The following is a 57,671-nucleotide window of genomic DNA, read 5'->3' on the forward strand; positions in this document are numbered from 1 at the left end:
TAGCAACGGTCTTGTCCGGTATGGCTTGAGGTTATTTGTAGAGATTTAACGCTCATATTTTTGCCGCGGGTGGGGCCGTTGTCTAGTTGGTGGGTGTGGGGTGCGTGTCTACTTTTGAATAAGCCTCCTTAATTAGTGCTTGTAATAAAAGGTGGGGATTTTTGTAACTTTGGATTGTATTCAGTAAAATTAGAGAAGTTTATCTTTTCATGTAGAAATCCGGTCGTATATGTCTAAATTTTCCAGCCCAGATAGGGCAAGTTTCTTTCCATTTAGTCGTGCTGAGACTGTCAAGGTCATACTTCCTCTCTCTATTTTGGGATTGGCCTGGCTTATGGCTCCGCGCTTATATGGAAACCAATCTTCCTATCTGCATAAGGAGGACGGTCATATATTTCTGACAGAATTTTTGGCTGGTGGCCATCTGTTAGAAACATATACAGGGTACTTGCACGTATATCCAAGAGGTATAGCAGGTGCGTGCTCATCGCTGGCTCCTGAGTTATTTTCGTACTGCACTGCTGGGGCATCGGGAATCATACGTATCTTGCTCGGAGTGCTCGTTATATTCTATCTTTCACCCTATGTTAAAAATAAATGGTGGGCTGCAATGGGGGGGGGTGTAATTGTATTTGGTGGTATCGGACAACAAGAGGTTTTGGGGAATATTACTAACCTAAGGTGGTTCCTCGATATTGGAGCAACCATTGCTCTGCTGGGATTCTATAAAAATTCTATTGGAATTATTTTAGCTAGCTTCTTTGTGATAGGAGGTGCAACTAGTGACCCTCTTGCCTTGGCGTTGCTACCAGTAGCTATATGGCGACTTTGTGTGCTTCCAGGGTGCGGAAAAATTATCCCTTCACTTTATCTTCTAAGTTCAGCTATTCACTGGATAATTATTGAGAGTTCTGCTCGTCAGTCGATATTGATAGATCTTATCAAGCAGCCTATGAATACAATAGAGTTTATTGCAACTCGAGCTTTTGGGGTCGCTCTATTCGGTGAGACTGGTACGCAGGCTGGTGTTCTAGTGTTTAACGTAGGTTTAATAGGTTTTATAGCTGTAATAATTTTCGGGATTATCTATAATATTTCCCGCCCCTTTATTCATAGGGGAGTTAAAATCCAGCTTTTCCTCTTGGTAAGTGCATCAATTTGCTTCCTTTTAGCAACTGTTGCCTTTTCAGCGACTGAACTAGTTGATGTAGGGAGAGACCTCTTGTATGTTTCCCGCTACAGTCTAATACCAGCTATTTTCCTAGCTCTGTTCTTGATTATTTGCTTAAGCTGGATCCCTCTCCGCGGGTATAAGCGTTACCTCGTCTATGGGACAGTAGCTATGCTGGGTATTGCTGCCATTGTAGATTCCCGTGGTGACGAATGGGCAACGAGAGGGCCCGTATGGAGTGAGACAGTTAAAGTTGCTCGACAGCAATGTGAACAGGACAAAGATCTATACTCTGTAACAGTACCTATTACGCCTCAGAACGTACCCACAAAATGGGAAGCAACTCTTACCTGTGACTGGCTCCTAAAGTAGGGCTTAATATAAAGCGAAGGACGCCCCGCCCTCCTTCCCCATGAGAGGGGAGTGGAGAGCGGGGCGTCCTGAGTTTTAGAGGCTCTTAGTAGTTAGCCTTGATGTACTCTTCAGCGCTGGTGCCCAGGGCTGAGAAAACGCGGCCAATCTGGGGCTCAGCTGCAGCAGCAATCTTCTTACCAACTAGGGGAATTGAGCACTTGACCTCACCGTCGACCTTAACTTCGGTGGTCTCACCGGCGGGGGTCAGAGTCTGGGTTGCGTTACCGGTAACGGGGATACCCTTGACGGTTACCTCAGAAACTACGGTGCGGGAGCCGTCTGCTGCGGGAGCTGAGACGCGGTCAACCTGAGAAACGGTCACACCGTTGGATACGCCGGGGAGCTTCTTGGCCATATCGGGAATGCGGTCTGCGGGGATAGCGCGCACGGTGGTGGCGGTGAAGGCACCGGCGGGGTCGCCATCAACTGAGAAGGACTCGAAGGAGATACGGACCTTTTCGCTGGCGAAGCGAGCGAAGTTCTCGTCGGCAAAGGCGCGGATGACGTTGTCGATAGAAGCGTTGATGGTGGTTGAACTCTGAACAGCCATGGGCTCTCTCTTTCAGGGGCGGTGATAAAGGTGTCGTGCCCTATTCTACGGGGTGTGCTTGAGGGCGCGAAAGCGCGGAGCAGCCTTGCTACTGAGAGCGGAATCCGGCAATAATCTGGGCGGTCCGGCGGATAAAACCGCTGTTATAGGCTGTGCCCAGGGCTTCTAGCTCGGCTGCGAGGTTATCTGAGGCCTGGTCGCTACCGGGCACGCGGTAGGTTCCCCGGAGCGAACCGGGGTCGGCAAAGGCCGCGTCCAGCTTGTTTCTCAGGTCTTCGGGGCTGGTAACAACGATAGCCTCACCGTGGGTCTCCATAACCCGGGAGAACTCGACCTGGTGGTTATCAACGACCTCATCGAGCTCAGCCACACGCGGCACAGCAAGCGGGATAGCCCCGACCTCACGGGCATCGAGAATTGAGCCCGGGCCGCCCTGAACCAGCACCACCTTGGCAGCCCGGTAAAGATCAAGCAGGTCGGCGCGGGGCATGCGCTCGACGGCGTCCGCATGCTGGGGAGGAGCAGTGAAACCGTGCTGCACCAGAGCAGTAATCTCTGGCCGGTCTGCCAGGTAAGCATCAACCCACTGAATCAGCCGGTCAAAGTGGTGATGGTCGGTGCCCAGAGACACCACCAGATCGTAAGCCTTAGCCTGGGCGGCGTCGGGGCGCGGGGTTTCTGTCACGGCAGCCTCCTAAAGGATATGGCCGATATTGACGGCTTCAGGGAAGGTCTTTTTCTGCTCATCCCACTGCACCACAAAGAGGTCGCTCATGGGGTAGCACATGCGACCTGTGAGGGTGGGCATGGTGATGCGGTCATAGGCCTCGATGAAAACGGTCTTGATGCCCAGCAGCTTAGCAATGATAAAGAAGGGAACAGCGACCGCGGCTCCCGTAGAGACTACCGCGTCGGGACGTTCCTTGCGCAGGACCCGCCAGGCTACCCCAATATTGCGAATAGCGTTAGGAATATTGCGGGTGGTAGGGAAGTGCACCCAGTAGGTGCGCTCGCCCTCTAAGGCCGCTTTGACCTCGGGTAGTTCAAAGGTGGCCCAGGCCCGGTCATGTTCCTTCCAGAACTTATCCAGAGCAATGAGCTGGGCGAGGTGGCCACCAGCGCTTGCGGTAAGGAGTACTTTCATGGCTGTTTATTTCTGGGTGGGAGTGTCAAAGTAGACGGGAATGACCTGGGTGGAGCTGGCCGGGGTGAGCTCGTCGAAGAGTCGCTGGGCGCTCTTGACGGTGCTCTTTGAGGTAAAGGGAACCAGCAGCACGCGGGTATGGTCAGCAGCCAGCAGGACCTTAGACGTAGAGGCAGAAGCGGGAGCATCGATAATAACCGGCGAGTTCTGCTTGATGTAATCTTTGAGGTTCTCAAGGCCCAGGGCGTTGAAAGTAGCGGCGTCGGCGATGCTGTAGTTGCTATCGGTGAGGACACCGGTGAGCAGGGAAGTCAGCGAGGCTGCTGCGCGGGGGGTGGGGGAGAAGATGGTGATGCCGCGCAGATCGGCGTTCTTGAGGCGCCCGTCTGCTACGCCGATACGGCGTAACAGCTGGGTTGCTGATTCGGTTTCGGCACCGCGGGCAATGATGGAGACGGGAGCCCCTGAGATTTCTGAGAGGCGCTCTGAGTAGCCCAGGGTGCGGTTGGTGCGGTCTACAACGTAGGCTGCGAAGATACCGATGAGCAGACCCATGGCGCCACCGATGAAGATGGTCTGAGCCAGGCTGAAGTTTGAGGGTGCATCGGGCACCTGGGCTTCTGAGATGATGGTGCCGCTGTCGGTGGAGGTTGCCTCTAGGGTCAGGATTGCCTGGTCAACTAGACCCTTATCCATGCCGTCTGAAACCGCGTCAATGTTATCCCGGGTTTCCTCGCGGCTGACTCGGAGGGTATCGGAGCGGTGGTTCAGGTAAGCCTGGGCAACGGTGTTAGCAATATCGGCGGACTTCTGAGCATCGTCGGTGTTGACGATGATGTCGAGAATAGTGCTGTTGGAGTGGCCCGCAGCGGTGACCTGATCCTTGAGGTCGGCTACGTCCATACCTAGCTCATCGGCAGCAGCCTGCAGGACCACTCGGGAGGAGGCAATGGCCTCTTCGGTATCCATGTCGATGGAATTGAGGGCTGATCGTAACCCGGTTGCCCCGGCACTGGGCTGGGTGACGTTGATAACTGCCTTGGACTCGTAGGAGTGGGGTAGAGCCAGGCCGGCTACCGCGCCCAGGGCTGCGAAGATGAGGGCACTGATGAGCACAACGATCTTGTGGCGCAGGATGCGGCGGACGGCTGCCCCCAGTGAAATAGGGGTAGCCTGCTGGTCGTTGGCTCTGGCTCGTGAGGAGCGTTCCATGTGTGTTCCTTCCCTAGGAGTGTATGGGCCTAGCGGCGAAGTTTGCGAGTGACTGATATGACGAGAGTTTCAAGGCCGATTGCTCGGCGGAAACGGTAGATGAGAGCTAAGTAGAGGGGGATAAGAAGCAAGGCATAGGCAGCTAAGGCTAGCAGACTTTGCCCCCATAGCAGGATGGTCAGCGCTGCCCCCACACCCGGTGTAAGGGCTGCAAGAGCCATAATTGGCAGGACCTCGGTGAGACGGGGGCGAATACCCAGTTTGCCGTAGACTTGGGCGGTAGCAAGGCCACAGTCGGTGAGGACGGCTGCCGCCCAGGCTGTTGCTGCCCCGGCAAGCCCCCAGAGAGGGATGAGCACTAGGTTCAGCACAAGGGCTACCAGCAAAGCCGAGAGCTTGTTGTAGAGCTGCCAGCGGGCGCGTCCGCTCATCAGCAGTACCGACTGCACGCCGCCTGCCGCCATCTGCACCAGCATCGCCGCGCCGATGATATAGAAGAGCGGGGCGCCAGCGGTAAAACCTTCACCGAAGAAACCCAGTAAGACCGGCCCAAAGGCGGCAAGCGTAATGAAGAAGGGCCAGCCGACAGCGATCAGAATACGGGTAGCTGAGACAAAAATCTGGCGGGCCCGAGCCTGGTCACCGGTGGCGATAGCGGCAGAGATATCGGGGCCGGTCACCACACGGGCGGTGTGCTCCACCATGGCCCCCACCCGCACACAGCGATTGACGGCACCGTAGATACCGCTAGCAGCGGGCCCCAAGAAGAGACCGATGAGCAGCACATCAACCCACTCCAGCACTGCTTCGACCATAGCCGATACGCCGCGAGCCGAGCTAAAAGCCCAGAAAGAACGGGCCGACTCGGGAGCCGCCACAGCGGTAGGGGGCACCTGCTCAACTGCAAGGTGACGAGCCGGGTAGCTGGGTACGTCCTCCTGCTGGGGCATATATTTCCGCACCCAGAGCGCTGCCACCACAAAAACCACCAGAAGGGGCACAGCCCAGGCAAGCGCCAGGTAGGCGATAGCTCCCGAGAAGGCCACAGCCAGTAAGACCGCGCCGATGCGTAGGGTCGGCAGCAGGGCAGACTGCAAGAAGGTGAACTCAACCGTGTGCCCCAGCCCGCGCAGGGCACCAAAACACAGGGTCATCCAGGCCGCCACCACCACAAAGGGGGCTGACACGAGAACTGCGGTGCGGACGTCCGCCCCCAGATTCGGGGTCACAGCCGGTAGCGCGCAGAGCAGGGCGGCTACAGCCAGCACCAGGGCAATGACGGTGGCCGGCCCGAAAGCAAAACGCATCAGCTGCGGCAGGCTAGAGTAGCGCCCCACGGCGCGCTGGGCGCTCATGGTACGCACCAGGCCGGTGTCGGCACCGAATACGCACAGAGAGGTGGCAATCGCGAAGACAGCCATGACCTGGAAGAAGGCGCCGGCCCCGGCTTCGCCCACCCCGTTAGAAACAATCAGGGTAGCCACAAAAGCAGCGGCAGAACCGTACATCACATACAGGGACGAAAAAGCCCCACTTCGGGCAAGCGAACGGGCCATCACAGACCCTCCCCGTACATGCGCGAACGCATCATTAGCGCCACCGACAGCATCAGCACGGTCAGCTGAATCACGTCAAAAGAGTAGAAGAAAACCACGGCCAGAGCCGCAACAATCACCGAGTGCACCCACATACCGGTAATCGAAGCGATGTTCCAGGTATTGATCAGAACCGAAACAACATAGAGCAGGAAAAGCCCCAAACCCACAAAGCCAAAGCAGAACATCAGCGCCCAGACCTGGCCCTGAGTACCCATCGACACACCCACGCTATCGGCCATCTTCGAGGTGCCATAGCCCACCAGGGGAGAGCGCAGGGTGTACTCAAAGGTCAGCTCGTAGAGCGAAGCGCGACCACCGGTGGAGTCAGAATACTCCTGACGGCCCAAAATATCGCCCACAGCGCCAGAAACCAGCAGGTAGGTCACCACGCCAACGCCCAGCACCGCACCGATACCCAGTGCCCGCCAGTCACCCTTGAGTAGGAGCCGGAAGAGCACATAGGCAAAAGCTGACCCCAGGCCAATGAACATGCCCCGGTTAGAGGTAGCCACAGCAGGCACCAGCGACAGGGCCACCGCAAAACCAAGCCCCAGCTGAATCTTCTTCGAGTGCACACCGGTCATCACCGCAAACACCACAGGGGTCAGCAGCGCATAGGCCAGGCCCCAGGAGTTAGCGTAGGGGAAGGGCGCGGACGGGCGGATATAAGCCACCTCAGCGCCCCAGGGCCACTGCACCTCAGCCATCGGCGGAAGCACATAGTCCTTCACCAGCTCGTTATTGAGCAGGGCCCCCGGCAGAATGAAACTCATCGGGGTCGGCAGACGGAAATCGGGGAAGGCCAAGGCCAGGTACCCCAAAATCACCACCGTGAACCAAATCGTCAGCAGCCCACCCAGCATGATGTGGTTGGGAATGCGCTCGCGGGCATTGAAGAAGTAGAGCGTGTAGATACCCACGTTAAAGATGTTCATGTAGCGCTGGAACCAGCCCAGGAACTCTGAAGCGGTATCAACCGAAACCACACAGATAAGGCCCCAGAACATGAGGGCAAACCAGATCCACATGGTGGAGTGCACCAGTACATGGCGGCGCATGACCATGAGCACAATCATCGATGCTGCAAGAAGGGTGGGCGCAAACTGCATCATGCCCATAGCCCATACGAGTGGGAAGCCGTAGAGCAGAACCAGAATGGGCCAGGCAGGCAGGGGAGCTCCGGCGGTGGGGGCAACAGCAGATAAAAACCTGTTGTGCCGGTGGGTCGGGGTAAGCACGGTCATGGGGCTAGAGGCCTCGACCGGTCTTATTCACAGCCGCCAAAAGTGCAGAGGGGCTCACCAGACCCAGGGCAACAGGCAACGCAGCCCAGGCTCGTAGCTGCGCGGGATCACGGCGCAGCGTAGCTTGTACATAGGCAAGAGCCAGCTTTTTATTCCCCAGCGCAGCGTGAATAAAAGCAATCTGCCCCGTTATGCGGGCAAGACCCTTGGGGTCGCTTTCAAACTCGGGGAACTTGCGCAGCAGGTAGGTGAGACCCGCGGCCATGTTTTCCCACTTGCCGGCAAAGAAGGACGGGCGATCCCACAGAATCAGTACAAGCGGCTTTTCGACCGAGTAGATATCACCGAACTTGGTGGCGCGCAGAAGAAGGTCGTAGTCCTCACCGTAGGCAGCCGGGAGGTCCTCGTCAACGAGCCCCACGCGTCCTAGCAAATCTGAGCGGCGGTAGAGCATCGCCGAGGGGTGGATTTCGGTGATGCGGGACCGGAGAAAATCAGCGAAGGTGGCGCGGGCGGGAGCTAAACGGTCAATATCTTTACCGCCAGAGCGCACCCGGATACCCGAAGAAATCGCAATTGCCTGCGGGGCACGCTGCCAGAGCTCTAACTGGTCAGCGAGCTTGGTCGGCAGCCAGTAATCATCGTCGTCGCAGAAGCCAAGAATGTCTCCGGCAGCAGCTTCAATACCGGTGTTACGGCCACCGGCTAGACCCTGGGGGCGGGTATTAGGGATAGTGCGCAGGGAGCGGTTCTCAGGAACCTGAAGATCTGCCAGCGGGTCAATCTCAACGTGGTCAAAGACCACCAGCACCTCAACCGGGCCGGTATAAGTCTGTTCAAAAAGAGCGGTAACCGCGGTACGCAGAAGCTCAGGACGCTTACCGTTCGTGGCGATAATGACGGAAACACTCTGCATTAGGCACCTGCCGGCTGAGCGAGGGTAACAAATTTACGGCGCATGGAAAGCAACACGGTGGCAGCATTGGCAGCAAAGAGTAGGCCATAGACCAGCACGAAGCCAAGACCTGTGCCCCAGAAGATAAAAATCCAGCAGAAGGTACCGGCGTCCATATGCAGGTTGATGAAAGAACGGAGGGTTCCCCCGGTAGCCGGGGCAGCGGTACCCCGATTATTGCGCAGCTGTTCAGCCAGAATCTGGCTCATAAAATGCCCGGTGACCAGCACCGTAAAAGCAAGAGGGAGCCACCAGAGCTGCCAACCGGTCCAGGGGAAAGCCTGCGGATACTTGATAAAGCCCACCAGAATCGTCAGATGCATGGTAGGGGTGCGCATAGCATCAACCACATGGTCGAGCCACTCACCGGCAGGGGAGGACGCCCCTGTCACACGAGCAACCTGGCCGTCCGCCGAATCCAGAGCATAGCCCAAGGCAAAGAGCAGAGCCACTCCAACACCCAACAGGGGCGAAGGCGGGAAGAAAATCATCAAGAGCATACCCAGCACAGAAACCGTGGCGCTGAGAGCAGTGACCCCGTTGGGCCCAAGACCAGCCTTGACCGCAGCCGCAGCAAAGATACGGGCAACACGACGGTTAACCCAGCGGGTATAGGCAGGCACTCCTGCACCAGACTTCTGGGCAGAGTTTAGTTGCGTCAGTGTTTCCCTAAACCCACGGGGGGCCAAAGTGCGAGTGCTAGTCATAAACCCTAGTTAATCCTTGAAAGTGTGTGCGAGATAGGCGTGGTACTGGGCCATAAGCAGAGCTGCCACCGTGCGAATGTCAGGAGCTCACCCGAGAGAAACACGCCCGAGTACTTAATTTTAGGTGAACAACTGTGCCAGCCATAGGTGAAAACTAGCCCACAAAACTATGACCTTCAATATGTTCTTACCCCAGATCCGCCGACTCATCCCGTCGGGGCGAATGCCGGCGTCCGCCCCTACCGCTTCAACAAAGAAGTGGCCCGTGCTCATCGAGCACGGGCCACAGACTCTTACCAGCAGGTATGTGCCTTACTTAGTGCGCAGAACAGCTTCCATATCGAAAGTCGCGCTTTCAGAACGGCGGTAGGAGTGAACCTCAACGGCAATCACGTTCTTCCCCTGGTTCAGCTGGCTAGCGGGAACAACCACGGTAATCGGGGTTGCCTTAGCCAGTGAGTAGGGAACAGCCCTCTGCGCCGGGGTATTGGGAGCTGCGTTAGCCATCAGGTTGGTGCGGTTGACCTCGCGGCCGTTGACGTAGATAGCGATACCGTCATCTGCGTAGGTGGTCAGAACCAGCTCCTGGTTAGCCTGCGGGGTCAGCTGCATCTCCTTACGCAGGAACATCGACATAGGCTGATTGTAGTAGGCGAACTGGACGCGGTTTGCCAGCGAGAATTCGCCCCAACCGATGGAGGTCGGTGCAACGTACCACTGACGGGCGGTGTTATAGGCGTAGTTGGTGTTACGCCAGGTCTTGTCGTATTCGTTGGTGAGTACGAAAGCGATATCCCAGTTATCGCCCGAGGCAACAACCTTCTGATCTGCAGGCTTGACCGGTTCAACCGGAGCAACAGGCTCAGCGGGAGCGGGGTTTTCCTCAACTACCGGGGGAACCGGCTCCTCAGTGATTTCTTCAATGGGCTTCACATTCGGGTTATCGGGCTGAGTGGGGGCCTCAGTGGTGGGCTCAGCAGTAGGTTCTGCGGTGGGCTCAGCCGGAGCTTCGGTGGTGGGCTCAGCGGTAGGTTCTGCGGTGGGTTCAGCCGGAGCTTCGGTTGTGGGTTCAGCAGTCGGCTCAGCAGGTGCCTCGGTGGTGGGCTCTACCGTGGGCTCAGGAGTGGGCTGAGGCTTAGCCGCTACAGCGACCGGGGTAGAAGCAGAGACGTTACCGGCAGCATCGGAGACGCGGACGAAGTAGCGAGCGTCTTCGGTGGTGGGCAGCTTGTAGCTGGTGTCCGCCGTTGAAGCAATCACGCGGTTATCGCGCAGAATCTGGTAGGTGACACCGCGCTCAGAAACACCGGTCCATGACAGGGTATCGGTGGTTCCGTCGGTGGTGACGGAGAGGTTGGACGCGGTAGCCGGAGCAGTAGAATCAGCGGGCGCGTAGCGGGCGAAACCGACAGTCTGCTGCACACCGTTGTAGCCCAGGGAGCGGGTGATATCGCCGCCAACCCAGAGGGTGCCGGTGGAGTCGGTGAAGGACGCCCAGATACCGTGACCGCGCTGGCCCTGCAGGCTGGGATTGAACTGGGGCAGAATCTCGCCGGTCTGGGCATCAAATGCAGAAATCAGACGGATGGTGTTCACACCGCTGTAAGTGGGTGCGTTCCACGGATTGTCGTGGGTGGTTGCACCGTAGTAAATCCAGTCGCCACAGTGGCAGGCGGCGTAGAGCACGTTATTGCTATCGAGTGATAGGTCCTGGAAGTCGCCGCCGCTCTTGGTGATAGCAGTGGTCAGACGGTTGCTTAGATTGGACTTATCGTACTGGGCGACGAGATGTTCAGCACCCGCAGTCCAGATAGTTGATCCGGCATCCTGCACATCGAACTGGAAGCCATCGCGATGGGTGGGGTTGGTGGCACGGTGAGACAGGGTCCACTCCCAATTCTGGGCTGCCTTGCCGTCGGTGGTGTTGATGTAGGCCAGCTTCCATGCACGCTGGTCGTTGAGGGTTGAGAAGTAGCCGGCGATAGCGACACCCTCATCGCTTGCCGAAACACCGTTGACGGTACCGTTGGTCACGGGGCGCCAGGACCAGTCAACCGAGTTGTCGTTCAGGCGGAAACGGGCGATGTTCTTGGAGTAGGCGTAGGTATCTGAGGTGGCACCCTTAACGTGGGTGAAGTTACCGCCGATGTAGACATAGTTGCCCTGCACATCGATAGCTTTGACGAAGGAGGTGCCGCTGGCGTTGCGGTTGACAACGTCCCAGCCCAGGGAGGTGTCGGTTGCACCGGTGACGGGGTCCAGAATGACAAAGCCGTTAGAGGGTTGACCGTTGACCCGGGTGAACTCGCCACCAACTGCCAGTTTGCCGTTAGGGAGGGGTGAAATAGCCTTGACCTGGCCGTTGAGCTGGGGAGCGAAGGAACGAACCAGCTCGCCGGTATTGACGTTGTAGCCAGCGATGAACTTCTGCTGTACCTTCTCGCCGGTGGTGGCGTTTTCAACGAAAGCGAAGTCGCCGCCGGTGTAGACGGTATCACCCAGCTGGTTAATGGCCTGGACACGGGTGTTCAGCTCACTGGTGGAACCGGTGCCGCTGTTAGCGCTGGTACGCCAAGTGACGCGGGATGAGAAGCTAGCGGGCAGCGCACGTTCGGTAGCTGCTGCGGTACCGCTATCTGCGATGTCGGTCAGGTTCAGGTCAGCCTGGGTAAGTTTGGGGCGGACGAAAACCTGGGTGAAGGGGATGCCGTAGCCGGTACCGCGAGGGCCCCACAGGTAGGAGGCGGCGGTATCGGTGCCCTGGACGTTGCGACCAAAGGCGAAGCCAATCTTCCAGGACTGGTTGCTTCGGCCGTAGAAGTTGTTGGAGTAGTAGTAGTCGTTATCGTTGGAGATACGGTTGACTGAGGTGGCTACGGATCGGTCAGCGCCCAGTGAAGGGTCATTATCGTAGCGGATGCTTTCCCAGGGGTGGTAGGCAGAGAGGGTCCAGGACCAGTTTTCAGTCTTGGTGCGCTTAGCGTACATGTTCTGCCAAGCGGTGCCGGCGGCATTACCTGCGCGGTAGAAGCGCACGCCGTCCTCAAGGTCCTGTACCTTGGTGTCGCCCAGCAGGGCGTCCACGGTGGAGGAGGGAAGCTGGACAGGGGAGAAGGCATCGGTGCCGTCGGGGTTAGTTGCGAGCTCGCGGGGGTCGCCCTTACCGGCGTAGTCCTCGCTCCAGCCTTCACGGCCGCGGCCAATCATGACCCAGCCACCGCCGTTGGTTTCCTGGTCACAGTAGAACTGGGCGGGGGCGTCCATTTCGTCGGTCCAGAGCCAGTAGGCGCCGGACTTGGATTCGGGGTCGTTCTGCTTGATTTCCCAGCAGGACGCCGCTGCGGTTTCGGTAGTGAGACCGTTGGCTACATACTCGTTGGTTGCAATAGCACCGGGGATGACGGAGACGCCAACGCCCAGGGCGACCGCACCAACGGCGATCTTAGTAAATAGTGAGGGTTTTTTCATGTGTGTTTAGCAATCTGCGTTGTTGGGGAAATCGTGGGAAGCAATCTTCCATTCCCCGTTGTTTTCGACCAGAGTAAAAATGTTGAGTGAGCGGGGGAACTGGTTGGAGCTGACGGTGTTACCCGCAGCATCTACAACTTTGACTCCCGAGGAATCGAGGCAGACTTCCATGATTTTGGCTGCCTGGCCGTTGTACTCACCATCGGCGATGCGGGGGGTGCCCACGACGGTTGAGGTTCCCTCAACATGCCAGCCTGACTGGGCGTACTCGGTTGCGGTAGCAAGGTACTGGTCAAGGGCTGTGCCGGTGGCTGCCGCTTCAAGCTGCGCTGTGGTTTCTGCAGAGATGTAGCTTTCAACCGCGTTTTCGTTGGCTTGAACGCTTTCGGTATCGCTGGAAATTTCTTCCCCGGTGCTGTTTGCATCGCTGGACCCGGTAGCTGGTTCAATTCCGCCGAGCGCCCCTTGGATATCGGTGTAGAGCTGTTCGGTGGTTTGAACTTCTTCGGTGTCTACAGCGGCTTCGCTCGCTTCAGCGAGGGCCTCGGAACCCGCGAAGTTTTCGGTGAGCGTTTCACCGGCGCTATTGGTTGCAGTTGCCGCTGCCGCAGAGGCTGAGCTTGAAGCGCTTTCGGAGCTGCTAGCGTTGCTGTCGGATGAGCCGCAGGCCGCAAGGGCTAGAGTGGCGCTGGCGCACAGGGCAAGGACGCCGGTGCGCAGGCTGGGCGCGCGCAGGGCAGCAGAGAGGGGTGTCCCTAATTGTTTCATTAAGTCCCTAAAAGTTGTGGTGCGTGGTGGGGTAAAGCTCGCTGGTGCTCCGTGCGAAAGGAGTGGGGTTTTGCCAGAGTGCTTTACCGGTCATCTCATATTACCGGTTGGTCCTCGGGTGGGTTAATAGCCTTAGGCGGAAAAGATTGGGTTACTCGGTAGTAACTTATGGGGACAAGAATGGTTTTCCTCGAAAATACTATTGGTGTTTATCACACTTGTATTAGTTATTTCCTTGAATAGAGGCTTCTACCGTCTTAGCGGTTTAGCCCTTAGGGTAGTGAAGATGCCTGTGGGATAATGGAGCCTGCACCAACCGGCCTTACCCCAGGGGAGTGAAGATGTCACTGAGCGGCCTTGCCCAAGCCCTCACCCACGAGCCCAGCTATACCGCAATCATCACCCAGGCAGGTACAGACCCCAAAGCCCGCCTCGATGAATTTCTGATTGGCTCTCCTGACGGGGCCAGGCCCTTTCTGCTTGCCGGTATAGCCCAGCAACTTGCCGCCCAGAACGAGCCGACCCCGCCCGTCCTGCTAGCTGTCACCGCTACCGACCGCGAGGCTGAAGACACCGTCACCGCCCTAGAATCGGTGCTAGAGCCTGGACAGGCCCAGCTCTTCCCGGCCTGGGAAACCCTGCCGCATGAGCGTCTCTCCCCGCGAAGCGATACCGTGGGCCAGCGCCTAGCGGTCTTGCGCGCCCTCGCCGAGGGTGGTGCGTCCGCTCCCCGGGTGCTCGTTGCCCCTATTCGCTCGGTGCTGCAGCCCCTGGTCGCAGGTCTCGAAAAAATGCAGCCGGTGACCCTGCGGGTGGGCGAAGAACAAGACTTTGATGCCCTGATTAAATCTCTCGCGTCGGCCGCCTATTCCCGCGTTGACCTGGTGTCAAAACGCGGAGAATTTGCCGTGCGCGGCGGCATTATCGATATTTTCTCACCGACCGCAGCCCACCCCGCCCGTATCGAATTCTTTGGGGACGAGGTCGAGAATATCCGCTGGTTCTCGGTTGCTGACCAGCGCACCCTGCCCGGCAAAGACCACCCCACCGAGCTACTCGCCCCTCCCTGCCGCGAACTCCTGATTACCCCCAGCGTGATGAGCCGGGCAGCCAGGCTCAAAGGGTCCTTCCCAGGCGCTGCCGCCATGCTCGAAAAAATTGCCGGTGGTATTTATGTTGAGGGCATGGAGTCCCTGATTCCCCTGCTGGTTGACGATATGGTGACCCTGCTCGACCACCTGCCCCCGGGGTCCCTGCCCCTTATTATCGAGCCGGAAAAGGTACGCTCCCGCGCAACCGACCTGGTTGCCACCAACGAGGAGTTCCTGCTGGCGGCCTGGGATTCTGTCACCGACACAACGGACGCCCCCATCGACCTGGGTGCCAACGGCCCCGATGGTCTGAGCGCCGGTAGCTTCCGCACCATTGCCGCCCTGCGAGAAACCGCCCTCGCGAAGGGCTTTGGCTGGTGGGCTATGACGGCCCTGGGCGTTGACGACGCCATCGATGACGGGATTGACTCGGTCCAGCTGGCTGCCCGTGCCCCCCATACCTACTCGGGCAACGTGACCGAGCTGCTGACCGAAGTTGGGAAGAAGGTAAAGGACGGGTGGCGGATTACCGTGGTGACCGACGGGCCAGGCCCGCTCACCCGCCTGCTTGACCTTTTCCAGGAAGCCGAGATACCGGCGTCTCGCGTGGACAGCCTGACGAAACTGCCTGAGCCGGGCATCATCGAGATGACCACCGCCTCCATGGGGCGCGGCTTCATGATGGACGGCGAAAAGCTGGGTCTACTGACCGAGGCAGATATCCTGGGCCGCACCAGCCCCTACGCCACCCGCGACCTGCGCAGCGGCAAGCTACCGGTGCGCCGCCGCAAGAACGCGGTTGACCCCATGAGCCTGTCAGCCGGCGACTACGTGGTGCACGAACAACACGGTATCGGCCAGTTCGTCGAGCTGATCCAGCGCCCCATTGCCGGGGCAACCGTCATGCCCGGGCAGCCCAAGCCCATGAAGGAATACCTGGTGCTGGAGTACGCCCCCTCCAAACGGGGCGGGCCCAAGGACCGCCTTTTTGTGCCCTCGGACCAGCTGGACCAGGTCTCTAACTACGTGGGCGGCGACGCCCCGACGCTGTCAAAGATGGGTGGCTCCGACTGGGCTAAGACCAAGTCAAAGGCCCGCAAGGCCGTCAAGGAAATTGCTGCTGACCTGATTAAACTCTACTCAGCCCGCCAGGCCTCCCGCGGCCATGCCTTCGGCCCCGACACCCCCTGGCAGCGGGAACTGGAAGAAGCCTTCCCTTACAACGAAACCCCCGACCAGCTCTCGGCTATCAACGAGGTCAAGGCCGATATGGAGCGCGAAATCCCCATGGACCGCCTGATCTCGGGCGATGTGGGCTACGGCAAGACCGAAATCGCCGTGCGTGCTGCCTTCAAGGCTGTGCAGGACGGCAAACAGGTGGCCGTCCTCGTTCCCACCACCCTGCTGGCCCAGCAGCACTACGAGACTTTTACCGAGCGTTTCTCGGGCTTCCCGGTCTCCATCAAGGTGCTCTCCCGCTTCCAGAAAGCCAAGGAATCGGCTGAAATCGCTGAGGGCATTAAGAACGGGTCGGTCGATGTGGTCGTCGGTACCCACCGCATTCTCTCCGAGTCGGTGGACTGGAAGGACCTGGGCCTGGTCATTATCGACGAGGAACAGCGCTTCGGTGTTGAGCACAAGGAAAAGCTCAAAACCATGCGCACCAACGTGGACGTGCTGGCCATGAGCGCTACCCCTATCCCGCGAACCCTGGAGATGTCCCTAACCGGTATCCGCGAGACCTCTACCCTTGCCACCCCGCCCGAGGAGCGCCACCCCGTCCTCACCTTCGTTGGCCCCCGCACCGACAAGCAAATTACCGCAGCTATCCGCCGCGAACTTATGCGTGAGGGGCAGGTCTTTGTGGTGCACAACCGGGTTTCAACCATCGAAGAGACCGCCAACGAGATTCAAAAACTGGTGCCCGAGGCCCGCATCGCGGTGGCCCACGGGCGCATGAGCGAATCCCGCCTGGAAAAAATCATCGTGGACTTCTGGGAACGTAAGTTCGACGTGCTGGTCTCGACCACCATCGTCGAAACCGGCCTGGATATCTCGAACGCCAACACCCTGATCGTGGATCAGGCCCAGAATTACGGCCTGTCCCAGCTTCACCAGCTGCGCGGACGCGTGGGGCGCGGCCGCGAGCGCGCCTACGCCTACTTCCTCTACCCGGCTGAGAAGGTGCTGACCGAGGTCGCCCACGAGCGTCTGAAAGCGGTAGCGACCCACAACGAACTGGGTGCCGGTATGCGCCTGGCCATGAAGGACCTGGAAATTCGCGGTGCCGGTAACCTGCTGGGCGGTGAACAGTCGGGCCATATCGCCGGTGTTGGCTTTGACCTCTACCTGCGTCTGGTGGGGGAGGCCGTGGCTAACTTCCAGCACGGGGAGAAGGAAGAAGCTCCCGCTGAGATTAAGGTCGATCTGCCGGTCAACGCCCACATGCCGCACGACTACGTGAGTTCAGAGCGCCTGCGCCTGTCTGCCTACCGGCAGATTGCCCAGGCCCAGACCGCTGAAGAACTGGCAGAGGCCCGCGAGGAGCTGGTCGACCGATACGGCACCCCGCCAGCTCCCGTTGAAAACCTGTTTAAGGTTGCAGCGCTTCGCCAGCGCGCTCGCGCTGTGGGGCTGAGTGAAATTGTGGCGATGGGCCCCAAAGTGCGCTTTTTCCCGGCCAATGACCTGCCGGAGTCCCGCCAGATGCGCCTAGACCGCATGTACCCGGGTGCCCAGTACCGGCAGATTCCGGGTACCGAGAACTGGCAGATTCTGGTGCCCCGCCCCAAGACGTCCGCTGTTGGGGGTAAAGACCTGGTGGATGATGCCATGGTGGAGTGGACCGAGCAGTTCATCCATGCCATCTTCGAGGCCGGCGTCGCCGGTTGATAACGCGGTAGGTACCATCTGAGTCAGAAAAACCCATCTGGTTTGTGGGTTTTTCTGAACTAGATGGTACCTACTCCCATCGGTGCCTTTGCAGGAAGAAACAAGGGGCGGCCCACCTGAACAGGTGGGCCGCCCCCTTGCTATCAACAGCGTGTGTCTCTTTACTTGAGTGAGAGCTCAGTGCCGCTGGTGCGAACCTTCTCGTTGGTCTTCGAAGGCAGGAACCACAGGGGGATGATGAAGGTGACGCCGTAAAGCAGTACAGCTACGGTCCACCAGCCCCAGCCGCCCTCGGGGTACATGCCCAGGGTGTAGAGGCAGCCCAGCAGGAGCACGAAGCAAAGAACGAAGAGAGCAATGTTAGAGCCCAGTTCCTTGGTGCCTGAGTACTGGGGGGTGCCGTTGCGGGCGGGGGCGCCGGATTCCATCCCGAAGGATTCAACGTTGGAGCGCTTCTCAGCCTCTGACTTATTAGTGGTCTTAGACATGGGGAAGTCCTTTTCGTGTGTGTACTTTATTACTCAGTATAGGTGTTATACCGGTGGTTCGCACCATATGACAGAGACAAACCTGGCCTAGTAGCCGCCCTCAGCAGCTTCGCCCGCACCGATGATAGCGATACCCTTTGAGGCACCGATACGGGTAGCACCGGCTTCGATCATGGCCAGGGCTTCGTCGCGGGTGCGGACGCCGCCAGAGGCCTTGACGCCCAGGTCGGGGCCGACAGTGGCACGCATCAGGGCGATATCTTCAACGGTCGCACCGGCGGACGAGTAGCCAGTGGAGGTCTTGACGAAGTCAGCTCCCGCCTCAACAGAAGCCTGGCAGGCCAGGACCTTCTGGTCATCGGTCAGCTCGGAGGTCTCGATAATGACCTTGAGCAGGGCGCCACCGGCATGGGCTGCCTCGGCGACAGCCTTGATATCGGCAACCAGGGCCTCCTTCTTGTTGGCGCGGGCATCGGCGATGTTGATGACCATATCAACTTCGCGGGCACCGGCTTCAACGGCGGTCTTGGCTTCAAAAGCCTTGACTACGGTGGCGCTGGCTCCGAAGGGGAAGCCTACGACCACGCAGGGGACGGAGGCAGACCCGGCAAGTTCTTCGGCCAGCACGGGGGCCCAGACGGGGTTAGCGCAGACAGAGGCGAAGCCGTACTGCTTGGCTTCGGCACAAAGGCGGCGGACGTCAGCCTCTGAGGCGGAGGGGGCCAGGATGGTGTGGTCAATCATGGCAGCCAGTTCGGCTGCTGAAAGTTCGAGAGTCATAGTGTTTCTTCCTTGAAATCTTGGTTTGTTTAGAGGCCCAGGGCCGCGGTCATGTCTGCCTTGAGCAGGGCCAGTTTGGTGCTAGCAACCTGGCGGGCATCGGCTACAGAACCGCTGACCGGTACGACTACTTCGAGGTAGCACTTGAGCTTGGGCTCGGTGCCGGAGGGGCGCACGATGACGCGGGTGGAGTCCTCGGTGTAGTAGCGCATACCGTCGGTGGGTGGCAGGGTTTCAGTGCCCTCGGTGAGGTCTTCAACCGATACCACGGGGGACTCGGCGAGCTCTGCGGGCGGGTTAGCGCGCAGGCGCTTCATCATCGCCGGGATCTGGGCGAGGTCGTCAACGCGGACGGAGAGCTGGTCGGTGGCGTAGAGGCCGTGCTTGGTGGCAATCTCGTCGAGAAGCGCGGGGAATGAGGAACCGGCGTCCTTAAGCTCCTGTGCGTAATCGGCCATGACCAGGGCGGCTGAGATGCCGTCCTTGTCGCGCACCTGGGCGTGGTCTACACAGTAGCCCAGCGCTTCTTCGTAGCCGAAGGTCAGGTTATCGACGCGGGCAATCCACTTGAAGCCGGTCAGGGTTTCGTAGTGGGCTACCCCCGCGGACTTGGCGATGGCCCCTGCCAGGCGGGAGGAAACAATCGAGTTGGCGAAGGTTGCGCTTTCGGCGTCGGTGACGGACGCCAGCACCCGGGTAGCCAGGATCGCTCCGGCTTCGTCGCCGCGCAGCATCGCCCAAGTACCGTTTCGCTTGACAGCGAAAGCCGCGCGGTCGGCGTCCGGATCGTTGGCAATGATGAGGTCAGCGTCAATCTTCTCAGCCAGAGCCATAGCCAAATCAAGGGCACCGGGCTCTTCGGGATTAGGGAAGGCGACGGTGGAGAAGAGCGGGTCGGGCTCAGCCTGTTCAGGTACGAGGGTGACGTTGGTGAAGCCAGCCTGACGCAGCACAGCTTCAGCGGTCTGACCGCCTACACCGTGCATGGGGGTCAGAACGATCTTGAGGTCGCGTTCCTTCTGTTCGACCAGGGGAGTGACGCGGGCGATGTAGTCGGTAGCCACGCTCTCGGGCAGGACCGTCCAGCCGTCAGCGGCCAGTACCGGGGGTTCAACAGCGGAGATGGCGGCTGCGATATCCCCGTCGTAGGGAGGAATGATCTGGGCGCCGCGGGCACCTGGCTCAACGGCTGCTCCGCCCAGGTAGACCTTGTAGCCGTTGTCGTTGGGCGGGTTGTGGGAGGCCGTGACCATGACGCCAATTTCAGCCCCGTATTCGCGGGTTGCCCAGGCGGTCACAGGAGTGGGCAGGGCTGAGGGCATGAGGTGAACTTCAATGCCGGCAGCGGTGAAGATGGCGGCGGTGTCGAGGGCAAAGACGTCCGAATTCTTGCGGGCGTCAAAACCCACCACAGCAGAAATCTTCTCCCAGCCCTCGGCGGACGCGCGCGCAGTGGCGTAGTCTGCTAGGCCCTGGGCGGCACGCTGAACGACAACGCGGTTCATGCGCATGGGGCCAGCACCCAGTTCGGCGCGCAGACCCGCGGTGCCGAATTGCAGGGTGCCAGAGAAACGGTCGGCCAAATCGGCGGCTGCTCCCTCATCGCCGGCCTCAACCTGGGCAATGATGCCCTCAAGCTGGGCTTTGGTTTCAGCGTCGGGGTCGATAGCGGCCCAGGCGCGGGCCTGTTCAAGAAGCTGTTGAGTATCTAGTGACATGGGGTTTCCTTGTGTGCTTAGAGGGCCGCAATAATATCTGCGAGCAGACGGGAAATGCGGGGGCCAGCAGCTTCGCCAGCTTCGATGACCTCGGCGTGGGACAGCGGGGTCTCCTGAATACCGGCAGCCAGGTTGGTGACCAGTGAAATGCCGAAGACCTCAAGACCCGCAGCGCGGGCAGCGATGGCTTCAAGAGCGGTGGACATGCCCACCAGGTCAGCACCCAGTACACCTGCCATCTTGACCTCGGCCGGGGTTTCGTAGTGGGGGCCGGGGAACTGCATGTAGACACCCTCCTGCAGGGAGGGGTCAATGCCGCGGGCAATCTCGCGGATGCGCGGAGAATACAGGTCGGTCAGGTCAACGAAGTGGGCACCGGTCAGCGGGGACGCCGAGGTGAAGTTCAGGTGGTCAGAAATCAGGACGGGTTCCCCGGCTGAGTAGACGGGGTTCAGGCCGCCGCAGCCGTTGGTGAGAATCATGGTGTCAGCGCCGGATGCGGCTGCGGTGCGCACACCGTGGACGACGGCCTCAACGCCACGCCCCTCGTAGTAGTGGGTGCGGGAGCCAATCACCAGGGCTCGCTTACCGTTCTCGGTCAGGATAGAGGTCAGGGTACCGGGGTGGCCCACGACGGCAGCCTTGTGGAAACCGGGGACCTCGTCGGCAGAGAGCACGTGGGTGGCTTCGCCAATGAGGGAGGCAGCTTCGCCCCAGCCCGACCCCAGCGTCAGCGCCAGGTCGTGCTTCTCGACGCCGGTTTTCTCGGCAATGAACTCCGCGGCCTCACGGGCACGAACCAGTGCCGGGTGGTGAGGGTCAGCGGTGGAAACAGCGGAAATATTTGAATCATTCAACACCCTTCTACGGTACCAAACCTGCCCAGAGTTGAGCGTGCGTGCGATGTGCGACACAATAAAGGGGTGACTCTCAAAACAGACTACGCATCGCACAAAATTGTCATTCTCGGCGGTGGCCCCGGCGGTTATGAAGCCGCCCTGGTCGCTGCAAGCCACGGCGCCGACGTCACTATCATCGAAGATAAGGGCATGGGCGGCTCGGCCGTCCTCACCGACGTTGTACCCTCCAAAACCCTGATTGCCAGTGCGGACGCCCGCAACCGCTTCGGCAAGGCCCAGGAGCTCGCTATTTCGGTGGGCGATAATGACGCGCCGCCGCCCATTTCGGTTGACCTGGCCAAGGTAAATAAGCGTCTGATTGACCTGGCTCATCAGCAGTCCCACGATATTAAACGCACCCTTGAACGTAGCGGCGTCAAAGTGATTGATGGCCGCGGCAAGCTGGTGGACCGCCACACCGTGCAGGTGACCGATTCCAGCGGGCTGACCTATGACCTGACCACCGAGTTCATCATTCTGGCGGTGGGTACCCACCCCCGCGAGCTGCCCACCGCTAAGCCGGACGGTAAGCGCATTCTCAACTGGACCCAGCTCTACTCACTTGAAGAACTCCCCGAAGATCTGATTGTGGTCGGGTCCGGTGTGACCGGTGCAGAGTTCGCCTCGGCCTACAACGGTTTGGGCTCGCGGGTTACCCTGATTTCCTCCCGTGACCGAGTGCTGCCCGGTGAGGACGAGGACGCCGCGACCGTCCTTGAAAATGTTTTTGAACGTAAGGGCGTGCGCGTTATGCCCCGCTCCCGCGCAGAAGCCGCCTGCTACAACGAGGCCGGTGACGGCGTCATTGTCACCCTGGGGGACGGGCGCAAGGTAGCTGGCTCCCATGTGCTGATTGCTGTTGGTTCGATTCCCAACACCGAAAATCTGGGTCTTGAGGACGCCGGGGTTGAGGTCAGCGAATCAGGGCACATTAACGTGGATCGCGTCTCCCGCACTAACATCCCCAATATTTATGCGGCAGGTGACTGTACCGGGGTTTACCCTCTGGCTTCTGTTGCCGCGATGCAGGGGCGCGTTGCCGTTTCGCACATGCTGGGCGACATCGTCAAGCCTCTGCGCACCCACCAGGTTGCCGCCAACATCTTTACGGCCCCTGAAATTGCAACTGTCGGAGTGAGCCAGAGCGAAATTGAGTCGGGGAAGTACCAGGCAGATATGGTCATGCTGCCGCTGGCGACCAACCCGCGCGCCAAGATGATGGCGGTAGAGGACGGCTTCATCAAAATCTTTGCCCGCAAGCACTCTGGAACCGTTATCGGCGGTGTGGTGGTAGGCCCCCGCGCCTCAGAGCTCATCTTCCCGCTGTCTCTGGCCGTTGATAAGAAGCTGCATGTCGACGATATTGCTGAGACCTTCACGGTCTACCCCTCGCTGACCGGCTCTATCTCAGAAGCTGCGCGGCAGCTACACACTATGCAGTAGTAGATGAAAAGGGGAGGGGTAACGCCCGCTCTTGCCGACTAACCTTCTCGCTGGCTCGCAAGCTCGCAAGCGATTCATGCCAGCCCCAGCCAGTCGGCTCCGAACGGGCGCTACCCCTCCCTTTGTGTCGTAAAGCTTTAGCTTACTTAGCGCGGGCCATGGTGGTTAGGTCCACGTCGCGGGTTTCATGGGTGATTGCCATGAAGATCAGAGTGAGCAGACCTGCGCCGGCCAGGTAGAGGCCGACTGCGCCCACACCACCGTTGGCGTTCAGCCACACCGCGGCATAGGGGGTCAGTGCTGCGCCCAGGATGGATGCGACGTTGTAGCTGATACCTGAGGCGGTGTAGCGGACGTTGGTGGGGAAGAGTTCGGGCAGGTAGGCGCTCATGGAGCCGAAGGTCAGGCCCATGAGGGTCATGCCGATGGCCATGAAGAGGACGATGCGGCCGGTGTTGGCGTCCTCACCGGTACCAACGACGGAGGGGTCCATGAGGAAGCCGAAGGAGAGGCCGAAGATGATGATGGCGCCGGTGATGACGAGCTGGGATGAGCGGCGGCCGTACTTGTCGGCTAGCCAGCCGGAGACCGGGACCATGGCTGCGAAGAAGAGAATGGTGATGAGCTGGATGACCAGGAATTCGCGGTAGGCGATGCCCAGGCCGCCCTTTTCTACCTTGCCGATGCCGAAGGAGAGGATCCAGGCGGTCATGAGGTAGAAGAGTACGTAGGTGGCGAGCATGATGAAGGTGCCCTGGATCATGGGCCACCAGGCTACCTTGAAGGCTTCTGCGAGCGGGGTCTTGACCTTTTCGTCTTTTTCGAGGGCCTGTTTGAAGACGGGGGTTTCTTCGAGCTTGAAGCGCACGTAGAGGCCGACTGCGACCATGACGATGGAGGCGATGAAGGGGATGCGCCAGCCCCAGACGAGGAAGTTGTGGTCGATGGTGTCGCCGGCGGCCAGTGAGGTGAAGCCCATGGTGACGGTCAGAAGCAACATGAAGCCGTTGGCCAGGATGAAGCCGAACGGGGCACCTAGCTGGGGCCACATGGCGGCGCGGGCGCGCTTTCCTTCTTCAGCGTATTCGGTGGCTAGCAGGGCTGCACCTGACCATTCGCCGCCGAGGCCTAGGCCCTGGCAGAAGCGCAGGATGGTCAGCATGGCCGGTGCCCAGAGGCCGATCTGGTAGTAGGTTGGGAGCAGACCGATGAGGAAGGTTGCGATGCCCATGGTCAGGAGTGCGCCGACCAGGGTTGCCTTGCGGCCTACCTTATCGCCGAAGTGGCCAAAGACGATGGAGCCGATGGGGCGGGCGATGAAGGCTGCGCCGAAGGTCGCCATGGAGGCGAGGAGCTTGGCGGTGTCGTCCTCGCCGGTGAAGAAGAGGGCGGGGAAGACTGCCACGGCGGCGGTGGCGTAGATGTAGAAGTCGTAGAACTCGATGGTGGTGCCGATGAGTGACGCCAGGATGACGCGGCTGCGGGGCACGGTCTGCTCGGTGGCAGAGGATGCTGGGGTGGCGGTTGTGGTGCTCACAGGATCTCTCTGAGGGGGTGTGGAATGTGTTGAATAGTTTTACTCTAAAACTGGCGTTCTCTATGTGAAACTTCAATTCCACTATGTGAGCTTGTGTGCGTTGGGTATAGGTGGCAGTGGATATAAACTAGACCCCCTTACCTGGTGGCAAGGGGGCCTGGCCTAGTTCGTACGCCGTGTTTTTATTTGATGGTGGCGATAATTGCCCCGGCTGAGACGGTGTCGCCTGCCTTGAGCTTGAGCCCGGTGACCTTGCCTGCCTTGTGAGCGGTGATAGGCTGCTCCATCTTCATGGCTTCCAGTACAACGATCAAATCGCCTTCGGCGACCTTGGCGCCGTCCTTGCTGGCAACCTTGACGATGGTACCCTGCATGGGGCTGGTGAGCTCATTGCTGTTGGCAGAGCCGGACGCGCCCCCGCGGCTTGAGCGGGACTTGCGGGCCTTGGATGCGGCGGCGGGCTTGGTGGTAGTACCACCCAGGGCGGGTAGAACAACTTCCATGCGCTTGCCATTGACCTCAACGGTAATCTTCTGGCGCTCTTCATCGGCCTCAGCCAGGGTGAGGGCACCGTCGTAGGCGGGCAGGGTGTTCTTGAACTCGGTTTCAATCCAGCGGGTATGAACAGCAAAGTCACCGCCGGGGGCAGGGGCGAAGGCAGGCTCATCGAGCACGGCGCGGTGGAAGTTGGTAACGGTGGGCATACCCTCGATGACCAGCTCGCCCAGGGCACGGCGGGCTCGCTGTAGGGCCTGTTCGCGGGTGGCGCCGGTGACGATGAGCTTAGCAATCATGGAGTCAAAGTTGCCGCTGACGGTATCGCCTGCGATAACTCCGGAATCCCAGCGGACGCCCGGGCCGGTGGGTATAACCAGCTTCTCGATGGTGCCGGGGGAGGGCATGAAGCTGCGGCCGGCGTCCTCACCGTTAATGCGGAACTCGAAGGAGTGGCCGCGCACCTCGGGGTCGGTGGTTTCGATAGTCTCACCGCGGGCGATGCGGAACTGCTCGCGCACCAGGTCAATGCCGGTGACCTCTTCGGAGACCGGGTGCTCAACCTGCAGGCGGGTGTTAACCTCGAGGAAGGAGATGGTGCCGTCGGTACCCACCAGGAATTCGCAGGTACCGGCGCCCTGGTAGCCTGCCTCGCGCAGGATAGCCTTGGACGCCTCGTACAGGCGCTCGTTCTGTTCCTTGGTCAGGTAGGGAGCCGGGGCCTCTTCTACCAGCTTCTGGTTGCGGCGCTGCAGGGAGCAGTCGCGGGTCGAAACAACCATAACATTGCCGTGGGCGTCGGCCAGGCACTGGGTTTCAACGTGACGGGGGGAGTCAAGGAAGCGCTCAATGAAGCACTCGCCGCGGCCAAAAGCGGCGATAGCCTCGCGGACAGCTGACTCGTAGAGCTCCCCGATACCCTCGCGCTCGCGGGCGACCTTGATGCCTCGCCCACCGCCGCCAAAAGCTGCCTTGATAGCAACGGGCAGGCCGTACTCGTCCGCAAATTTTTCAACCTCAGCGGCGCTCTTGACCGGGTCCTTGGTGCCGGGAACCAGCGGGGCGCCGACCTTCTCGGCGATATGGCGGGCGGCTACCTTGTCGCCCAGGCGGTTGATGGACTCGGGGGAGGGGCCAATCCAGGTTAGACCGGCGTCGATGACCTGCTGGGCGAACTGGGCGTTCTCAGAAAGAAAACCGTAACCGGGGTGCACGGCGTCGGCGCCAGAGCGCTTAGCAACCTCAAGTAGCTTGTCCATGACTAGGTAGGACTCCGCTGCGGTAGTGCCGCCCAGGGCATAGGACTCGTCAGCTAGCAGCACGTGCTGGGCCTCGCGGTCGGGGTCTGCATAGACCGCAACGGTTGAGATGCCCTCGTCCTGGGCAGCCCGGATGACGCGCACGGCAATCTCACCGCGGTTGGCAATCAGTACCTTGCTGACGGGGCCGGTGTGGCGACCCTTCACCGGGGTAAAGGTCTGGGCCAGGTCATTGTGTGCAGTCACTGTAAAGCTCCTCGGGTTGATGCGCCGTGCTGGCGTGCCGGTGCTGGCAGGTACGCATTGCTATGAGGCGCCGAGTCTCGGCGCCTCATAAAAGTCGTATCTTGAAATTTATCGCGAATTTTTCCAAATGTCGCTGATTGAAACACCGAAGTTGGCCAGCATTGTGCGCAGGGCGTGAACGGAGAGCCCCACCACCGTGTGGTATTCACCCTCGATACCCCGAATAAAAGCGGCACCGAAACCGTCAATAGTGAAAGAACCGGCTACCCACAGGGGCTCCCCGGTGGCCACATAGCGCTGGGCTTCTTCTTCGCTGAAAGTGTCGAAGTGGACGGTTGCTGTGCGCAACTCGCTGGCCTCGGGGTGCTTACTATTTGCTGTGTTCTGGGTAGCCTCTCGGGTATCGACCAGCCAATGCCCGGTGTGGAGCTGTCCGCTGCGTCCGCTCATAGAGGTGATGCGTTCTAAGGCTTTCTCGGCGCTACCGGGCTTGCCGTAAGCAACACCGTCGAGCTCGAAAACAGAGTCGCAGCCCAGGACCAGGGCACCGGCCGCTTCAGGCAGGGCCGCAACAGCCTGTGCCTTAGCCTTGGCTAGGAGCTGAGCTGTTTGTGCAGGTGTGATGTCACCTAGGCCGGCCTCGTAGGCGGCCTGCTGAGCCTCGCGCAGGGCAGCGTCCTCATCGACATCGCTGACTATAACGGTGAAGCGGACGCCGGCGTCCTCCAGGAGTTTCTTACGGGCAGGGGATGAGGAGGCAAGGACGAGCCGCACCGGCTGTTCGCCCGCTAGGGCTGCGGTTTCAGTAGGGTTGTGCATGGGTAACAGTCTAGCGGCGCTGACGAGCCCCGAATCTACAATTTGGGTGATGGGCCAAGTCTGCACCTTGGTATGGAGCTGATGGTATCAACTTGGTATTGTTGGTGTATGGCTCTTACCTTGCGACTTCCTGAAGATTTAGACCACCAGCTTGCAGATTTAGCAGAGCGCGAGCATTTATCTAAGCACTCCCTCATCGTCGAAAGTGTGCGTCGCATGCTAGAAGAAAGAGAGCATCGGGCCATGGTAGAAGAGGGGCTTGCTTACGCGCTTGAGCATGATGCAAAAACTTTGGAACGACTAGCCGACTCATAAATGCAGCGGATTCAACTCGAAATTGCTATTGAGGTTATAACGCGTCTGGGCTTTTACGTTCGAGATGTAGGACTGCTAGATTCAGCCTTAGAAAGACCTATCACGAGGGTGTATGGAGCTCACGTTTACCCTACGATTCCGCTGGCGGCTGCCGCCCAGAGCGAATCTCTAGCTCGGAACCACGCACTGGTTGATGGGAATAAGCGAACCACGCTAATTTTCCTCAATATCTTTTTGCGTATCAACGGATTAAAACATGTGATGGATTCTGATACCTCCTACCGGCTCATTATGGACATAGCAGAAGGACAGGAGAGCCTTGAGTCAATCGCTAGCAGATTAGAGCCTTTCCTTATTCCTTGGAGCTAGTTTTGGCGGGGCGTCCGCTGGCTCAGGTGCAGATACTGGATTGGGCTCAAAAGGCTGTTGTCTTGCGGCAAATCGATGCCCAGCCTACTAGAGGCCCGGCAGGGCGTACCTGGTATAGATTTGATATGGTAGCTGAAATGTCTGAAGATGCTGAAACCATTGCCAACAATCATGAGTCAGTAGCAGATGACCCTGAAGAGGAAGTAGTTATGGACTTACACAATAATGTTGTGGGGCGAGAGATTGGTCGGCGTGTTGGTACTGAGGATGATGCTAAACAGGGTGTCAGGACGCAGTGACTTCTGATGAGCTGCAAGTGATAGGTTAGGTAAACCTAGACTCGAATTCCTTTCTGACAGAAAGAAGGCAGTATCGTTATGAATCTTGTAAAGAATCATAAACTCTTTTTTCTCTCCTTCTGTTTTTGGCTATTTTTGATGGCTTTTGAATATTTCGTCCGTTTTACTGCTGGGATAGCTTGCCATACTTCAAATGAGTATATTCAAGGCGAAGCCTATTGGGGGTTTTTCCCTGTAATTGGAACTCGTTGTGTATGGGATAGCCTGCCTGATGGGGTGAGTGCTTATTCTGGTCCTGGCCTTACAACGGTGGCTGCTCCGGTGATTCTGTGTGCGTGGTTGTTAGAGGCTTGGTTGCAGGGGCGGAAGAAGAAAGAAGCTTATTCCAAAGGGTAGATGGAGCAGGCTCACGGCGAGCGTGAGCCTGCGGAACCCCTTATAAATAAGCCTCATATAATTGCTACCGAAGTGTTCTGCTCCTGATAATTTTCGGTGAACGAATACGCAGGAGCGAAGGATGTAAATCACAAAAAGTTGTTGCAGTGGCTGAGAGAAGAGTAATACGCTTCGTTTGAAATAATCAAATCTCCTTGATGCCAGTCTGATGACTGTAACCTACATTGCACAGCATGGGGCCGTGCGGGTGTCAATAGGAAATTGAAAACTAAATGAGAGTCTGGCTGTATAAATCAATAACTATTTCTTAAAAAGAAGACTTTGGAAAAAGGCAATAAAAAATACTAGAACTATACATACCAAAGAGCTTGCTATGAGCGCAAGAACTAGGGTGACAAAAAAATTAAACTCTAAAATACTGTCGAATAACTTAATAAATATAAATGCACTAAAAATTCCAACTATTGTTATAAGGTAATCTTTGAATGTTTTTTTCCTCTGTCATCCTCGGGTGCCTCCATTGAATGTTTTAATTTTATACTATATCTATATTTTATTCTTAAATTCTTACGTAGGTCAAGAGAATTTATTAGGATTCTTTAATTTAACAAGTTCGGCGTATCTCCTCGAACGAGAATTTTAGCTGCCTCAACATTGGGGAAAGTATGATACTTATTAAACAGAAAAGGGCAACAATGTAGAACTGGTAGATAGTAAGGCTTATTCATAAGGATAGGTGGAGCAGGCTCACAGCGAAGCTGCTGGCTCGGCGGCTGGCGTGAATCGCATTGTGAGCGAAGCGAACCATGCGAGAGGGTCGGCAGCGAGCGTGAGCCTGCGGAACCCCTTATGAATAAGCCTTAAGCTATCAGAAGCAGGTATTAGAAGAGCCCCATCGGCTTATCTGAGTAGCTGACCAGCATGTTCTTGGTCTGCTGGTAGTGGGCTAGCATCATCAGGTGGTTCTCGCGGCCAATGCCTGACTTCTTGTAACCACCGAAAGCAGCGTGAGCCGGGTAATTATGGTAGTTGTTGATCCAGACACGGCCAGCCTGAATGGTGCGGCCTGCCCGGTAGGCGGTGTTCTGGTCGCGCGTCCAGACGCCCGCACCCAGACCATAATCGGTGTCATTGGCAATGCGCATAGCCTCATCAAAATCAGTGAAAGAGGTGGTAGCCAGAACCGGGCCAAAAATCTCTTCCTGGAAGATGCGCATGTCGTTGCTACCGGCAAAAACGGTGGGCTGAATGTACCAGCCGTCTGCCAGGTCGCCGCCCAGCTCGCAGGCCTCACCGCCCACGAGAACGTCCGCGCCCTCGTCCTTACCAATCTTCAGATAGCCGGTAATCTTATCCCACTGCTCCTTCGACGCCTGGGCGCCCACCATGGTCTCGGTATCGAGCGGATTGCCCTGCTTCATGGCCTTCACGCGCTCAATGCCGGCCTCCAGGAAGGAGTCGTGAATGGGCTTCTGAATCAGTGCGCGGGAGGGGCAGGTGCAGACCTCGCCCTGGTTGAGGCCAAAGGAGGCAAAGCCCTCCAGGGCCTTGTCGTAGAAGGAGTCCTTCTCGGCGGCAACGTCGGCAAAGAAGACATTGGGGGACTTGCCGCCCAGCTCCAGGGTAACCGGGATGATGTTGTCGGCAGCAGCCTTCATGATGATAGAACCGGTGCTGGTCTCACCAGTAAAAGCAATCTTGCGGATGCGCTTGCTACCCGAGAGGGCAGCGCCGGCCTCGGGGCCAAAACCGTTCACAATGTTCAGCACACCGGCGGGTAGGACGTCCTTCCATAGATCCACCAGGTAGAGCACTGAAACCGGGGTCTGCTCCGCGGGCTTGAGCACAATGGTGTTGCCCGCTGCCAGGGCCGGAGCAATCTTCCAGATGGCCATCAGAATGGGGAAGTTCCAGGGGATAATCTGGCCGACCACGCCCAGTGGCTCGTGGAAGTGGTAGGCCACGGTGTTCTCGTCAATCTCTGACAGGCGGCCTTCCTGGGTGCGGATAGCGGACGCGAAGTAGCGCAGGTGGTCAACGCCCAGCGGGATGTCTGCGGCCAGGGTTTCACGCACGGGCTTGCCGTTCTCCCAGGTCTCCGCCACGGCGATGGATTCCAGGTTATCTTCCATAATTTGGGCCAGCTTGAGCAGTAGGTTAGCGCGCTCGGTGGGGGAGGTCTTGCCCCAGGTCTCAAAAGCCTTCCAGGCTGCGTCAATAGCCTTGTCGATATCAGCTGCGGTACCGCGGGCGACTTCTGCAAAGGGCTTGCCGTTAACCGGGGAGATATCTTCAAAATACTGGCCCTCGGCCGGGGCTACCCAGTCCCCTCCGATGAAGTGGTCGTAGCGGGACTTGAAGGTGGTGATGGAATCTGCTGAGCCGGGTGCGGCGTAAACAGTCATTGTCTCTCCTTTGAGTTGTGTCTGATCAAGACGCGTGGTGGGCCAAGCCACCTGTTCACAAAAAGCACATAAAAGTAACTTGAATCACAGTTTAGTGGTGGGTTGTGCAAAAGTGAAGAGTGCTACGCGAAAAACCCTGTCGGTCTGTGACCCACACCAAAATATGTCTTAGCTTTACACCCCGGTTCACAAGCCCCAACCCCCGGCGTACAGTGTTGAGACATGTCAAACCACACCACAGCACTTCCTTCCCGCAAGAGACTTCCCGCTTGGGCTACGTCCTTCGGCAATCAAATTATTGCCGCCCTTATTCTGGGCGTCATCTTGGGCCTTATAGCCACCAACCTCGGTGGCGATGCCACAGAGAACCCCAACTGGCTCATGACCACCCTCTCCACTATTGGCTCCTCCTACGTCACCCTGCTCAAAGCGGCGGTTGTACCCCTCATCTTCACTGCCGTGGTGTCGTCCATCGCCAACCTGGCTGAAGTATCTAACGCAGCCCGCCTGGCCACCAAAACCCTGCTCTGGTTCGCCTACACCGCGCTCATCGCCGTCCTGATTGGCCTGGTGCTCGGGCTCGTCACCCAGCCCGGTGCAAATACCGGCCTGGCGACCCCCGAAACCTACGAAGGGCGCACCGGCTCCTGGCTGGGTTTCCTCACCGGCCTGATTCCCGCTAACTTCCTCGGCCTGGGCGTGAGCATCTCAAACTCGGGCGAGACCGTCACCGGCTCAGCTAGCTTCAACGTGCTCCAGATCCTTGTGATTTCAGTAGCCGTGGGTATCGCAGCCCTCAAGACCGGCCCCGCTGCCAAGCCCTTCCTTGACCTCAATAAGAGCGCTCTGGCTATTATTCAGACCGTCCTCTGGTGGATTATCCGCCTGGCCCCGCTCGGTACTGTCGGTCTGATCGGCCGAGCCGTCTACGCCTACGGCTGGACCTCCATGGGCTCTCTGGCCCGTTTCGTAATTGTGCTCTACATCGGCCTGGCCCTTGTGCTCTTCGTGGTTTACCCCGCCATCGCCCGCGCCAACGGCCTATCTATTAAGCAGTTCTTTTCGGGCGTCTGGCCCGCTGTGCAGATGGGCTTCGTCTCCCGCTCGTCCATGGGTACTATGCCTCTGACCCAGTCCGTAGCAGAACGTAACTTCGGTGTGCCCCGCGCCTACGCCTCCTTCGCGGTTCCCCTGGGCTCCACCACCAAGATGGACGGCTGCGCCGCGGTCTACCCCGCCCTAGCGGCCCTCTTCGTGGCCCAGTTCTACGGCATCGACCTCAACATCACCCACTACCTGCTCATCATCATGGTGTCGGTGCTCGGCTCCACCGCTACCGCAGGAACCACCGGTGCAACGGTCATGCTCACCCTCACCCTCTCCACCCTGGGCCTTCCCCTCGACGGCGTTGGCCTGCTCCTGGCCATCGACCCCATCATTGATATGGGCCGTACCGCCGTCAACGTCGCAGGCCAGGCCCTGGTTGCGCTCATCGTCGCCAAACGCGAGGGCATTCTGAACGAGGACCTCTACAAGGCTCCCCGCACTGAGGGCGGCTTTGTAACTGAGGACGTCTACGCCCGCCTGGGCGAGGCACCCCAGGTACCTGCCGCGGCAGCGTCCTAATACTCCGCCACCACACAGCAGAGGGCGGGCCCTGCACACCGACCGGTGTGCAGGGCCCGCCCTTTTGTTCTCTTGCTCAGGTTCTCAGGTTAAACGGCGAGCGCCCGGCGCAGGGTATCAAGCCCGACTGACCCCAGTTTGAGGGCCCGGGTGTGGAAGTCGCGGTCAGAGATTCCGGCGGCGCGGGCGTCCTCACGCAGCTGCAACCAGACTCGCTCGCCCACTTTGTAGGAGGGGGCCTGGCCCGGCCAGCCCAGGTAGCGCAGGAACTCGAAGCGGCGCTGGCCCTCAGAGATATCGAGGTTGGCCTCTAGGAACTTATAGCCCTTCTCGGCGTCCCAGATGCCCGGTTCTACACCCAGCTCGGCAACCCAGCGTTCTGGGATCTCAAAACCGCAGTGCAGGCCGATATCGAAGACCACGCGGGCTGCGCGCAGGCGCTGGGCATCGAGCATACCCATGCGGTCGCCGGGGTCAGAGAGATAACCCAGCTCGTCCATGAGGCGCTCAGCGTACAGGGCCCAGCCCTCGCCATGGCCCGAAACCCACACGGCGTTAGCACGCCACTGGTTCAGGGCCTCGGCCATAGCGGTTGCGTAGGCAACCTGCAGGTGGTGGCCGGGCACGCCCTCGTGGTAGACGGTTGAGGTTTCGCGCCAGGTGCCAAAGGTATCTTCACCTTCGGGCACCGACCACCACATGCGACCGGCGCGCTCAAAATCAGCGGACGGGCCGGTGTAGTAGATGCCGCCCTCCTGGGTGGGGGCAATCATGCACTCGAGCTTGCGCAACGGGCCCTCGATGGTGAAGTGCTCTTGGGCCAGGTAGTCAACGGCAGCGTCGGAAAGCTTCTGCATCCAGGCCTGAAGCTCATCGGTGCCGTTGAGGGTGCGTTCGGGGTCAGCATCGAGCAGGGCCTTTGCCTCGTCAATGGCGGCACCGGGCTTGATGGCTTCGGCGACCTCCTGCTGGGCCGCGATGATGCGGTCGAGTTCCTCAATACCCCAGGCGTAGGTCTCTTCCAGGTCAAGGGTGGTGCCCACGAACTGACGGGAGTAAAGGGAGTAGCGCTCGCGGCCCACAGCATCGGCCTCGGGCGCGTCGGGGCGCAGGGTGTCTTTGAGGTAGGAGAGAAGTTCGCTGTAGCCTTCCTTGGCGGACGCCGCCCCCTGGGTGGCGCGGTCGGTGTGCTCGGGGGCTGCTTCGGCTACCTCTTGTGCCAGTGCATCGAAGAAACCGCCTTCGGCAACGTAGGCGGCTACCTGCTCGATAACGATATCGACCTGGCGCACCGCTGCCACTTTACCTGCGGCGCGGGCGGCTTCTAGGGTCTCGATATAACCGCGAACCGCTTCCGCAACGTTACCCAGGCGGCCAGCAATGTGCCCCCAGTCCTCGGCTGTTTCGCAGTTCATCAGGTCAAAGATGGCGCGAATACCCTGAACGGGGGAGGCGATGTTGTTGAGTTCCCAGTCGCCCAGGCCTGCCTCATGTAGTTCGAGCTTGAGACCTAGACGCTCGCGCATGGCATCGACAGTAACCCGGTCGATGTCGTCGGCCGGTTCAACGGCGTCAAGGGCTGCCAGAGTAGCGCGGGCTAGGTCAATCTCTGCCTGGGTACCGGCGGGGGAGTAGTCGGGGTACTCGGTTTCCCGCCCCTTGCGGCCCTCGATGGTGGCCGCTGCGGGGTCTAGTTCCAGGGTCTTCTCGTAGTAGTCGTTGGCAATGCGGTCGACCTCGGTCTGAGCGCGGTCGGCCTTAAAAATTTCGGGTAAATCTGGGTGTAGTGTCATACACCCCATTCTAGGTTACTGTGACCCAGAAAACAGGGAGCTGGGTGGGGGAACTACTGGGGTCGGGCCCGCTTCCAGGAACCCGGCCCGGGGCGCAGTCGCATACCCAGGCGCTGAGTGTGGTTGAGGCGGCGCTGCCACATTTCCAGTGCGGTCTCCTGCTGGGAATCAGCCTGGGCCTGTAGCGCCACCACGACGCTGGTCAGCGCAGCCAGCTCTTCTTCCGTGGGGTTGCCCCGCACCACCGACAGCACGGGGGCGGGCACCTGCTCATCGCCGGCGTCCTGCCCCTGGTTTTCAAGGGGCGCGGACGCCGGTGCCGGCTTCTTGCCGAAGCCCAGTAGGGACAGCGGATTGGGAGTTGCCATGTTTTACCTACCCCTTACAGCGGAATGTTGCCGTGCTTTTTGGCGGGGGAGGCTGCGCGCTTATCGCGCAGGGCCCGCAGGGAAGAAATAATGCGTACGCGGGTCTCAGAAGGGGCGATAACCTCGTCAATGTAGCCCAGCTCAGCAGCCTGGTAGGGGTTGAGTAGTTCCTCTTCGTACTTGGCGATGAGTTCAGCCCGCTTGGCCTCAACGTTACCGCCTTCTTCAGCTACAGCTGCCAGTTCACGACGGTAGAGAATATTAACCGCGCCCTGGGCCCCCATCACGCCAATCTGGGCGGTGGGCCAGGCCAGGTTAACATCGGCGCCCAGCTTTTTAGAGCCCATCACAATGTAGGCCCCACCGTAGGCCTTGCGGGTAATGACGGTAACCAGCGGAACGGTCGCCTCGGCGTAGGCGTACAGCAGCTTGGCGCCGCGGCGGATAATGCCGTTGAACTCCTGGTCGGTACCGGGCAGGAAGCCGGGCACGTCAACAAAGGTCAGAATCGGAATGTTGAAGGCATCGCAGTTGCGCACAAAACGCGCAGCCTTTTCAGAGGCGTTGATATCGAGGGTGCCAGCGAACTGCATGGGCTGGTTGGCCACAATACCCACGGTCTTACCCTCAACCCGGGCATAACCAATCATCACGTTGGGGGCGTAGAGGGCCTGCATCTCAAAGAAATGGCCATCATCAACCACCGACTCAATCACAGCCCGCATATCGTAGGGCTGGTTAGCTGAATCAGGAATCAACAAATCAAGATCGAGGTCATCGACGGTGACCTCGGGGTCCTGGTCATGATCCAGGGGGAAAGTCTCGGTGAGGTTGTTGGAGGGCAAGAACTCAACGAGCTCGCGGACGAAATCAAAGGCGTCCTCTTCGTCCTCAGCCAGGTAGGTCGACGTACCCGTCACTGCGTTGTGCTGGCGGGCACCGCCCAGGGTCTCCATATCGACCTCTTCACCGGTCACGGTCTTAATGACATCGGGGCCGGTAATAAACATGTGGCTGGTCTTATCAACCATCACAATATAGTCGGTCAGAGCGGGGGAGTAGGCCGCGCCACCGGCGCAGGGGCCCATAATTACCGAAATCTGCGGAATCACGCCCGAGGCCCGCACATTCATACGGAAGATATCGGCAAACATGGCCAGCGACGCAACACCCTCCTGAATGCGGGCGCCACCACCGTCATTAATACCGATAATGGGGCAGCCGTTCTTCAACGCGAACTTCTGCACCTTCACAATCTTCTCGCCGTTAACCTGCGACAGAGAACCACCGTAGACGGTGAAATCCTGGGAATAAACCGCAACCAGGCGGCCATCGATAGTGCCGTAGCCCGAGACCAGGCCATCACCCAGCGGCTTTTTCTTCTCCATACCAAAAGCCGTAGTGCGGTGCTTAGCCAGAGCGTCAAACTCCACAAAAGAACCCTCGTCAAGCAGCATCTCGATGCGCTCGCGGGCAGTCTGCTTGCCGCGTTCGTGCTGGCGGTCAATCGGGCCCTGGCCGGTGGGCGTAAGAGTCTGCTCGCGGCGGGCGTAGAAGTCAGCGATCTTACCGGCGGTGGTGGTCAAATCGGGGGCATCGGTGGTGGGGTTCTCGCTCATGCTCTGCCTGCCTCGTGCACTGTGGGTCAATGGTGTGGGGTGACCTGGGATAAGGGTCATTCTTTTCAACTATAGACCTGCCGCCCCGCCCCACCCAATTATTCTTGGGATTTTTGAGCGATTTTTCTAAATAAGAGTGTTTCGGGAGAGCTGGAGCAGGCTCACGCTTGCTGTCGACCCTCTCGCTGGTTCGCTAGCTGGCTCGCAAGCTCGCCAGATTCGCACCGAGATTTGTTTTCCTCGCGCGCTCGGAATCTCGGTGCTCATCACCAGCGATTCATGCCAGCCCCAAGCCAACAGCTTCGCTGTGAGCCTGCTTCAGCTCTAGTGCTTCTTGCTTACTTGCCGACCTTGCCAATCACAGCGTTCCATTCGCGTGCGGTGTAGCCGGTGAGCACGCCGCCGGTGCTCATGGGGTCGGCTGCGATAATGCGGTCGAGGTCGTCGCGGTCTTCGGCAACGAAGATGAGCAGGGCACCTGCGGGATCGCCGTCGAGGAAAGCGCCGGCTGCGTGCAGCTTACCTTCTTCGTGGAGCTGGGCCAGGTATTCGCGGTGGGCGGGGCGGTGCTCAGCCTGCAGGTCGGCGGGGCCGTAGGAGTACTGCACAGCGTAGACGGTCATGGTAGAACCTTTCGTAGGGGTGTCGATAGTTCCAGTATTGCACCGCCAGGCCGCGTAGGCGGGGTGCGACCCCGTAGAATAGCGGTCGAAACTTAGTATGTGAGATAAGGAGTGCGCATGGGGCACCTTCAGGCTGACCTGGTTGATGTGAGCGGGTTTGAGCGGGTGGAGCTTCTGCCCTCGGTGGGGTCAACTAACGAGTATGCCCGGCAGATTCTGGTGGGTGATGCCCTGGTGCGCCGTAGCTATGGGGAGCTCTCGCTGGTCTCGACCGCCGACCAGAATGCGGGAAAAGGACGCCTGGATAGGGTTTGGGTGGCACCGGCCGGTGCCGCTTTGGCAACCAGCTTTATCGTGCGTCCGCATGTAAACCCCGCAAATAGGGTAGCCCCCGACCAGTACCACTGGTTCACGTCCTTAGCTGCACTGGCTGCCTGCGATGTTTTTGAGCAGCTTGCGGGGCTGCACCCCTCCATCAAGTGGCCTAACGATGTGTTGCTGGGTAACCGAAAAGCCTGCGGTATTCTGGCCCAGCTTGTGATTGAGCCCGAGGGGCAGATCTCGGTAGTAGTGGGTATCGGCCTTAATCTAAACCTGACCCAGGAAGACCTTCCCGTTCCCACAGCCACCAGCGCTCTCATAGAATCGGGGCAGTCGATTGACCTCAATCGGGCACTGACGGTCTTGGCTGCTCACTTTGCCCGCTACTACCGAGACTTTGCAGCTAGCGGTTTTGATGCGGACGCCACCGTCGGTGGCCCCTCTTTGTTGGCCCGCCTGCGTGAGCGTATGAGCACCCTGGGTGCTACCCTCACTATTCACTTACCCGGGGATGAGACCTTTAGGGGTACCGGGGTTGAGCTGACTGCTGAGGGGGAGTTGGTCGTCCGCTCAGATTCCGGCGAGGAACGAAGCTTCACCGTGGGGGACGTGGTACACGTACGCCCCCAGAGGTACGGCCGCTAGGTGCGGTTAAGGCCGGAATATCGGGGAACCTTCAGGAAGCGTCGATAAACTCACCAGTGATGAAACTACGAGGCGACCTTTATCCCGCAGAGTACACCCTTGCCGCAACGCGCGCCCACGGGGTGCTTTTGTTGCGCCCCCTTCTTTATTTTTTTCTTGCCATGACCGCTTGGAGCTTCGCCTCAGCCCTGGGTGTTGGGGCCCCGGGCTGGCGCTATCTAGCCTTGGCTTTTGCCCTAGGGCTGGCTTGGCTAGGTCTTAGAGGGGTGCTGCGGTGGGTGGCTACCAGCTATCTACTCACTACTCACCGCTTAGTGATTAGACGGGGCTTGGGCTCAGGTAAGGACGTCAGTGTTCCGCTGAACCAGATAGAAGGGGTAAGCGTGGGGCACCGTCATCTGGTGGGGCTGGCCAATGCTGCGGCTCTAACCGTTCATGCTCGCGGGGTGCAACACGTGCTGCGGGCAGCGCCGGACCCTGAGCGCCTGAGTGGGAAGATTCAGGAAGCTCAGCGAGCGTTACTGAGCGGGAACTCTTCTCGGTATCGGGTGTAAAAGCTACATTATTTGTCTGATAAGCCTAAACAGGTTCTTTGGGTTCGAAAAAAGGTGATGGCGGGCATAGAATAGGCGGTGGCGCTTATCGGGTGGTGAACATTTCGTAGCCTAGCTCACAGTAACTGGGTATTCTTGAAGTAGGTAACTACTCGCCGTGCCAGCCCTAGACCCTATTACCTCTAGAACCACGCAGCACTAAACATAGAGAAGGAAGACCCCCGTGGAGAAGTCAGCACCCGGTAGCGACCCCGCCGAACAGGCCGGCACCGCGCCCCACCGGAGCAGGCACCACCATAACCGCGTGCAAAGCCAGCTCTACCGTAGCGACGAAGCCCGGCAGGGCGTGCTGGAGCTCGAACGCGCTCTTCTAGGGGAAAATCGCAGCATGAAACGCGGCGAGGTAGCAGATGAAGCCGGCGTGCCCCTGCTGACCGCTCGTAAGATTTGGCGCTCCCTGGGCTTGCCCAACCTCACCGACGATGATGCCTATTTCACCCATGCCGATAGCAAGGCCCTGACCACCGTTACTTCCCTTATTAAAGAGGGTAAGCTCACCGAAGAAGCCGCCCTATCACTCACCCGTTCGGTAGGGCAGATGATGGACCGCATGGTGGTCTGGCAGGTCGAAGCTCTAGTGGAAGATATGGTGATTAATGGCGGGCTGACCGACACCGAAGCCCGCGGCGAACTGCTCAGCCTCCTGCCGCGCCTGATTGAAGACCTCGAAGATATCACCGTCTACGGCTACCGTCGGATGCTCAACTCGGCTATCTTGCGTCTGGCCCTCCGCGATGAAGAGGGCAGCACCGACCTGGCAGACAGCGACCTGCCCCTAGCCCGGGGCGTGGGATTCGTTGACCTTGTTTCCTACACCTCGCTCTCTCGTGAAATGAACGAGCGCAACCTAGCCCGCCTCGTCAAGAGCTTCGAGCAGCGCTGCGCCGAGGTAATCGCGGTAGGTGGGGGTCGCATCATCAAAACGGTAGGGGATGAGGTCATGTACCTGGTTGAATCCCCCGAAGACGGTGCCCGTATCGCTCTGACCCTCTCAAAACTCATCAGTGAAGACCCGCAGCTCCCTGAAGCCCGCGTGTCCTTTGTCTGGGGACGCGTGCTACCGCGTCTGGGGGACATCTACGGCCCCACCGTCAACCTGGCATCCCGCCTGGTCGCGCTGACCGAACCCGGCGTCGTCCTCACCGACGCCTCTACCGCTGAAGCTCTCGAAGATGACAAGCGTTTTGTCCTCATACCCCAGGGCGTGCGTAACGTTCGGGGCTTTGGCAATGTTAGGCCCGTGGCTATCACCCCGGGCATAGGTAATGAACTGGAGATCGATTTCGAATGACCACTGCCCCCAATCTCACTATCTACGCGGGCAAGTCAACCGACGTAGGCCAGTACCGCGATAACAACGAAGACTCCATGGTCGTTGCCGGAACCCTCTGCGTGGTTGCTGACGGCATGGGCGGGCATGAAAAGGGCGAAGTCGCCTCCCGCTTGTGCACCCGCACCCTAGCCTACGCCCAGATGTTTACCCGCCCCGGCGGTATGACCGAAGAAGAAGAGGCCGCTTTCCGGCAGGAGGTCGCCAGCGAAACAAGCGGCGAGGAGTCAGGTGGACGCCGCCTGCGCAAGCGCCGCAAAGAAACCTCGGCCCTCAACCGCCAGATTCTCAGAACCCTGGACAAAATCAAGGAAATCATTGGCGAGGCCGACGAAGCCATCAAAAATGCCCTTGACCTGCGGGCTGGCACCACCGTCACAGGTGTCTGGCTCACCCACATCGGGGACCAGCAGATGTGGTTTATCTTCAACGTGGGTGATTCCCGTACCTACCGTCTGGTTCGAGCAGAAGAAGCCCAGACCGAAGATGCCCTTTCTATCTCCAACGGGCCGGTTGAAGGTCTCGAACTGGAACAAATCACCGTAGACCACTCTGAGGTGCAGTACCTCGTCGATACTGGCCAAATCACCGCTATCGAAGCGCTCACCCACCCTCGCCGCAACGTCATCACCCGTGCCCTGGGCACCGGCAACTACTGGGAACCAGACTTCTGGGTTATCCCAGCCCGAGAGGGCGACCGTCTGATGATGTGCTCCGACGGCCTATCAGGCGAACTGTCCCATAACTATATGGCTCGTGTGCTTGCTACTGTTGAGCACCCCCAGGACGCTGCCGACGTGCTCCAGATGGCTGCCCTGCGCGCCGGTGGGCGCGATAACATCACCGTTATCGTGGCTGATGCCATTACCCTTGAGGACGCCGAAGCCCGCGCAGCTGAGCTCAAGGCCCTCACAGAGACTGACGCCCACGAAATCGTAGCCAACATCGACGGCTACGACTACCCCCATACCGCCACTACCGAAGAGGAACAGTTCCACTCTGAAAAAGAACTGCACCGAGGCATCAACGGCTAGAGTTCAGCCGGGGAGGTTATAGGGCAAAATAGATAGGGTGAGTGAAAACAAAGACCTTCCCGGTGTAGAAGAAGAAACCGTGCACGGCGTTGACCGTGACCTGGTCGAGGGCCAGGGCGTAGCTGCCGACGTTAAGGAGCATTACGCCCAGCTCGTAGACCGTGTGCGCGCAGCCCGCCAAAGCTACTACGTCAACGACGCCCCCACCATCTCGGACGCCGACTACGACGCCCTTTACCGTGAGCTCGAAAAGCTAGAGGCCCAGCACCCCGAACTCATTGCTAACGACTCACCCACCCAGGAGGTCGGTGGCGAAGCCTCCTCAGCTTTCGCCCCGGTAACCCACCTGGCTCGTATGTACTCCCTGGAAGACGTCTTCTCACTTGAAGAGCTCGGTGCCTGGCTAGACCGTGCCGAAGCCAACGCTAAGGAGATGACGGGCGCTCGCCCGGCCTGGCTGACCGAACTCAAAATCGACGGCCTGGCAGTCAATCTTCTTTACCGCAAGGGCAAGTTGGTGCGGGCCGCCACCCGCGGTGACGGAACCACCGGCGAAGACGTCACCCACAACGTCCTAACTATCGCCTCGATTCCTACCCAGCTCGCCGGTAGCAACCACCCCGAAGAAATCGAAATTCGCGGTGAAGTCTTTATCTCATCGGCTGACTTCAAGGCCCTCAACGAGCAGATGGTGGAGCAGGGCAAGGCCCCCTTCGCCAACCCGCGTAACGCTGCGGCCGGTTCCCTGCGTCAGAAGGACGCCGCCCTCACCGCCGAGCGCCCCCTGAGCATGTTCGTGCACGGTATTGGGTCCCGCACCGGCCTGGATATTTCAACCCAGTTCGAGACCTACACCCAGCTCCAGGAATGGGGTCTGCCCGTTAGCCCCTACTCCCAGCTGCTCACTAGCCGCTCAGAGATTCTTGAATTCATCGCAACCTACGGCGAAAAACGCCACTCCCTGGTGCACGAAATCGACGGCATCGTTATTAAGGTCAATGACTTTTCCACCCAGGAGCGCCTGGGCTATACCTCCCGCGTGCCCCGCTGGGCCGTGGCCTACAAGTACCCGCCTGAAGAGGTCAATACTAAGCTGCTCGATATTCGGGTAGGGGTTGGTCGCACCGGCCGCGTGACTCCCTTTGGTGTGATGGAGCCTGTGAAAGTAGCTGGCTCTACGGTCGAAATGGCAACCCTGCATAACCAAGATGTCGTCAAGGCTAAGGGAGTCTTAATCGGCGATACTGTGGTGCTGCGGAAGGCCGGTGACGTGATCCCCGAAATCGTAGGGCCGGTGGTGGCCCTGCGCGATGGCAGCGAACGGGAGTTTGTGATGCCCACCGACTGCCCCTCCTGCGGTCAGCCTCTGGCGCCCGCTAAGGACGGCGACGTAGACATCCGCTGCCTCAACGCCCGTTCCTGCCCGGCCCAGCTCACCGAACGAGTTAACCACCTGGCCGGGCGCGGTGCCTTCGATATTGAGGCCCTGGGCTATGAGGCTGCTAAGGCCCTGACTAACCCGGCAGCACCCGAGCAGGCTCCGCTGCTGTCGGAGGCCTTCCTCTTTGACCTCACCGCTGAAGACCTAGCTGAGGTGCGGATTGAACGCGAGAAAAAGGTGAAGGGGGAGCCTACGGGCAAGACCGAGTTGGTGCCCTACTTCTATACCCGGGGGACTGCAAAGAAACCCAGCGCACCCACCCGGAACACCGAAAAGCTCTTCGAGCAGCTAGAAAAGGCCAAGAGTCAGCCCCTGTGGCGGGTGCTGGTCGCCCTCTCTATCCGGCATGTCGGGCCTACCGCAGCCCGGGCTCTGGCGACCGAATTCGGGTCGATGGACGCAATTCGCGAAGCAAGCGAGGAACGCCTGGCAGGCGTTGACGGCGTGGGCTCCATCATTGCTAGCTCCCTCAAGGAATGGTTTGCTGAAGACTGGCATCGTGAAATCGTAGACCGCTGGGCTGCTGCCGGCGTGAGGATGGAGGACGAACGCGACGCTTCGATTGAGCGCACCCTTGAAGGTTTGACGATTGTGGTCACCGGAACCCTAGCCCGCTTCACCCGTGATAGCGCGAAAGAAGCCATCATTGTGCGCGGTGGAAAGGCCTCGGGATCGGTGTCGAAGAAGACCAGCTATCTGGTTGCCGGTGAATCTGCTGGCTCTAAGCTCGATAAAGCTGAACAGCTGGGTGTGATGGTGCTGGATGAAGAGGGATTTGAGCTGCTTTTGGCGCAGGGGCCGGACGCTCTCGCCTAGCGGTTAAGTCACAGGTAGGTATCAGGATTCTCTAGATTCTGTGACCTATCTGTGACCTAAACCCCTGTTCGCCACGGGAGAGCGGCAGAAAATTTAAGAAATTTTTAAGGGTCCGGCAACCTGCCTTAAAAACAGACAAGCTCCTGCTGGGTGAGTAGTGTGTGCCCCTCTTAACCCGCAGAAATATGCGCTTTGCCCCGGTGTTAAGGGTGATACAAGCCTGTCTTTAAAACCTGCTGCCCTGTAGGGTGACGGGGGTCTCTATGGCAGGCGTGGGGAGTGTTCTGTCTCAAAAATGGGTTGGCAAAGCCGAAATCGTTACGTTATCGTTATCAACGAATCAAAAACGACCGCCAAACCAAAGGTGCGACGGTCTATAGCTCACAGTGGAAGCTGTGGGCGCATGCTGGGCTCTACCGCACACCTGATGCCGTCTACAGGGTAAAGCCTCAAACAATCCACTCAACGATTACGGGTAGACGGCAATGCGATGAAGCCCAGGGATGGGAAGAGCATAAGGTGGCCTTACGGAGCATTTCATGACTTCCAACATTCGTCGTTCAGCAGCAGTACTTGCAATCGGTGGCGCAGCAGCAGCAAGCCTGGCCGCTACCCCCGCAGCCAACGCCGCTCCCCTCGAAGCTTGGGACGCCCTCGCACAGTGCGAGTCAGGTGGCAACTGGGCCATCAACACCGGCAACGGCTACTACGGTGGCCTGCAGTTCTCACTGTCCTCTTGGGCAGCAGCAGGCGGCACCGGCAACCCCGCAGCTGCCTCAAAGGCAGAGCAGATCCGCGTTGCTGAAAACCTCCTTCAGATGCAGGGCTGGGGCGCCTGGCCCTCATGCGCTGCCAAGCTGAACCTCTACGCTTACGGCACCTCAGGTGCAGCAGCAACCGTCGCTGAGGCCCCCGCTGCAACCACCACCGTTGCTCCTCAGGCAACCGAGGTAACCGAAGTTGCTGCAGCTCCCGCAGTTGTTGAAACTCCTGCCGTTGTTGAAGCTCCCGCCGCTGAAACTGCACCCGCAGCAGAGGTAGTTGCCGAAGCAGCACCCGCAGCTAACACCTACACCGTCAAGGCTGGCGACACTCTGTCAGAAATTGCTTACGCTCACGGCTTCAACGGCTGGGACGAAGTACTGGCAGCTAACGCTGACCTGATCCAGGACGCCGACGTCATTGAAATCGGTTGGGTTCTGACCATCCCCGCTAAGTAAGGGCCACCGGGTTCTTAGACCTCTAGCGGATTTCTGATCTCACACTGTCGCCCCCTAGCCTGCATAGGCTAGGGGGCGATTCTTTTTTAAATCGTGTTATGACCGTCGGCGGGCTAAGATAGAGACTGAAAACCTATGTCTAACTCGTGGAAGTGATTATGTCTGCTATTACGAGTGAGCAGGTGGCACACCTTGCCATGCTGGCTCATATCGAGATGACTGATGAAGAGCTGGCCGCTATGGCCGCTGAGCTCGACGTCATCGTAGAATCCGTCAAGTCAGTCTCAGACGCCGTCTCAGACGATATTCCGGCAACCAGCCACCCCATCCCGCTCAAGAACGTCTTCCGTGACGACGTGGTGGGCGAAACCCTGACGGCTGAAGAAGCTCTCTCGGGTGCCCCCGATGCCGAAGACGGTAAGTTCAAGGTTCCGGCAATTCTGGACGAAGACTAAGGAGCGGGCATGAACGACATCATCAAACTTTCCGCAGCAGAACTTGCTGACAAGCTGGCCGCAGGGGAACTGACCTCTGTTGAGGCAACCCAGGCCTACATCGACCATATCATCGCCACCGACGGCGAACCCCTAGACGCAGATAACCGCGCAGCCGGTAAGAGCGGTCTCAACGCCTTCCTGCACCTCAACGCTGAAGAGGCCCTGGAAGTTGCTGCCGCTGTAGACGCAGACCGCGCCGCCGGCAAGGAACTCCCTGCCCTGGCAGGCGTCCCCATCGCCGTTAAAGACCTCATTGTCACCAAGGGCCAGCCCACCACCGCCGCCTCCCGTATGCTTGAGGGCTGGATGAGCCCCTACGACGGCACCGTCACCCAGAAGATCCGCGAGGCCCGCATGCCCATTCTGGGTAAGACCAACCTCGACGAGTTCGCCATGGGCTCCACCACCGAGCACTCAGCGTTCGGCGTCACTCGCAACCCCTGGGCCCTGGACCGCATTCCCGGTGGCTCCGGCGGCGGCTCCGCTGTAGCTGTTGCTGCCTTCCAGGCCCCCTTGGCCCTGGGCACCGATACCGGTGGCTCTATCCGCCAGCCCGCAGCCGTCACTGGCTCCGTTGGCGTCAAGCCCACCTACGGCTCGGTCTCCCGCTACGGCGTCATTGCCATGGCCTCATCCCTGGACCAGGTCGGCCCCTGTGCCCGCACCGTCCTCGACACCGCCCTGCTGCACGAGGTCATCGGCGGTCACGACCCCAAGGACTCCACCTCCCTGAACGAGCCCGTGCCCGCCTACGCGGACGCCGCCCGCGCCGGTGCCGCTGAAGGTGGCCTCAAGGGCCTGCGCGTCGGCGTCATCAAGGAGCTGACCGGCGAGGGCTTCCAGCCCGGCGTTATGGCCCGCTTCAACGAGTCCCTGGAGCTGCTCAAGGAAGCTGGCGCAGAAATCGTTGAGGTCTCTCTGCCCTCCGTCAAGGAAGCAATCGGGGCTTACTACCTGATTATGTCCTCCGAGGTCTCATCCAACCTGGCCAAGTACGACGGCGTCCGCTTCGGTCTGCGTAAGCTGCCCGAAGAAGGCCACGTCACCATCGAACGCGTCATGGCAGCCTCCCGTGCCGCAGGCTTCGGCTCAGAAGCCAAGCGCCGCATCATCCTGGGTACCTACGCCCTGTCCGCCGGCTACTACGACGCCTACTACGGCTCAGCCCAGAAGGTACGCACCCTGATTCAGCGCGACTACGCCAAGGCATTTGAGGTCGCAGACGTGCTGATCAGCCCCACCGCGCCCACCACCGCCTACAAGCTGGGGGAGAAGACCAAGGGCGACCCCATGGCCATGTACAAGGGCGATATCGCCACCGTACCCACCAACCTGGCCGGTGTACCCTCCCTGTCCCTGCCCGGTGGCCTGGCAGATGAGGACGGCCTGCCCGTCGGCATCCAGTTCACCGCCCCCGCCCACGAGGACGCCTGCCTCTACCGCGCCGGTGCTGGCCTGGAAGCCCTGCTGACCGCTAAGTGGGGTGGCTACCTGCACGAGCAGCTGCCCGACACCGCCGCCCTGATCCGTGACTTTGACTTCGAGGGAGCTAAGTAAATGTCTGACGAAATCCTGTCGTTTGAAGAAGCCATGGAGAAGTACGACCCCGTACTCGGCTTCGAGGTTCACGTAGAACTTAACACCAAGACCAAGATGTTCGACGCCGCTCCTAACGAGTTTGGCGATACCCCGAACACCAACGTCACCCCCGTCTCCCTGGGCCTGCCCGGTGTGCTGCCGGTGGTTAACGGTAAGGCTGTTGAATCAGCTATCAAGCTGGGCCTGGCACTGGGCTGCGAGATTGCGCCCGTTAGCCACTTTGCCCGCAAGAACTACTTCTACCCCGATACCCCCAAGAACTTCCAGACCTCCCAGTACGACGAGCCCATCGCCGCCAACGGGTCCCTGGACGTTGAACTGGAGGACGGCACCGTCTTCACCATAGACATCGAGCGTGCCCACATGGAAGAAGACGCTGGCAAGCTGACCCATAAGGGCGGCACCGCTGGCCGTATTCAGGGTGCAGACTTCTCTCTGGTCGACTACAACCGTGCCGGTGTTCCCCTGATTGAAATCGTGACCCGCCCCATCGTGGGTGCGGGCGATAAGGCCCCTGAGCTGGCCCGCGCCTACGTGGCTGCTATCCGCGAAATCGTCAAGAACCTGGGTATCTCCGACGCCCGCATGGAACGCGGTAACGTGCGCTGCGACGCCAACGTCTCGCTCATGCCCAAGGGATCCACCGAGTTCGGTACCCGCTCAGAAACCAAGAACGTCAACTCCCTGCGTTCGGTCGAGCGTGCAGTACGCTACGAGATTCAGCGTCACGCGGCCGTCCTCGAAGCTGGCGAGAAGGTTGTTCAGGAAACCCGCCACTGGCACGAAGACACCCGCGAGACCACCAGCGGCCGCCCCAAGTCTGACGCCGACGACTACCGCTACTTCCCCGAGCCCGACCTGGTTCCGGTCGTCACCGACGAAGAGTGGATTGAGCGCCTGCGCGCCGAGCTGCCCGAGCCTCCCGCCGAGCGCCGCCGCCGTCTGAAGGCCGACTGGGGCTTCTCGGACGAAGAGTTCCGCGACGTGGTCAACGCCGGTGCTATGGACGCCATTGAAGAGACCGTTGCCGCCGGTGCTCCCGCCTCAGTTGCTCGTAAGTGGTGGATGGGCGAGATCGCCCGTATTGCCAAGGAGCGCGAGGTTGAGCTGACCGAAACCGGTGCAACCGCCGCTACCATCGTTGAGCTCAACCAGCTGATTGAGGGTAAGAAGATCAACGATAAGATTGCCCGTCAGGTACTGGGCTTCGTCATTGAGGGCGAGGGCACCCCTGCTGAAATCGTTGAGAAGCGAGGCCTGGCCGTTGTTTCTGACGATTCGGCTCTGACTGCCGCTATCGACGAGGCTCTGGCCGCTATGCCCGATGTTGCCGACAAGATTCGCGCCGGTAAGGTGCAGGCCGCTGGCGCCGTCGTCGGCCAGGTTATGAAGGCTACCCGCGGTCAGGCAGATGCCGGACGCGTGCGCGAGCTGATTCTCGAAAAGCTGGGCGTCGAGGGCTAACCCCCTTTTCTCTGGTCAAGCTACTGACTGGGCGTTCTCCCCTGTGGGAGGGCGCCCGGTTTTTCTTGCCCTGGAGGGGGAAAGGGCACAAAGAAGGCGCCCGCTCTGGGAAAGAGGGGCGCCTTATTACTTTGCACCGCGGGTAGGGCTCTGGGGTAAAGAGCTCTACCCGGTGAACGGTCGGCGCACTAGGGAAAACTAACCGACCGCTAGGTTAGGTAGCAAAAATCGCACTGAAGCTACCTAGGGTCTCGATTTAACACGGTGAGAGACCCTCACACTAGCACAGAGGGGGGGAAACTAGGAGCGAAAAACATGCACCAGGGGCGGGATGTTCTTTTCAGAAGCTCTGAGTCTCGAACACCGGTTAGAAAATCGAGTGTAAGGAAAGATGGTTACCACATCCACCAAACCTTACACCTTTAGGTTATGTTCTCCCACGTCTCGCTTATATCGCAGTTTTACTGTGCGGCAAAAATTTTTGGGTGAAAACAAAGGGCCTTAGACAGCGGGGGCCCAGTTGAGGGCAAGAGTGGTGTCTTTGAGGCTGGGGTAGAAGTGGGAGAGGTAGTCGGTGACGGTTTCAGCACAGCTGGTGGTGATAGGGGAATGCCCGGCAGAGACCTGCTCGGTGAAGCTCACAGTTAGGGGGCTGCCTGCTGTGGTGAGCTTGATGGCTGCGGAGTAGCTGCGGTGGGTGAAGGGTAAAAGGAGCTGGTAGCTGCCGTCCGCCTGGGGGTGGACGGTGCCGCGGACGCTGAAACGCAGCATAAAGGTTTGTAGGGGCGGGATGAAGCTGGTGGGGGTGAAGACCCAGTCCTGGTCTTCACTCACGCGCGATACCGAAAAATGGCGGTTGGTGCAGATGAGCTCTTGCCCCTGGGGCAGGGCAAAGACGAAGGCTGAGCAGCCTGATTCGAGGCTGAGCAGGGTGTAGGTGGCGTTGAGGGTAAAGTCACCGGGAGCAGCCGGGGCAAGCTGAATGTCGAGGTAGCAGCTTGAGGTGAGTACCTGGGGGTTGGTGCGGAGGAACTGGACGGTTTCTGAGTCGTCGAAACCTTGAGTGGCTGCCTTGTGGAGGGTTTTTTGGGTGCGTTCGTCGAAGCCGAAGGTTTCGCTGAATAGGTCGATAGTTTCGCTGCTGATGTGCTCGCCGGTAATAGCGCGGCGCACCCGGTCTTTGTGCTTGTGGGGCGGGATTTCTAGGCCGTAGACGGTGTGCTGGTGGGCGCTGATGGCGCGGGCGATAGCCCTGATAGAGAAGGGGTTGGCTTCGCCCAGTTTTTCGTGGTGGATGTAGCGTTCCCAGGTGTCGCGCACATAGGGTTCCAAGAGCTCTGAGCGGAGTAGGGCGCTGACCAGCTGGGTGGTTGAGTCTGAGTGGGGTGTAGTAGACATGCTATGAGGTGGGGTCGGCGGGGGTGAGGCGGGAGAGCCAGGCGGGGTCATCCCCGTGGTAGTGGCGGATGGCTCCCTCGTAGTCGGCATCCCAGAAGTAGGCGAAAACGGTATCCTCGGCGATGGGGAAGCTCATGGAGTAGCGCTGCTGGGAGGGGAGCTCAACGACTTCTAGCAGGCTTTCGTTCTTCATGGTGTGGGACCAAATTTTTTGAACCATATTCGAGGGCTCCGCATCGAAAGTGAGCGTTAGGGAGACGTTGAACCGTGCCGGGGTGAAGGGGCCCAGCGAGGCGTAGTTGCATTTTTCTTGTTCCAGTAGCATGGGGTCGATGTCGAGGTCGATACGGTAGCGAATCTGGTGTACCTGGCCGTAGCGGACGGGGGCAGGCGGCTTGATAGCGAGCTGCCACATGGTGTTTTCCGGGTGGTGGATGTGGGCGTGTTCGTGCTCGTTCATGGAGACCAGCTCGCCGCCCTCGATGAGGGTGACGGTAGAGTCGGTGGATTCGAACCGGGGGGAGATGAGGGTGAGTTCGTCGATTTCGGAGCGGATGATCTCGGTGACGACGAAGTGGCGCATGAACCCGAATCGGTCGATGTGGCCGTCCATCAGGGTGGAGAGGGAGGTGTAGTTGCGGGTGTCGATGGTGCGTTCGGCGCTGGTGAGGGTCTCTGCCCGCTGGGCGAGCTTGCGGCTGAGGCTGTGGGCTGAGAGGGCCCGCTGCAGTTCTCTGGCTTCGGCTGAGGTGAACTCGAAGGCCGTGATGAACATGTGGGCGGTGGCGTCCGAAATCGCTTCGCCGTTCAGGGCGCGCGAGACCCGGTCTTTGATGGTGGCCGGGTCGATGTCCTGGTCCAGGTAGTCAGAAAGCTCGTAGGCGATGAAGGTAGCTACGGCTCGTTGGTTGATGGAGTTACCCCGGCGTCTTTGCACGTGCCGCATCCACTTTTCCCGGTAGGGAGGCTTATTCAGCAGGGAGAGCAGGATTTCGTGGGGGACACGCGGGGTGAGATCTACTAGATCGGCGGATGGGGGCATGGGCGGGTTTACTCCGTGACGCTAGTGGCATCCAGGTGGGTGAGCAGGAAGGAGTAGTCCCAGGCGATTTCGCGCCAGGCGGTGTAGCGGCCTGAGCCGCCGCCGTGGCCGCCGTCCATCTCAATTTTGAGCAGGGGAGTGGGGGAGGCCGGGTCGATGGTTTCGCGCAGGGCTGCTACCCACTTAGCCGGTTCGACGTAGAAGACGCGGGTGTCGTTGAGGGAGGTAACAGCTGCGATGGCCGGGTACTTGACGGGGCGGATGTTTTCGTAGGGGGTGTAGGACTTCATGTAGTCGTAGACCTCCTTGTCGGTGATGGGGTTGCCCCACTCTTCCCATTCCAGGGCTGAGAGCGGCAGGTTGGGGTCGAGAATGGTGGTGAGGGCGTCCACGAAGGGGACCTGGGCCAAGCAGGCCGCGTATTTCTCGGGGGCCATGTTGACGACGGCGCCCATGAGCAGGCCGCCGGCTGAGCCACCCATGATACCGATACGGGCAGCGTCCACCCATGCCTGGGAGGCTAGGAAGTCGGTGGCGTCGATGAAGTCGGTGAAGGTGTTTTTCTTGGCTAGCTTCTTGCCCTCGGTGTACCAGGCGCGGCCCATTTCGCCGCCACCGCGGATGTGGGCAACGACGAAGATAACGCCGCGGTCCAGCACGCTGAGGCGGGCGGTGGAGAAATAGGGGTCCATGGAGGACTCATAGGACCCGTAGCCGTACTGAATCAGGGGGTTTTCCCGCGACTTATCGAGGTCGGCGCGGTGCATGACGGAGAGCGGAATCATGGCTCCGTCCGCTGCCGGTGCCCACATGCGGTAGGCGGTGTAGTTCTCGGGCTCGTAGCCGATGACGGGGGTGCGGCGGCGCAGTACGAGGTCGTCGGTATCGGGGAAGTAGTCGTAGACGCTGCTGGGGGTGAGGTAGGAGGTGTAGTTTAGGCGGATAACCGGGGACATGATGTTCACACCGGAGAAGGCTGACGTGTAGAGCTCTTCGGTGAAGCCGCCGGGCTCATAGAGGTCAATACCCTGGGGGTGGGCAGAAGCTGCCTGCTCAGCGAGAGCGGTACGCGGGGCAACGAATACCTTAACGGTGGTGTTCTCACGGGCCATGAGCACAAGATGGTTGCGGGAGAACTTGAAACCCTCTAGGCGGACGTCCGCGCGGTGGGGCACCAGGGGAATCCAGCTGGCCTTGAAGTCGGCAAAGGGTACGTACTCCTCACGCAGGGGAGCCAGCACGATTTCGCCGTTGGGAGCCTCGTGGTTATGGCCGATGACCAGGTAGCCGGTGCCCTCCACGTCGATGATGTCGGTGGAGTACTCGATGCCGGCGTCCCGCTTCATGATGAGCGTGGGCTCTAGCTGACCCAGCTCGTGGATGTTAATAATGCGGGTCTCTGAATACTCGGAGTTTGAAGAGGTAATGACCACGTGGGTGCGGGAGGACGACATGCCGGCCCCCAGCCAGAGCCCGTTGTCGTCCTCGCGGTAGAGGGCGAAATCTTCAGACGAACTGGTGCCGATAGCGTGGGCGCGCACCTCGTAGGGGCGCCAGGACTCATCGGCTACCGAGTAGATCAGGTGCTTAGCGCCGGAGGCAAAGAAAGCACCAGCGAAGACGTCCTCAATCTTTTCCTCCAGAATCTCGCCGGTATCGAGGTTCTTGAAGTACTGGGTGTAGCGCTCATCGCCTGAATCGTCCACACCGAAGGTCAGCAGGGAACCGTCGCGGGTGACCTGAAAGGAACCCAGCGAGAAGAAAGCCATATCGCGGGCGAACTCGTTACAGTCCAGCACTACCTGCTCACCGTCAAGCGGCTCACCGGGGCGGACGACCGGCGGCTGGTAGCGCTCTTCAACGCTGCCCTCGGTCAGGGCGGGGACGCGGCACATGACCGGGTACTGTTCACCGGCAACCGTGCGGTTAAAGTACCACCAGGCCCCGCGGCGGGAAGGTACCGACATGTCGGTCAGCTGGGTGCGCCCCTTAATCTCTTCAAAAATAGCATCGCGAAGGGGCTGCTGATCTTCAGTGACCGCCTCGGTAAAGGCGTTCTCAGCGCGCAGATGCTCTAGAACCTCGGCGCTTTCCTTATCGCGCAACCACTCATAGTGATCAACAAAAGTATCACCGTGATGGGTGCGCTCAACGGGTACACGCTTGGCAAGAGGAGGAGTCAGAGACATCATCAGCCCTTTCGTAAAAACTCGCTTCCCACCATTCTAAATGACGCTCACAGAACGTAACGTACGCAATACAAGGACACATGCTGAAACTTTAGAGCTCTTTCTTGACGCTCCCCGGGTGAGCCAGCCAGACTAGAGACAGGTCAAGAGAACCAGCGCTAAGCCCCAGCTAGCTGGTCGGCAACCCTCCACTCGCGGTGGGGTGCCCTGGGTGAAGACCTGGCGTACCTACCGAGAACCAGGTACGCAAGCGCGGGACCGATGTGCCTCTATCTTCTGTGAGGGCATCAGATTCTTTTCCTCCTTACCCGGGCGGAAGATACGGCATGCGGCCCGTTTCAACTAAACACTGAGACAAACCTTCATTGAGGAGTAACCGCATGACCACCGAGAACACCGTTCCCACCCCCTCAAACCCCACCGGCTGGAAGTTCGAAACCCAGCAGATTCACGCGGGCCAGGAACCCGACCCGACAACCGGCGCTCGCGCCCTACCTATCTACCAGACCACGTCCTTTGTCTTCAAGGACTCCGCCCAGGCAGCTGGCCGCTTCGCCCTCTCCGAGCTGGGCCCCATCTACTCCCGCATCAACAACCCCACCCAGGAAGCGGTCGAAAACCGCATCGCGGCCTTGGAAGGCGGCGTCGGTGCCCTGCTGCTGGCCAGCGGCCAGGCAGCCTCAACCTTCGCAATCCTGAATATTGCCGGGGCCGGGGACCACATCGTTGCCTCCCCCTCCCTCTACGGCGGCAGCTTCAACCTGCTCAAGTACACCCTCAAGAACCTCGGCATCGAAACCACCTTCGTTGACGATCCTGCCGACCCCGAGTCCTGGCGAGCAGCAGCCCGCGAGAACACCAAGGCCTTCTACGCAGAAACCCTGCCCAACCCCCGCGGCGACGTCCTCGATATCGAAGCTATCTCGGGTGTAGCCCACGAGGTTGGTGTGCCCCTCATCGTCGATAACACCATTGCCACCCCCTACCTGCTCAACCCCATCAAGCACGGCGCTGACGTGGTCATCCACTCCGCTACCAAATACCTGGGTGGCCACGGCACCTCGGTCGGCGGCGTCATCGTAGACTCCGGTAACTTCGACTACGGCGCCTACCCCGACAAGTACCCCCTCTTCAACCAGCCCGACGAAAGCTACCACGGCCTGGTCTACGCCCGCGACCTCGGTGCGGACGGTGCCTTCGGAGTCAACCTCTCCTACATCCTCAAAGCCCGCGTCTCCCTACTGCGCGACCTCGGCTCCTCCATCTCACCGACCAACGCCTTCAACATCGCCATCGGCCTTGAAACCCTCTCCCTGCGCGTAGAACGCCACGTAGAGAACGCCCTCAAAGTCGCCCAGTTCCTCAAAGACCACCCCCAGGTCGAATCGGTCACCTACTCCGGCCTGCCCGATTCCCCCTACTACGAACTGGCCCAAAAGTACCTGCCCAAGGGTGCTGGTGCCGTCCTCGGCTTCACCCTTAAGGACGCCGACGCCGAAACCGCCCAGAAATTCGTGGACTCCCTCTCCCTCCACTCCCTGCTGGTCAACATCGGTGACGTGCGCTCGCTGGCCGTACACCCGGCGTCCACTACTCACAGCCAGTCCACCACCGAAGAGCTTGAAGCCATCGGCATCAACCCCGCCTTCATCCGCCTCTCGGTAGGTATCGAACACATCGACGACATCCTCGCCGACCTCGAACTCGGCTTCACCGCCATCCGCTAAGGAAAGGTAGCTCAATGACGACCGCCCGCCCCGCTGAGACCACCCCCACCCGTACCGACGGCGTCCTCACCTACGCCAAAGTCGGCGACCTGACCCTCGAATCAGGGGCAGTATTGCCCGACGTCACCATCGGCTACGAAACCTGGGGAACCCTCAACGAGGCGGGCGACAACGCCATTTTGATCCTGCACGCCCTGACCGGTGACACCCACGTCTCGGCAGGGCGCGTAGGGGCGGACGCCAGCGAGCACGACAGAGAGGCCGCCGAAGCCGCCGGCTGGTGGCCCACCGCCGTCGGCCCCGGCCGCGTCATCGACACCGACAAATACTTTGTCATCTCACCCAACATGCTTGGCGGCTGCTACGGCTCCACCGGCCCCGCCTCACCAGCCCCCGCCAGCATCGACCCCGACCGCAAGCCCTGGGGGTCCCGCTTCCCCCTGGTTACCATCCGCGACGGCGTCCGCGCCGAAAAACGCCTGCTCGACCAGCTCGGCGTTACCTCCCTCCACCACGTCATCGGCGGCTCCCTCGGCGGTGCCCGCGCCGCCGAATGGGCCGTCACCTACCCCGAGCTCGTCCGCTCCTGTGCCGTCATCGCCTCCGGCCCCGCCGCCACCGCCGAACAAATCGCCTGGGGCCACATGCAAAACCTGGCGATCCGCCAAGACCCCGCCTTCGCCGGCGGCGACTACTACCCCGGCCCCGGCCCCGTCACCGGCCTGGCCCTGGCCCGCCGCATCGCCCACACCACCTATCGCTCCGCCGCTGAACTCCACTTCCGCTTCGGCCGCGACGCCCAAGACGGCCACAACGTCCTGCACCCCGTTTCCGCAGAACGCGGCCGCTACCAGGTCGAAAACTACCTCGACCACCACGGCACCAAACTCACCAACCGCTTCGACGCAGGCTCCTACCTGGCCATCAACGAAGCCCTACTCTCCCACGACCTCGGCCGCGACCGCGGCGGCCTCGAAAAAGCCCTTGCCCGCACCACCTGTAACTGGACCATCGCCTACGTCGACTCCGACCGCCTCTTCTTCCCCTCCGACTCCCACATCCTGGCAGCCTCCCTGCCCAACCCCGTAGAGCCAGCCGTTATCCACTCACCCTGCGGCCACGACGGCTTCCTCATCGAGCACGAACAGCTCGAAAGAATTCTCGCTACCAGCATCGAAACCCAGGACGCCGCCGACGAAGCAAAACCGCAGGGGCGCAAGCACCTGTGGGCAGTGGCCTAGGCTGGCTCTGCCGGTGGTAAGTTGGGGGTTATGAACCAGTACACTGTTGAATATTCAAAGGCAGAACCCTTTCGCCGGGGTACCCACCTGGTTGTCCTTCTGCACGGCTACGGCTCCCATGAACGCGACCTGCTGGGGCTCACCCCCTATCTGCCGAGCGAGAAGGTGACCTACGCGTCCGTCCGCGCGCCCCAGCCCGTTGGCTACCAGCTACCGGCGGACGCAGGCTCCGCCTACGTTGAAGGCTCCGCTATGGGTTACCAGTGGTGGCCCCTCAATCAGCAGCTTGAAACCGTAGGCTTCACCGCAATCGAACTAGCCGTGGACTACCTGCTGGGCTGGCTCGAACCCATCGCCGCCGACTACGACAGCGTGACCCTGCTGGGCTTCTCCCAGGGCATGGCTCTTGCCACCTCGGTAGCCCGTGCCCGCCCCGATCTCATCAAGGCCGTGGTAGGGCTCTCCGGCTACGCCGTGGCCGGTGGGGAGCACTACTTCAAGGACGCCCAGCTAGTTGACGAGCCCCTGCCCCTCTTCTGGGGGCGCGACGAAGCTGACCCCATCATCACCCCCGACAAAATTGCCTACACCCAGGAGTGGGTAGCCGGCCACACCGCTCTCACCGCCCAGACCTACCCCAACATCGGGCACGGGGTCGCCGCCGCAGAACTCACCCACATCACAGCCTTCCTCAATGAGAAAGTGCTTGCCGAATAATGATGTGTAAGGACTGCGGGCTCGCCTTTAACGGGCTAGGGGAGCCCGCAGATCAAACGCGAAAATAATTGCCTGGGCTAGCTGTTTTTCCTGAGGCTCCGTGAGGTAACCAATCGTCCGCCCTAGGGTGTCCTGACGGACCGTCAGGATGTTATCCACAGAAATAGCGCACTCACGGTCAAGACCGTTAGCAGGTCCTAGTAAGACCTCGCTCGATAGCCCCTTGATCGTTGAGGTGATAGGGGCGATGGTCACCTTAGTCATCGCAAACCGCGTAGGCTCGCGCGTCAAAATGACCGCTGGCCTTGTCTTATCGAGATGGACTAAACAAATTTCGCGCACGATTCAACGCCTACTGCTGAGACGAAGGCGTGCTGCTGGCCCAGTCCACTAACTCGTCCAGGTCATCCTCTGGGCCCAGAGAAGCCAGAATAGCTGCATCAACTAAAGCCGCCCGGCGTCGCCTCTCATGCTCAAGCGCCTCAGCAACAATCTCAGCGCGGCTTCTAGCCTGGCCTTCCTCAACCTCATGATCAAGAAAGGCCACTAAATCATCGGGTAAACGGACTGCAATCTGAACTGTCATAACCCGAGAATACCAATATGGGATTCGCTTAGCTAGAGGTTATTCAACCTCCACCTGCACGGTCACGCCGTTCAGCTCAACGGTATCGCCGGCATGCAGCTGACGGCCGCGCTGCTCACAAATCTCACCGTTCACCTTCACCAGGCCGTCCTGAATCACCTCACGGGCATGCACCCCGTTCTCCACCAGGTTAGCCAGCTTCAAAAACTGGCCCAGGCGAATCATCTCATCACGAATAAAAACAGACTCAATACTCATACCCACCACTCTACCCGCGCCAACACTCGCACCCCTACGTACGGTAGGCTTAAAGACGAGTGCGCCACCCGGCCCACTTTCTTTTTACATCCAAGCACGCCACAACCGGTGGCGCAGGCTCATAGGAGAAACCAAAAACCATGGCACCGAAGTCCAAACTCGACAACGTTATTTCACTGGCCAAGCGCCGCGGATTCGTCTTCCAGGCAGGTGAAATCTACGGAGGATCCCGCTCAGCATGGGACTACGGCCCGCTCGGTGCCGAACTCAAAGAAAACATCCGCCAGCAGTGGTGGCAGACCTTCGTACGCGGCCGCGAAGACATGGTCGGCCTCGACTCCTCCATCATCCTGCCCAAGGCAGTCTGGGAAGCATCAGGCCACGTCGCAACCTTCACCGACCCCCTCGTTGAATGCCTCTCCTGCCACTCCCGCCACCGCCAGGACCACCTCATCGAAGCCTTCGAAGCCAAGAAGGGCCGCGCCCCCGAAAACGGCATGGGCGACATCGTCTGCCCCAAGTGCGGCACCAAGGGCCAGTGGACCGAACCCCAAAACTTCTCCGGCCTCATGAAAACCTACCTCGGCCCCGTCGACAACGAAGAAGGCCTGCACTACATGCGCCCCGAAACCGCCCAGGGCATCTTCGTCAACTTCAACAACGTCGTCACCGCCGCCCGCAAGCGTCCGCCCTTCGGCATCGGCCAAATCGGCAAGGCCTTCCGCAACGAAATCACCCCCGGCAACTTCATCTTCCGAACCCGCGAGTTCGAACAGATGGAAATCGAATACTTCGTGCACCCCGACGACGCCCCCAAGTAC

At 59.6% G+C, this 57,671-nt stretch carries 49 protein-coding genes and 1 riboswitch (1 of these 50 running past the window's edge); of the genes, 21 read left to right on the forward strand and 28 right to left on the reverse strand.

The features are described 5' to 3' along the window. Positions 1 to 547 precede the first annotated feature (547 nt). Positions 548 to 1,543 (forward strand): hypothetical protein, encoded by a 996-nt coding sequence (locus tag L6758_RS06685; protein WP_237205980.1) that lies wholly within the window; start codon positions 548 to 550, stop codon positions 1,541 to 1,543. 85 nt (positions 1,544 to 1,628) lie between these two features. On the opposite strand, the gene L6758_RS06690 is transcribed toward L6758_RS06685, so the two are convergent. The 10 genes from L6758_RS06690 to L6758_RS06735 form a co-directional block, all read right to left on the reverse strand. Further along, positions 1,629 to 2,135: a DUF2505 domain-containing protein gene (locus tag L6758_RS06690; RefSeq protein ID WP_135010995.1), complete on the reverse strand. Its 507-nt coding sequence runs from the start codon at positions 2,133 to 2,135 to the stop codon at positions 1,629 to 1,631. A gap of 88 nt (positions 2,136 to 2,223) precedes the next feature. Next, positions 2,224 to 2,820 (reverse strand): glycosyltransferase, encoded by a 597-nt coding sequence (locus L6758_RS06695; RefSeq protein WP_237205979.1) that lies wholly within the window; start codon positions 2,818 to 2,820, stop codon positions 2,224 to 2,226. Positions 2,821 to 2,829: 9 nt separating this feature from the next. Further along, positions 2,830 to 3,279, reverse strand: coding sequence for a PssD/Cps14F family polysaccharide biosynthesis glycosyltransferase (gene pssD / locus L6758_RS06700; RefSeq protein WP_237187093.1), 450 nt, complete (start codon positions 3,277 to 3,279; stop codon positions 2,830 to 2,832). A 6-nt stretch (positions 3,280 to 3,285) separates the two neighbouring features. After that, positions 3,286 to 4,491 (reverse strand): YveK family protein, encoded by a 1,206-nt coding sequence (locus L6758_RS06705; protein ID WP_237205978.1) that lies wholly within the window; start codon positions 4,489 to 4,491, stop codon positions 3,286 to 3,288. A gap of 29 nt (positions 4,492 to 4,520) precedes the next feature. Continuing rightward, positions 4,521 to 6,047: a lipopolysaccharide biosynthesis protein gene (locus tag L6758_RS06710; RefSeq protein WP_237205977.1), complete on the reverse strand. Its 1,527-nt coding sequence runs from the start codon at positions 6,045 to 6,047 to the stop codon at positions 4,521 to 4,523. Continuing rightward, on the reverse strand, positions 6,047 to 7,333 hold the full coding sequence (locus L6758_RS06715) for an O-antigen ligase family protein (protein ID WP_237205976.1): 1,287 nt from the start codon (positions 7,331 to 7,333) through the stop codon (positions 6,047 to 6,049). The genes L6758_RS06710 and L6758_RS06715 overlap by 1 nt, the downstream gene beginning before the upstream one ends. Before the next feature lie 4 nt (positions 7,334 to 7,337). After that, complete coding sequence (locus tag L6758_RS06720; protein WP_237205975.1) at positions 7,338 to 8,249, reverse strand: glycosyltransferase family 2 protein; 912 nt, start codon at positions 8,247 to 8,249, stop codon at positions 7,338 to 7,340. Then, on the reverse strand, positions 8,249 to 8,911 hold the full coding sequence (locus L6758_RS06725) for a CDP-alcohol phosphatidyltransferase family protein (protein ID WP_237205974.1): 663 nt from the start codon (positions 8,909 to 8,911) through the stop codon (positions 8,249 to 8,251). The genes L6758_RS06720 and L6758_RS06725 overlap by 1 nt, the downstream gene beginning before the upstream one ends. A gap of 396 nt (positions 8,912 to 9,307) precedes the next feature. Further along, a complete protein-coding gene (locus L6758_RS06730; RefSeq protein WP_237205973.1) occupies positions 9,308 to 12,463 on the reverse strand; it encodes a fibrinogen-like YCDxxxxGGGW domain-containing protein in 3,156 nt (1,051 codons plus the stop codon). Positions 12,464 to 12,469: 6 nt separating this feature from the next. Next, complete coding sequence (locus L6758_RS06735) at positions 12,470 to 13,231, reverse strand: hypothetical protein (protein WP_237205972.1); 762 nt, start codon at positions 13,229 to 13,231, stop codon at positions 12,470 to 12,472. Between the two features lie 341 nt (positions 13,232 to 13,572). Between L6758_RS06735 and mfd the strand changes: the two genes are divergently transcribed. Further along, positions 13,573 to 17,214, forward strand: a complete 3,642-nt coding sequence (gene mfd / locus L6758_RS06740; RefSeq protein ID WP_237205971.1) for a transcription-repair coupling factor — start codon at positions 13,573 to 13,575, stop codon at positions 17,212 to 17,214. Between the two features lie 161 nt (positions 17,215 to 17,375). Here mfd and L6758_RS06745 read toward each other — a convergent pair whose 3' ends face one another. From L6758_RS06745 to L6758_RS06760, 4 genes are all read right to left on the reverse strand, one after another. Next, positions 17,376 to 17,702, reverse strand: a complete 327-nt coding sequence (locus L6758_RS06745; protein ID WP_237205970.1) for a hypothetical protein — start codon at positions 17,700 to 17,702, stop codon at positions 17,376 to 17,378. Between the two features lie 87 nt (positions 17,703 to 17,789). Continuing rightward, entirely contained in the window at positions 17,790 to 18,482 is a 693-nt protein-coding gene (gene deoC, locus L6758_RS06750) for a deoxyribose-phosphate aldolase (protein WP_237205969.1), read from the reverse strand. A gap of 29 nt (positions 18,483 to 18,511) precedes the next feature. Then, a complete protein-coding gene (locus L6758_RS06755) occupies positions 18,512 to 20,200 on the reverse strand; it encodes a phospho-sugar mutase (protein ID WP_237205968.1) in 1,689 nt (562 codons plus the stop codon). A 17-nt stretch (positions 20,201 to 20,217) separates the two neighbouring features. Further along, on the reverse strand, positions 20,218 to 21,003 hold the full coding sequence (locus tag L6758_RS06760) for a purine-nucleoside phosphorylase (protein WP_237205983.1): 786 nt from the start codon (positions 21,001 to 21,003) through the stop codon (positions 20,218 to 20,220). A 120-nt stretch (positions 21,004 to 21,123) separates the two neighbouring features. Here L6758_RS06760 and L6758_RS06765 point away from each other — a divergent pair, with 120 nt between their 5' ends. Beyond that, positions 21,124 to 22,542, forward strand: coding sequence for an NAD(P)H-quinone dehydrogenase (locus L6758_RS06765; RefSeq protein ID WP_237187081.1), 1,419 nt, complete (start codon positions 21,124 to 21,126; stop codon positions 22,540 to 22,542). A gap of 142 nt (positions 22,543 to 22,684) precedes the next feature. On the opposite strand, the gene L6758_RS06770 is transcribed toward L6758_RS06765, so the two are convergent. The 3 genes from L6758_RS06770 to L6758_RS06780 form a co-directional block, all read right to left on the reverse strand. Continuing rightward, complete coding sequence (locus tag L6758_RS06770) at positions 22,685 to 24,079, reverse strand: MFS transporter (RefSeq protein WP_237205967.1); 1,395 nt, start codon at positions 24,077 to 24,079, stop codon at positions 22,685 to 22,687. Positions 24,080 to 24,261: 182 nt separating this feature from the next. Next, positions 24,262 to 26,079, reverse strand: coding sequence for an acetyl/propionyl/methylcrotonyl-CoA carboxylase subunit alpha (locus tag L6758_RS06775; protein ID WP_237205966.1), 1,818 nt, complete (start codon positions 26,077 to 26,079; stop codon positions 24,262 to 24,264). 108 nt (positions 26,080 to 26,187) lie between these two features. Further along, entirely contained in the window at positions 26,188 to 26,898 is a 711-nt protein-coding gene (locus L6758_RS06780; RefSeq protein WP_237205965.1) for a Maf family protein, read from the reverse strand. A gap of 108 nt (positions 26,899 to 27,006) precedes the next feature. On the opposite strand from L6758_RS06780, the gene L6758_RS06785 reads away from it, so the two are divergent. The 4 genes from L6758_RS06785 to L6758_RS06795 all read left to right on the forward strand — a co-directional run bounded on the left by L6758_RS06785 (position 27,007) and on the right by L6758_RS06795 (position 28,277). Next, the gene (locus L6758_RS06785; protein ID WP_237205964.1) at positions 27,007 to 27,213 is read left to right on the forward strand and encodes a CopG family ribbon-helix-helix protein; all 207 of its coding nucleotides are present in this window, start codon (positions 27,007 to 27,009) and stop codon (positions 27,211 to 27,213) included. Beyond that, on the forward strand, positions 27,214 to 27,582 hold the full coding sequence (locus tag L6758_RS11095) for a type II toxin-antitoxin system death-on-curing family toxin (protein ID WP_369126956.1): 369 nt from the start codon (positions 27,214 to 27,216) through the stop codon (positions 27,580 to 27,582). Positions 27,583 to 27,719: 137 nt separating this feature from the next. Continuing rightward, a complete protein-coding gene (locus L6758_RS06790) occupies positions 27,720 to 27,881 on the forward strand; it encodes a DUF6973 domain-containing protein (protein ID WP_237205963.1) in 162 nt (53 codons plus the stop codon). Between the two features lie 78 nt (positions 27,882 to 27,959). Then, the gene (locus tag L6758_RS06795; RefSeq protein ID WP_237198649.1) at positions 27,960 to 28,277 is read left to right on the forward strand and encodes a hypothetical protein; all 318 of its coding nucleotides are present in this window, start codon (positions 27,960 to 27,962) and stop codon (positions 28,275 to 28,277) included. An 881-nt stretch (positions 28,278 to 29,158) separates the two neighbouring features. Here L6758_RS06795 and exaC read toward each other — a convergent pair. Continuing rightward, a complete protein-coding gene (gene exaC / locus L6758_RS06800) occupies positions 29,159 to 30,682 on the reverse strand; it encodes an acetaldehyde dehydrogenase ExaC (protein ID WP_237205962.1) in 1,524 nt (507 codons plus the stop codon). Between the two features lie 222 nt (positions 30,683 to 30,904). Between exaC and L6758_RS06805 the strand changes: the two genes are divergently transcribed. Beyond that, on the forward strand, positions 30,905 to 32,308 hold the full coding sequence (locus tag L6758_RS06805; protein WP_237205961.1) for a dicarboxylate/amino acid:cation symporter: 1,404 nt from the start codon (positions 30,905 to 30,907) through the stop codon (positions 32,306 to 32,308). An 89-nt stretch (positions 32,309 to 32,397) separates the two neighbouring features. On the opposite strand, the gene L6758_RS06810 is transcribed toward L6758_RS06805, so the two are convergent. From L6758_RS06810 to L6758_RS06825, 4 genes are all read right to left on the reverse strand, one after another. After that, entirely contained in the window at positions 32,398 to 34,101 is a 1,704-nt protein-coding gene (locus L6758_RS06810) for a DUF885 domain-containing protein (protein WP_237205960.1), read from the reverse strand. Between the two features lie 53 nt (positions 34,102 to 34,154). Next, entirely contained in the window at positions 34,155 to 34,469 is a 315-nt protein-coding gene (locus tag L6758_RS06815; protein WP_237205959.1) for an acyl-CoA carboxylase subunit epsilon, read from the reverse strand. A 14-nt stretch (positions 34,470 to 34,483) separates the two neighbouring features. Next, complete coding sequence (locus L6758_RS06820) at positions 34,484 to 36,088, reverse strand: acyl-CoA carboxylase subunit beta (RefSeq protein WP_237205958.1); 1,605 nt, start codon at positions 36,086 to 36,088, stop codon at positions 34,484 to 34,486. A 338-nt stretch (positions 36,089 to 36,426) separates the two neighbouring features. Next, positions 36,427 to 36,711, reverse strand: a complete 285-nt coding sequence (locus L6758_RS06825) for a YciI family protein (protein ID WP_185173348.1) — start codon at positions 36,709 to 36,711, stop codon at positions 36,427 to 36,429. A gap of 117 nt (positions 36,712 to 36,828) precedes the next feature. On the opposite strand from L6758_RS06825, the gene L6758_RS06830 reads away from it, so the two are divergent. The 9 genes from L6758_RS06830 (at position 36,829) to gatB (ending at position 47,692) form a co-directional block, all read left to right on the forward strand. Next, positions 36,829 to 37,677 (forward strand): biotin--[acetyl-CoA-carboxylase] ligase, encoded by an 849-nt coding sequence (locus L6758_RS06830; protein ID WP_237205957.1) that lies wholly within the window; start codon positions 36,829 to 36,831, stop codon positions 37,675 to 37,677. A 161-nt stretch (positions 37,678 to 37,838) separates the two neighbouring features. After that, positions 37,839 to 38,231 carry a PH domain-containing protein gene (locus tag L6758_RS11100; protein WP_369126957.1) on the forward strand — a complete coding sequence of 131 codons (393 nt, stop codon included), beginning with the start codon at positions 37,839 to 37,841 and terminating at the stop codon, positions 38,229 to 38,231. 223 nt (positions 38,232 to 38,454) lie between these two features. Further along, the gene (locus L6758_RS06835) at positions 38,455 to 39,582 is read left to right on the forward strand and encodes an adenylate/guanylate cyclase domain-containing protein (RefSeq protein WP_423817197.1); all 1,128 of its coding nucleotides are present in this window, start codon (positions 38,455 to 38,457) and stop codon (positions 39,580 to 39,582) included. Beyond that, on the forward strand, positions 39,579 to 40,655 hold the full coding sequence (locus L6758_RS06840; protein ID WP_336603555.1) for a PP2C family protein-serine/threonine phosphatase: 1,077 nt from the start codon (positions 39,579 to 39,581) through the stop codon (positions 40,653 to 40,655). Before L6758_RS06835 ends, L6758_RS06840 begins: the two co-directional genes overlap by 4 nt. A gap of 100 nt (positions 40,656 to 40,755) precedes the next feature. After that, positions 40,756 to 42,912, forward strand: coding sequence for an NAD-dependent DNA ligase LigA (gene ligA, locus L6758_RS06845; protein ID WP_423817198.1), 2,157 nt, complete (start codon positions 40,756 to 40,758; stop codon positions 42,910 to 42,912). A 539-nt stretch (positions 42,913 to 43,451) separates the two neighbouring features. Then, complete coding sequence (locus L6758_RS06850; RefSeq protein ID WP_237218616.1) at positions 43,452 to 44,132, forward strand: transglycosylase family protein; 681 nt, start codon at positions 43,452 to 43,454, stop codon at positions 44,130 to 44,132. A gap of 158 nt (positions 44,133 to 44,290) precedes the next feature. Continuing rightward, on the forward strand, positions 44,291 to 44,587 hold the full coding sequence (gatC, locus tag L6758_RS06855) for an Asp-tRNA(Asn)/Glu-tRNA(Gln) amidotransferase subunit GatC (RefSeq protein ID WP_083093415.1): 297 nt from the start codon (positions 44,291 to 44,293) through the stop codon (positions 44,585 to 44,587). Between the two features lie 9 nt (positions 44,588 to 44,596). Beyond that, entirely contained in the window at positions 44,597 to 46,186 is a 1,590-nt protein-coding gene (gene gatA, locus L6758_RS06860; RefSeq protein ID WP_237218617.1) for an Asp-tRNA(Asn)/Glu-tRNA(Gln) amidotransferase subunit GatA, read from the forward strand. Continuing rightward, positions 46,187 to 47,692 carry an Asp-tRNA(Asn)/Glu-tRNA(Gln) amidotransferase subunit GatB gene (gene gatB, locus L6758_RS06865; RefSeq protein WP_237187310.1) on the forward strand — a complete coding sequence of 502 codons (1,506 nt, stop codon included), beginning with the start codon at positions 46,187 to 46,189 and terminating at the stop codon, positions 47,690 to 47,692. It begins immediately after the preceding gene. A gap of 501 nt (positions 47,693 to 48,193) precedes the next feature. Here gatB and L6758_RS06870 read toward each other — a convergent pair. The 3 genes from L6758_RS06870 to L6758_RS06880 are packed head-to-tail and all read right to left on the reverse strand — an operon-like array spanning position 48,194 to position 52,324. After that, the gene (locus L6758_RS06870; RefSeq protein WP_237218618.1) at positions 48,194 to 49,090 is read right to left on the reverse strand and encodes a hypothetical protein; all 897 of its coding nucleotides are present in this window, start codon (positions 49,088 to 49,090) and stop codon (positions 48,194 to 48,196) included. A gap of 1 nt (position 49,091) precedes the next feature. Next, complete coding sequence (locus L6758_RS06875) at positions 49,092 to 50,132, reverse strand: hypothetical protein (RefSeq protein ID WP_237218619.1); 1,041 nt, start codon at positions 50,130 to 50,132, stop codon at positions 49,092 to 49,094. 8 nt (positions 50,133 to 50,140) lie between these two features. After that, entirely contained in the window at positions 50,141 to 52,324 is a 2,184-nt protein-coding gene (locus L6758_RS06880) for a S9 family peptidase (RefSeq protein WP_237218620.1), read from the reverse strand. A gap of 138 nt (positions 52,325 to 52,462) precedes the next feature. Next, positions 52,463 to 52,580: riboswitch (SAM riboswitch) on the forward strand. Between the two features lie 121 nt (positions 52,581 to 52,701). Between L6758_RS06880 and L6758_RS06885 the strand changes: the two genes are divergently transcribed. Genes L6758_RS06885 through L6758_RS06895 form a run of 3 tightly spaced genes read left to right on the forward strand, consistent with a single transcriptional unit; the run spans position 52,702 to position 56,006 of the window. Next, positions 52,702 to 54,048, forward strand: a complete 1,347-nt coding sequence (locus L6758_RS06885) for an O-acetylhomoserine aminocarboxypropyltransferase/cysteine synthase family protein (RefSeq protein ID WP_237218621.1) — start codon at positions 52,702 to 52,704, stop codon at positions 54,046 to 54,048. Positions 54,049 to 54,062: 14 nt separating this feature from the next. Further along, positions 54,063 to 55,289, forward strand: coding sequence for a homoserine O-acetyltransferase MetX (metX, locus tag L6758_RS06890; protein ID WP_237218622.1), 1,227 nt, complete (start codon positions 54,063 to 54,065; stop codon positions 55,287 to 55,289). A gap of 30 nt (positions 55,290 to 55,319) precedes the next feature. After that, positions 55,320 to 56,006 carry an alpha/beta hydrolase gene (locus L6758_RS06895; RefSeq protein WP_237218623.1) on the forward strand — a complete coding sequence of 229 codons (687 nt, stop codon included), beginning with the start codon at positions 55,320 to 55,322 and terminating at the stop codon, positions 56,004 to 56,006. 27 nt (positions 56,007 to 56,033) lie between these two features. Here the strand turns inward: L6758_RS06895 and L6758_RS06900 are convergent, their stop codons facing one another. From L6758_RS06900 to L6758_RS06910, 3 genes are read right to left on the reverse strand one after another with little or no spacing between them, the layout of a single operon-like run. Next, entirely contained in the window at positions 56,034 to 56,348 is a 315-nt protein-coding gene (locus L6758_RS06900) for a type II toxin-antitoxin system PemK/MazF family toxin (RefSeq protein WP_272878324.1), read from the reverse strand. A gap of 10 nt (positions 56,349 to 56,358) precedes the next feature. Next, complete coding sequence (locus L6758_RS06905; RefSeq protein WP_272878323.1) at positions 56,359 to 56,592, reverse strand: ribbon-helix-helix domain-containing protein; 234 nt, start codon at positions 56,590 to 56,592, stop codon at positions 56,359 to 56,361. Positions 56,593 to 56,631: 39 nt separating this feature from the next. Further along, complete coding sequence (locus tag L6758_RS06910; protein WP_237206731.1) at positions 56,632 to 56,850, reverse strand: RNA-binding S4 domain-containing protein; 219 nt, start codon at positions 56,848 to 56,850, stop codon at positions 56,632 to 56,634. Between the two features lie 140 nt (positions 56,851 to 56,990). Here L6758_RS06910 and L6758_RS06915 point away from each other — a divergent pair, with 140 nt between their 5' ends. Then, positions 56,991 to 57,671: the start of a glycine--tRNA ligase gene (locus L6758_RS06915; RefSeq protein WP_237218624.1), read on the forward strand. The gene runs 702 nt beyond the window's last position; the window shows 681 of its 1,383 coding nt (coding positions 1–681); its start codon is at positions 56,991 to 56,993; its stop codon lies off the right edge, out of view.

This window comes from Rothia nasimurium, assembly GCF_928382285.1.
Classification (GTDB): Bacteria; Actinomycetota; Actinomycetes; order Actinomycetales; family Micrococcaceae; genus Rothia; species Rothia nasimurium_E.

Coding starts and splice junctions, on each gene's coding strand:
- L6758_RS06730 (WP_237205973.1), bottom strand. CDS start 12,463: ATGAAAAAACCCTCACTATTTACTAAGATCGCCGTTGGTGCGGTCGCC.
- L6758_RS06785 (WP_237205964.1), top strand. CDS start 27,007: ATGGCTCTTACCTTGCGACTTCCTGAAGATTTAGACCACCAGCTTGCA.
- L6758_RS06745 (WP_237205970.1), bottom strand. CDS start 17,702: ATGTCTAAGACCACTAATAAGTCAGAGGCTGAGAAGCGCTCCAACGTT.
- L6758_RS06910 (WP_237206731.1), bottom strand. CDS start 56,850: ATGAGTATTGAGTCTGTTTTTATTCGTGATGAGATGATTCGCCTGGGC.
- L6758_RS06795 (WP_237198649.1), top strand. CDS start 27,960: ATGAATCTTGTAAAGAATCATAAACTCTTTTTTCTCTCCTTCTGTTTT.
- L6758_RS06895 (WP_237218623.1), top strand. CDS start 55,320: ATGAACCAGTACACTGTTGAATATTCAAAGGCAGAACCCTTTCGCCGG.
- L6758_RS06885 (WP_237218621.1), top strand. CDS start 52,702: ATGACCACCGAGAACACCGTTCCCACCCCCTCAAACCCCACCGGCTGG.
- L6758_RS06810 (WP_237205960.1), bottom strand. CDS start 34,101: ATGACACTACACCCAGATTTACCCGAAATTTTTAAGGCCGACCGCGCT.
- L6758_RS06875 (WP_237218619.1), bottom strand. CDS start 50,132: ATGCCCCCATCCGCCGATCTAGTAGATCTCACCCCGCGTGTCCCCCAC.
- L6758_RS06815 (WP_237205959.1), bottom strand. CDS start 34,469: ATGGCAACTCCCAATCCGCTGTCCCTACTGGGCTTCGGCAAGAAGCCG.
- L6758_RS06735 (WP_237205972.1), bottom strand. CDS start 13,231: ATGAAACAATTAGGGACACCCCTCTCTGCTGCCCTGCGCGCGCCCAGC.
- L6758_RS11100 (WP_369126957.1), top strand. CDS start 37,839: ATGACCGCTTGGAGCTTCGCCTCAGCCCTGGGTGTTGGGGCCCCGGGC.
- L6758_RS06720 (WP_237205975.1), bottom strand. CDS start 8,249: ATGCAGAGTGTTTCCGTCATTATCGCCACGAACGGTAAGCGTCCTGAG.
- L6758_RS06850 (WP_237218616.1), top strand. CDS start 43,452: ATGACTTCCAACATTCGTCGTTCAGCAGCAGTACTTGCAATCGGTGGC.
- L6758_RS06805 (WP_237205961.1), top strand. CDS start 30,905: ATGTCAAACCACACCACAGCACTTCCTTCCCGCAAGAGACTTCCCGCT.
- gatA (WP_237218617.1), top strand. CDS start 44,597: ATGAACGACATCATCAAACTTTCCGCAGCAGAACTTGCTGACAAGCTG.
- L6758_RS06820 (WP_237205958.1), bottom strand. CDS start 36,088: ATGAGCGAGAACCCCACCACCGATGCCCCCGATTTGACCACCACCGCC.
- pssD (WP_237187093.1), bottom strand. CDS start 3,279: ATGAAAGTACTCCTTACCGCAAGCGCTGGTGGCCACCTCGCCCAGCTC.
- L6758_RS06780 (WP_237205965.1), bottom strand. CDS start 26,898: ATGCACAACCCTACTGAAACCGCAGCCCTAGCGGGCGAACAGCCGGTG.
- L6758_RS11095 (WP_369126956.1), top strand. CDS start 27,214: ATGCAGCGGATTCAACTCGAAATTGCTATTGAGGTTATAACGCGTCTG.
- L6758_RS06880 (WP_237218620.1), bottom strand. CDS start 52,324: ATGATGTCTCTGACTCCTCCTCTTGCCAAGCGTGTACCCGTTGAGCGC.
- L6758_RS06830 (WP_237205957.1), top strand. CDS start 36,829: ATGGGGCACCTTCAGGCTGACCTGGTTGATGTGAGCGGGTTTGAGCGG.
- L6758_RS06715 (WP_237205976.1), bottom strand. CDS start 7,333: ATGACCGTGCTTACCCCGACCCACCGGCACAACAGGTTTTTATCTGCT.
- mfd (WP_237205971.1), top strand. CDS start 13,573: ATGTCACTGAGCGGCCTTGCCCAAGCCCTCACCCACGAGCCCAGCTAT.
- L6758_RS06690 (WP_135010995.1), bottom strand. CDS start 2,135: ATGGCTGTTCAGAGTTCAACCACCATCAACGCTTCTATCGACAACGTC.
- L6758_RS06840 (WP_336603555.1), top strand. CDS start 39,579: ATGACCACTGCCCCCAATCTCACTATCTACGCGGGCAAGTCAACCGAC.
- L6758_RS06825 (WP_185173348.1), bottom strand. CDS start 36,711: ATGACCGTCTACGCTGTGCAGTACTCCTACGGCCCCGCCGACCTGCAG.
- gatB (WP_237187310.1), top strand. CDS start 46,187: ATGTCTGACGAAATCCTGTCGTTTGAAGAAGCCATGGAGAAGTACGAC.
- exaC (WP_237205962.1), bottom strand. CDS start 30,682: ATGACTGTTTACGCCGCACCCGGCTCAGCAGATTCCATCACCACCTTC.
- metX (WP_237218622.1), top strand. CDS start 54,063: ATGACGACCGCCCGCCCCGCTGAGACCACCCCCACCCGTACCGACGGC.
- L6758_RS06755 (WP_237205968.1), bottom strand. CDS start 20,200: ATGTCACTAGATACTCAACAGCTTCTTGAACAGGCCCGCGCCTGGGCC.
- L6758_RS06870 (WP_237218618.1), bottom strand. CDS start 49,090: ATGTCTACTACACCCCACTCAGACTCAACCACCCAGCTGGTCAGCGCC.
- L6758_RS06905 (WP_272878323.1), bottom strand. CDS start 56,592: ATGACAGTTCAGATTGCAGTCCGTTTACCCGATGATTTAGTGGCCTTT.
- L6758_RS06790 (WP_237205963.1), top strand. CDS start 27,720: ATGTCTGAAGATGCTGAAACCATTGCCAACAATCATGAGTCAGTAGCA.
- gatC (WP_083093415.1), top strand. CDS start 44,291: ATGTCTGCTATTACGAGTGAGCAGGTGGCACACCTTGCCATGCTGGCT.
- L6758_RS06710 (WP_237205977.1), bottom strand. CDS start 6,047: ATGGCCCGTTCGCTTGCCCGAAGTGGGGCTTTTTCGTCCCTGTATGTG.
- deoC (WP_237205969.1), bottom strand. CDS start 18,482: ATGACTCTCGAACTTTCAGCAGCCGAACTGGCTGCCATGATTGACCAC.
- L6758_RS06705 (WP_237205978.1), bottom strand. CDS start 4,491: ATGGAACGCTCCTCACGAGCCAGAGCCAACGACCAGCAGGCTACCCCT.